Source organism: Vibrio sp. 9-16B-A1, from assembly GCF_056726165.1.
On sequence record NZ_JBSDZD010000006.1, the window covers coordinates 173015 to 230685 of the forward strand.

Here is a 57671-nt window from a genome sequence, read left to right on the forward strand (position 1 = left end):
TTTGCTCTTCTCCTTCCCCGACGACCAGGGAATCCAGAAAAGTGCGGATCTCGTTACACATGCCATACGTACTCACCAGAGTATTGGATATCGACCTGTTGCTGGAGCCGTAATCCGCTCCATCAGAGAGCACTATCATCAGACGCCTTGGATTACTGCCCATATTCAGCATCTGAGCACCGCGCATAATGCCCTGGAAGGAAGCCGTCCAGCCCCCGGGCTCAAACCTTGAAACCGTCCGGTTAAACTTACGAAAATCCGTAGTTGGGGTAATATCATTAAAATCTGAGCTACCGGCACGACTGTTATAATCACAGCCGGTTTTCACCACGAAAATATTCGATATCGTCCTTGAGTAGTTCACATTTGAACCACTCCAGTAGAGCTGATCCACATAACAGGTTCCGGTACCACCGTCACCGCCAACCTGGTTCACCATATTATTGAAACCAATAAACGAAACCGTATTATCCGGAACGTTTTCAAGGTTATTGAACTTTTGCAGTTCAACCGTTACAAGGTCAATCACGTCAATCAGATCCGCATACTTAGCTTTACTGCCACCGCTCCAGCCGTTATCCATTGAGCCGGAAAAGTCAGACACAAAGGCGACATCCACAGCGTGATTCTGGAACTTACGTGATACCCCAGTTGCCGCCACATCGAATGTTTTATCCGCAACCGCCAGATCCCCCTGGAACCAGGTGCTGTGGTTGGTTGACGCCGTTACTTCAAACTGGAAAAAACGAACATCGCCAGACGCCAGTCCTTCGGCACAGTCAGGGATTTGCTCACAGTTCAGTTTGGTTATCTGAATGTCATAGATAGAGTTGGCGTCACCGAGATAAGCATCGACCCAGGATCGGACAATGGCCTGATTTACTGCGCTGCCTGCACCAGTACCATCGTCTTCGTTATCGTCATTGTGCGCCGCAACGGCCAGGCTTGCTGCCTCCAGGCTGTCTTCCATCCTGGCTTTGGACTGCAGCATTCTTGCGCCATCGGTTGCGATACTGAACAGACCGAACAGTACCGGTACGATCATGGCAAACAGTATGGCCGCGTGGCCACGCTGTCGGTTAATTTGTCTGTGGTGGCTCATAACTACCTCCCCAACAGTACGGAGCTTGAGGTTACTGTGGTGTAATCCAGCCCCAGCAGTCCCCCAATCATGTTATCGGTTTCGTAACACAGGGTTACCCGGTAGAGGCTGGTCATCCGGCCCCATGTTGTCACCACTGCAAGATCCGATCTCAGATCAGCCAGCGTCTGCTCCATCGCACAGGTCTGCGCACCGCGCTGATAGGTCACCAATGGTCTGGCTGAGCGGTTATCATTGTATGTCTGTTCCTCAATAATGATGCCCAGGCGACTGGCCTCAAACGAGTTCATCGTCCGGTTAAGCGATGCGGTAACGATAGTGGCAATAGCATCGGCTTCAGAACCCAGCATGACAAACTCACCACCGTATAGCTGGGTACGTTCTTTAAGCATACTGGCAGCAGAAAATGACAGGCGGTCAAGCTTACCCTGAGTAGAAAGCTTGATGATCAGGTCGCCACTGAACACCATCAGCAGGCTCATCATCAGGCCCACGACGGCAAATTCGATCATGAACAGCCCGCGCTGTTTACATCTGGAACTGATCTCTTTCATATTCCTGCACCACTATCACTTCCCGTGAAAAGACCGACTCATCAAGAAAGAAGGTAAATACCGTCTCAAAGTCATAGGTTATGGAGTAAATCGCAATGGCACTCCCCTGCTCCACACCACAGCTGGCCGTTTGGGCACCGCTGTCAGGTACACAGGTATCCGTCACGTTCATCAGCTCATTCATTGAACCAACAAACTGCACCGTGGCGGTGAAATTGTTCTTATCCACTACATTTTTCCAGATACTGTCGCTGTCGTTCAGCACCTGATAAAACGCAGTGAGATAGGTCTGAGTCTCTTTTTTAGCGGCCCGGGACGCCTCTGAAATCGCCAGGTCACTGATGGCAGAGATATAGGACATGATGCTTATCTCTACCCAGGCGACGATCAACAGCCAGAACAACATAAACCCAAGGGCGAACTCTACTGTAGCGACACCACGGTTTCGCCTGCATCCAAATCGTTGTCCGCCAGTCCAATATCTGTTCATGGCATCACCTCACCCTGCCCGCCTGGTGCCTCCGGTCGTTTACCGGCTGTCACCGGAGGAGTAACGACCAGGGGTTCTTCCAGCTCATACTGCTGCGCTACCGGAGAATGCACAGTCCGCAAACCGTGATAAATCAACTCCAGCTGCTCTTCGGTATATTGCTTCCCAAGCAACTCTTTGACCTCATCAAACTGACCAAGATTGGCGTGCGCCATCGCCAGGTTCACTGTCACCTGCTGATCGGCCTGACCACTCAGATGCAACGGTGTCAGCTTGTCTACCACCGACTGGTAGTCGCCGAGGATCAGGTCGATAACGGCCAGATTGTTCTTAATAATCACATCGTCATGAAAATAACGCCGCGCCTGATAAAAGTGGTAACGGGCATTGTGAAAATCCATCTGCTGGGCGCAAATCAGCCCCATCAGGTTGTGTGAGTCTGAACTCTCCGGCTCCAGCGACAATGCCAGCTCTGCTGCCGCGTGTGCCTGCTCATACTGCTGCTGGGCATAGTGAACCCTGGCACTCAGATAGCGCCCGTGTGCCGTAGCAACAAACTCTTTACCCAGGGTGCCCAGCTGAAACTCAGCAGATTCATAGTCTTTGGCCAGGATGTACTGCTCAATTAACCGGGCTCTGAGCTCGTTGCTGTCATTTTTGCTCAGCTCCTGCTTATACAGCCGTATAAGCTCGGTATGATTTCCGGTCTGGAGCAACAGGTGCTCTTTTGATTCAAACGTAGCCTGCAACACCTGGTCTTCCGCCGCAGAATCAATACCGGCGGCGCAGCCTGCAAGTAACCATCCCATCAGGGAAACTAAGATAAATTTACGCACTGCCCAACATCCTCATAATTCCGGGTGCCGTAATCAAAATCACAATCGGCAACATAATGAACAGGATCAGCGGTATGGACATTTTCGCCGCCAACTTACCAATTTTCTCTTCCAGGCCCAGCATCTGCACTTCACGAATGTCCACAGCCAGGGTGGTAAGAACGTGATAAATCGATGAACCGTATTGCAGACTCTGGTTCAGGGTCATCACAAAACTACGCACCTCAGTCGTCGGAACGCGGTCATACAACTCCTGCAGGGCTACATCCAGCCCCACCAGCCTCGCCCGGTCATTGGTTCGTTTGAGCAGGAAAGCCAGGTCTTTATCAAAGTTCTCCATCTCATTAGCCAGATACCCCATAGCGGACTCGATGGTCATACCGGTCTGAACACACACACCCATCAAATCGAGCAGGTAAGGGAGACGGTTGGAAATTTTTTGCTGCAGGTTTTTGGTCCGCATCGAGAGATAAAAGTCCGGCAGCAGAACCGCCACGATCATCCAGATCGCGATATAGGTGATGAAGTCCATCATCTCCCACTCAAAGCGGTAGCCGTAGTAACCAATACCGGCAGCTCCAAGAAAGGCCAGAATATATTTGATCGGCTGCAGCCAGGATGCGAACTGGGTGTTATACACACCGGCTGCAAGGAACTTATCTGCGGCGCTGGTGCTTGAGCCACTGAACACTTTATTGATGAGCTCAGTAACCAGCTCAACATAGTTAATTTTCGGCTTATATTCCTTAGTGCTCAGGCCGAACTTGCGCAGATAATTCTTACGCCGGTAGTAGTCGATAAGGTAGTAAACAGCGGTTGCCACCAGCACAACAAATATCCACAGCAACAGCAGAAACTGCACTGCCGGGCGAGCCAGAAATTCAAGCACGGTATTGAGCATATCCATCAGCGAACCCCCCTCATCAGACCCCAGACGATGGAGATACCGATGAACTCACTGGTCAGCATATAATACAGAATCGGCCGGCCGGCTTCATTGAACATCACGTATTCGTAGTTATCCGGACTGATGTACTGCAGGATAAACAGGAAAATAAACGGGATGGATGCAACGATTTTGGCCGAGGCCCGGGCCTCTGACGTCAGGGCCAGTTTTTTCTTCTCAATTGCCCTGGCGTCAAACATCAGCCGGTTGAGCCGGGTCATGACATCTTTCAGCTGGCCCCCCCGGTGCAGGTTTGCCCTCAGGGTAATGATGAAAAACTGAAACGACGGGTATGGGAAACGCTGGCATGACTTGCGGAACACATCTTCCGGCGATTCACCCATCTGCAGACGGTCACCCATGTTTTTAAACTCTACGCCCACATCGCCGTCAAGGGATTTACCCACATAAGAGATAGCATGCATGATACTTTCACCAGCTGAGACCGCACTGGCCAGCATGTTCAGCGCATCCGGGAAACTCTCTTCAAACTGCTTCTGCGCCCGTGCCTGAATCCAGTTGTAACCCCAGAACAGACCAATCGCTTCGACCAGGCCGGAGACGAAAATCTGATTACCACGAATAAAGCGGTCATTGATTTCGATACCAATAATGTAGAGCAGGATGCAGTAACCAATGATTTTCAGCAGAGAGAAGCTGCCCAGATGTTTATTTACGTTGATCCAGTTCTCCCGGATTTTCTGAGCAAGCGTCTTGTCAGACAGGGATTCATAGTTCACCGCCTGGTCACTGGCCAGCGAGTCTACCCGGATGGTCTTATTAAATTCCTGCATATAAGTATGCTTTGGCTTGCGCGTCATCAACGCCACCAATAAGAGCCCGATTCCGCCACCAGCCAGTACCAGATAAATCATCATCGTTGTGCTGCTCCCAATCCAACCTGGAACGCCGCTTCCAGCTGCTGTTCCAGACCAAAGAACCTTGCTTTCTCAACCAGGATCGAGCGTTTCATCAGGCCAGCAGTCACAAAGTTCCCTTCTACTTTGCTCGCATTGGCACTGGTATACGAAGGCTTGAACCGGTAAAGCTCTTCCATTACTACATTTGAACCCTCAAGGCCGACCACTTCGGTAATACTCATCACCTTACGGCTACCATCGTGCAAACGACTGATCTGAATAATGATATCTACCGCACTCACAATCGTCCGGCGAATCGCTTCCAGTGGCAGGTTGTTGGTGGCCATCATAACCATGGCTTCCACACGCGCCATAGCATCCCGGGGGGAGTTGGCGTGCAGGGTAGACATGGAGCCATCGTGACCGGTATTCATCGCCTGCAGCATCTCAAACGCTTCCCCGCCACGACACTCACCCACGATGATACGGTCGGGACGCATACGCAGGGCGTTGATCACCAGATCCCGCTGATGCACAGCACCGGTGTTCTCAATACCCGCAGTCCGGGTTTCAAGGCGCACCACGTGCGGCTGCTGCAAACGCAGTTCCGCCGCATCCTCAATGGTCACTATCCGTTCTTTGTTGGAGATAAACTGGGACAGGGCATTGAGCATGGTGGTTTTACCGGAACCGGTACCCCCGGAAATCAGGATGTTCAGCCGGCAACGGGAGGCGATTTTCAGAAGCTCCGCCATCTCGTAGCTCATGGCACCAAAGTCCACCAGCTTTTCGAAGTTAATTGCGTGTTTTTTGAATTTACGGATGGAGACCGAGGTGCCGTCAATTGCAATAGGAGGAATGACGATATTAACCCGGCTGCCGTCCGCCAGACGGGCGTCACACATTGGCTGGGATTCATCCACCCGGCGACCGATGCGGGATGCGATACGTTTGGCAATTTCCATCAGCTGACTTTCATCAATAAAATTGACGTCCGCCTGTTCTACCAGACCGTTGCGCTCGATGTAGACCTGCTCATGGCCGTTGATCATGATATCCGTGATGGTCTCGTCATCCATCAGGCTCTGCAGGGGCCCCAGACCGTGCAGCTCATCAATCAGGTTTTTGACGAAGTCATTACGCAGTACCGCCGGTACCGGCAGCCCCTCGCGCTCAACCAGCATGTCGATCGCTTTACCCAACTGCGCCCCGAGCTGGTCATCGGTCAGCTTGTCGATTGCATCCGGATCCAGTGCATCAAATATCTGCCGGCGCAATCCTTTGTAAATTTCCTTCGCCCCATTCATAGGTCACTACCTTTTGCCAAATGGAAGATGAAAGCCCTGTCTGAGATTTTCCTCTTCACCGAGGATCATTGAGGCCAGCTTGTGCATCATGCTTTTTGGTTTACCGCGCATCAGGTGCAGGCGTTTGTTTTCCAGTAACAGCGCATCAAGCTTCTTGATATACGGAATCACGATATCTATCGGTTTGTTCAGATAACGCTCGGCTTCCGCCTGGTCAATGGTGGCCACGCCTTCAGGCTGAACATGGTTCATCGCAAGGATCAGCTTCAGCGCCTCCTTATGCGGACACTCTTCTATCTGCTTTTTCATCCTCGCCGCTTCGCGCAGTGACGCGACCGAAGGGCTGAACACCAGCACTATAATGTCTGAAATCTCCGATATTTCGGGCAGACCATGTAACAGGCAGGCGTTCGAGGAGAAGTCCTCTACCATAAAGTTGGCGTCTTCAGACAGCTGCTCCATTACCGACTTGCTGAACTCTTTGATATCCATAGTAGACAGCTCATGGGAAGTCAGAGAGAGCACCGACAGCATACTGTTGCGCTTTTTCAGCAGGCTCTGGGCAGAGGTGTTATCCAGATTGGTCGCCAGTGAACCGGGGCGGATCTCACTCTTCTCAAACTTCTGCATACCCATCATTATGTCGAGGTTACCGCCGTGATAGGCGTTATCCACCACAATGCAGGAGGCATGTTTTTCCGAGGAAAGCAGCACACCAACTTCAGCCGCCAGCAGGGTGGTACCCACACCGCCTTTACTGCCGACAAAACTGATCTGCTTGGCTTTACGCCGTTTACCTATCCCGGCTTCCCGTTTGCGGTTCTCGTGTACCCCTTTCACAAAGTCGATCATCTCTTCTTTGTTCACCGGCCAGAACAGGTAATAAAAGCCGAGCCGTTTAAGGTTACGAATGGTGGAGATAGCGTCTTCACTGCCGACGATCACCACAGAGGCATCATTCGGCAACAGGTGACTTATCCGCTCGGCATCGTGGGTCACGTTCTCGCTCTGATTGAGTTCGATAATAATGATTTCAACGTTACCGCCGCGGACGTGCTCAGAGATCAGTTCATCGGTGTTCTGGCTTATCACCGGAGGCATCAGGCCTTCGAAGTTATACGCCTCTTTAACCATGGAGCGACACTGTTCGGTCTGATAAAAGAGAACCGAAGTAATATCCGCTTTGTCGGTCGAACCCGTTTTTTCTGTTTTCTTCAGGACATCAACAAGATCAAACATTTCACTCTCCCTGTATCAGTCTTTGCCGGACAATGCTTTGTGTGGATTAGACATAGACAACCAGCGTGCAGATTCAGCAAAACAGCCATCCGTGCCCCTGCCCCAGGTACCCAGCCGGTAGTAGCCACACAGTGGCATAACAGCATGGTGTCTGGAGGTGCGCAGTTGCAGATCAAATGCCTTATCGGCATCCGGCTCAGTAACCGGTGCTATCAGCAGGTTTGACTGAGCCACACCCAGTGCCACCAGTTGTTTTTTATAGCTCTCGGCCATTTTCTTACCGGCTTTGGTCGTCCAGTTAAGTTCTACCGGCTGACTGGCAATCAGGTTCCAGTGCTGCTCAACAAACTTATCCAGATACGGACGGGCCCCTTTTTCACCCAGTTTTTTCAGTTTCACTTCCACTGAGTAGTACACAGGCACGACATCAATTTCGACCGGTTGGCGCTCTGCGATGGTTTCAGCACAGCCGCCCAAAAACGCGGCCATAATCAGTAAACAGGTCACTCTCATTGCTTGAACCCTCCTGTAGCCAGTACCTGCTGCAACCACTGCTCAGCAGCTTTTGGATAACTGGCATCGATAGCAAACCAACGGCCAAGGGTCGAAGTGCGTTCCATGGTCGGCAGCTGGATCTGGGATGGATGAACCGGCTCAATCAGATTCACCGTGGCAACGATGATCAATTCAGTTTTTGAACGCACTGTACTGGTATGCCGGAAAAGGGCACCCAATACCGGCACATCACCAATAAACGGGATACGGCGCAGCGCTTCCCGGTCTTCCGTATTCAGCAGGCCGCCCAGAACAAAGCTCTGGCCATCACCGAGTTCGATGGTGGTACGTGCACGGCGGGTTTTAAGTGACGGCAGGTTATAGGTGTCATTGGCGTACTGGTTATCCAGCGAGCTGACTTCCGGCATCAGAGACAGTTTGATCTTGTCATCACGCAGCACTTTGGCCATCAGTTCGAGACGAATACCAAACTCGCGGTAGAAAACGTTGGTACCACCATCGACGATGGTCACTACCGGAATTTCACCACCCACCAGGAAGCTGGCGGTTTCACCGGAAATCACGGACAGGTTTGGCTCAGACAACACCTGACCCACATTGTCATCACCTATTGCGGTGATAATTGAAATGATGTCATCCGGACTGATGTTGGTTAACTGGTCGACAAATATACCCGCGCCATAGCCGTTTGTTCCGATTTGGATCCCAAAGTCTTCCATAAAGGTGTGGGACACTTCAGCGATGGTGATTTTGACATTCACCTGCTTGGTGGCGACCACTTCGATATTGTTTACGATGCCCTGGTAGCGATAACGGCGCATGAAATCCATGTTGTAAGTTTCGGTACCCAACTTCCAGTAGATATCATGGATCTCGGCTTCCTTACCCAGCAGTTCACCCACCAGGTTGTAGATGCCTTCCCGCTCTTCAACCGTAGAGACGGTACCACTGAGCACGGCTTGCTCTGCCAGGTTGAAGATGGTCACATCGGACTGAGGGTAGCGCAGCTGGATCTGTTGCTGAATGTGCACCAGGCTCTTGTTCACCACCAGTTTGCGGGAAATAAGCGTCTTGCCTTCTTCATCGAAGACCAGAAATGCCGCGTTACCGACCTCTTTACCGTAAACCACGACTTTGTTCTTATCGATAACCTGGTAGTCCGCAATGACCGGATTGGAGATAAACACCGAACCAATGGACTCTTTAACCACAAAAGTCGCTGCATCGCCTTCTGCCAGATTGGTGATCCTGGCAGCCAGTGCGACTGAACTCATCAGCGCCACAGATAAAGCCAGTACCAGTTTTATTAAGTTATTCATAGGTACTCCTTTACTTGATCGTCATCTCAGCCGCGCGATATTCCTTGATGGCGCGATAAGTAGGAAGAACATCCCCGGAGTTCGCATTCAGCTGCCCGGCTTCCTGCTGGCCAACTGATTTATGCACTTCTATCTGCGCAATGTTTCTGGCGATGGAGAGTGTGGCGACCTGCTTGCGGGTGAGCTCAAGGATCAGGCTGGTTTCTGTTACTTCAGCACGGTTCTTGGTAGCAGCAAGGGTTTGCTTGTCCACTTTAAGCACACGAACGCCCATCAAAACCGGTGAAATAGAGACGCTTTGGAAACTGCCAACCCGTGATTCATTAGCGAGGTTCTGTTCGATAGAAGAAAGGGCAATAATATCGACCCGGGTACCGTGAGTGATCAGGCCACCAATCAGCGACTGCGCTTCCACTTTAAGCGGATACGGAACCATATCCTGCTCAATAACGGTTTCCAGATAATCGATATCTTCCGGGGCAACGAAGATGTGATTTGACGCCATCTGCCCCTTGGTCAGGTCCTTTCTGGCCGCCATACCCACTTCATAACTGAAAAAGGCTTTTTCCGGATCTGCGGTATAGCCCTGGGCCCTGGCTTCGGACTCTTTAAGCTGTGCAGGTACAAGATCGTCTTCGGTGAGCAGATCTCCGGCAGCAATATCCCGGCCAAGCAACTGAACAGCCACCAGGCTTTCGGTTACTTCCTCCGGCTGTGCTTCAGGCTGTTGCTGAGACTGGGTCTCACCAAGATAGCGCCCGGACAAACCGTACAGACCAGCACCCACTGCGATCAATGCTACAGGGATTAGTATTCTCAGACTCATGTTCCCCCCAAAAGGCTGGCAGGATTACAGGGACGCAAGAATGCCTATGTAGCCACTGATACAGATAGGGACCCCATAAGGTAAGCCTCGCTCCCTTATATGATGACGCGTTGAGAAAATCAGATAGAGCACCGCCAGCACTCCGCCAAGAAAGAGGGTAAGCCAGAAAAAGACCGCCCAAAAGCCAGGCAGGATAAGTGAAGCCAGCACAGCCAAAAGCTTTATGTCACCAGGTGCTAAAAACGGGCGCAATATAACCGCCCCGCCGACCAGGAAAGCACACGCGAATAACAGTGACATATAATTGCCGCTGTAAACACTGCGAGCCACAGAGAAAAAAATGAGTAACAACAAAACTTTATTCTCTATTCGTCTGTACCGAAAATCGGTATAACAGATATAGGCCAGCAGTATTAACAGTACAGCCGCGATCAAAGCATTCAGGTAATCCAATTGCTCAACATAGATCATGCTTCACTGGTGTTTAGTTAGCAGCATTAATATTGCCACTAATTGCAGTCATTGCGTTTGTCAACGCTGCTTTAACACCACCAGCATCACTGAATACCGCCAACACGATAGCTGAGATAGCTACAGCGATAATGGCATATTCAATGGCGGTCACGCCGCGTTCGTCTTTAATAAAGCGGGTGCAAAGTGCACGAATGTATTGGAAGGTATAAGTGTTCATAACAAACTCCATTTATCAGCCCGTGTTGAACAATACGCATGTCAACACCTAATTTAAAGCTAGTTGGCAATATGACGGAGTTCAAACTTTTTTTCGTTTTTTTAGCCTGAAAATGACCAGAAAATGGCAGACTCACTCCCCACTCAAAACAAAACCCAAAGTTAATTAATTACCTTTAATAACAATTATATCTATAAGCCGGTTTTGTAAAAATAGCGAGCCAATTGATAAACGCATCACTTACTGAAACCAGATTATTTTCCATATTTACCTCATAGCAATGATTTATCTGGCAATTTTCAAGTCGGTCTTTTTTTTATTTAATTATTTAAACAGAACCCTGCCCGGCAAAGATGAGTGGTAACAGAGAAAAACCCGTGACCGCGAAAGCAAAACTGAGCGGGCTGGGCTAAGTTTGTATTGACGACAATCTTGCGGATCACGTAAATTTAACATTGTGATAACAAAGAAAATAACGATACGGAGTCACGCGATGAACCAGCCTCAACCAATGGCAACCCAAAAATGCTCTCTGCCTCCCCCTAATGAGATGATCCTGCGCTGGGCTGAACAGCGGCCTGATGATGTATGGTTGCGCCAGATCATCAACCGTCAGTTTGTTGAGTTCACCTACGCTGACGTTGCAGACAAGGCGCTGCGACTTGTCACGGCACTGCGCAACCTCGGCCTTAAGCCGGGCGATCGTATAGCGCTTATCTCCAAAAACTGCGCCGAATGGTTTATTACCGATCTGGCGCTGATGCTTGGTGACTATGTCAGCGTGCCTGTTTTCCCGACCGCCGGTGCCGAAACCATCGAATACTGTCTGACCCACAGTGAAAGTAAGGTACTGATCGCCGGCAAACTGGATGATGCCAGCGCGACCAGGCAGGTAATGGCTGATCTGCCGGATTTAATCACTATCTCACTGCCCTACGACAGCGCACCGGAATGTCAGTACCGTTTTACTTCCCTGACAGAGAGTTCAGAGCCCAGCACAGAACGCCCTCAGCACCACGATGATAAGCTGATGTCGCTGGTGTACACTTCCGGCACCTCTGGTGTACCCAAAGGCGCCATGCTGACCTACGGAGCGTTCAGCTGGTCTGTACAGCGTCTGATTGAACATATCGGCATTGAGAAAAACGACCGCCTGTTCTCTTACCTGCCGCTGGCCCATATTACTGAGCGTGTCTACATCTTTGGCTCCTCAGTTCAGGGTGGGGTTCAAACCGCTTTCCCGGAGTCACTCGACACCTTTATTGAAGATGTAAAAATGCACCGCCCAACGCTGTTTATATCGGTGCCGCGTCTGTGGACCCTGTTCCAGCAACGTATTCTGGATAAGCTGCCACAGAAAAAACTCAACATCCTGCTTAAGATCCCCTTCGTAAACAGTCTGATTAAGAGAAAACTCGCCGATGGCCTTGGCCTCGATCAGGCGCGGGTACTGGGGTGTGGTAGTGCACCTGTCTCCCCTTCCCTGCTGGAGTGGTACCACTCTGTTGGGCTGAACATTACCGAAGCCTGGGGGATGACCGAATCCTTCGCTTACAGCACCCTTAATCACCCGTTCCGCGCGGATAAAATCGGTACTGTGGGTAACGCAGGACCAGGCATTGAACTGAAGATCGCCGATGACTGCGAAATCCTGGTACGCGGAGGCGGGCTGTTTGCCGGCTACTATAAGAACGATGAAGCGACCAAAGAGAGCTTTACCGAAGACGGCTGGCTGCACACCGGTGACATTGGCTCACTCGACTCAGAAGGTTACCTGACCATTGAAGGGCGCAAAAAAGACACCTTCAAGACCGCCAAAGGTAAGTTTGTCTCCCCGGTTCCGATTGAGAAAAAAATCTTTGAGTACAGCCGGGTAGAAATGATGTGCCTGATCGGCTCCGGTCTTCCGGGCCCAATCCTGCTGGTAGTGCCGCATGATTTCCCGAACTTCGACCCGGCCCGCTATGAACGCACCACGGTGAAAGTCATCAACCGGATCAACAATGAGCTGGAGTCTCACGAGAAGATCAAAGGGGTACTGATGATCAAAGACCCATGGACGATAGACAATGGCATCCTGACACCGACACTGAAAATTAAACGTCATGTGCTGGAGAAAAAATATCACGATGTGGGCGCAAACTGGCCAGCTGGCAAGCTGGTAGTATGGGAAGAATAGACACTTAAAACAGAAAGAAAGCCACCGGTGTCTGTCGGTGGCTTTTTTTTATTTTATGAACGATTGGCGGTAATCGTCCCGGACCTGATCCTTTTCCACTCCGATATCCCTCAACTGATGCTCAGACAACGCTGACAAATCACGACGGGTACGGCTGTTCTGGTTCCACTGCTGAAGCAAAGCATAGAAATTCTTAATCCAGTCCAATGCCCCACGGCGCAGATGCCGCCGGCGTTTGATTATGATCTCATTCATACATCCCCCTTGATTATTAACCTCTTCACGGCTCATAATCCATCAGGGCAACAAATGTCACAAACGATACCTATTAACACTTAGTTAAGGAAAACTTAAGTGAGAGAAAAACTCCCACCACTTCAGGCGTTATACTATTTCTGCACCGCCGCCCAGACCGGCAGCTTCAAACGTGCGGCAGAAGAGCTTTTCGTTTCTCCGGCAGCAATCAGCCAGCAGATCCGGCAACTTGAAGAGTGGCTTAGCTGTGACCTTTTTTTACGCCAGCATCGCAGGGTCACCCTGACCAAAGAGGGTCAGATCCTCTTTCAGGCGGCACAAAAAGGATTTACTGAACTGCAAAACGGCATACGCATGCTGAATAAGGACCCCGAACCAAACCGGCTTGCTATATCGACCCTGCCTTCTTTCGCTCAGCACTGGCTGGTTCCCCGCATTCAGGGTTTTCGCGACCTTCACCCGGAAATGTCACTGCTCATCGAGCCCACAAACACCCTGGTCGACTTTCAGGGGGATGCGGTTGATATCTGTGTCCGTTACGGCCCCGGGGATTACCATGGAATAGAGAGCATCCTGCTGATGGAAGAGATGCTCTATCCGGCCTGTCACCCGCTTTACCTGAAGCAGCACAACATCCGCGGCGTTCATGACCTGTATATGGCTGACCTTATCGAAGATTTCTGGCCGGATATGGACTGGAGCCGCTGGCTGGAGTCCATCGGCGCCAGACCGGGTAAACCCGCCCTGAAGTACAATGGGGCACATTTTGTTTTGGAAGGAGCGCTGGCCGTACAGGGGATTGCACTGGTCCGTCACAGCCTGGCTTACCGTTATATTCAGGAAGGCAAACTGGTCCGGATTGGAAATCTGGCGTGTAAATCGCACTACAGTTACTACCTGTGCGCGCCGGAAGGTTATTTAAAACGGGAAAAAATCCAGCAGTTTGCCAGCTGGCTGCAGCAGGAGATACAGCTGTTTCAGGCTCACATGCCCGGAGATCTGGAACTGATTGAAGTGTAAAAGCTCATGGCTCTGGGCGGCACTATCCCGCTTCCCGCCTCTTAACATCTCGTTTCTGACGCATAAAAAAACCGCCGGAAAGACCGGCGGTTTTTTATCAACTTAAAGAAATGTAATTATTTCTTCTCGTTGCGAGCTTTTTGCTCTGCGATTACTTCTTCAGCAACGTTTGCTGGACATGCAGCGTAGTGATCGAACTCCATAGAGAACTGACCACGGCCAGAAGTAATAGTACGCAGGTGACCGATGTAGCCAAACATCTCAGACAGAGGTACGTTTGCCTTGATACGAACACCAGTAGCACCAGCTTGCTGATCTTTGATCATACCGCGACGACGGTTCAGGTCACCAATAACGTCACCAACGTGATCGTCTGGAGTGAACACGTCTACGTGCATGATTGGCTCAAGAAGCTGAGGGCCAGCTTTTGGCATAGACTGACGGAATGCGCCTTTCGCTGCGATTTCAAATGCGATTGCAGATGAGTCAACTGCGTGGAAGCCACCGTCGAACAGTTCTACTTCAACGTCCAGAGTTGGGAAGCCAGCAAGAACACCGTTCTCCATCATGCCCGCGAAGCCTTTCTCGATTGCAGGCCAGAATTCCTTAGGAACGTTACCGCCAACAACAGTTGAAGAGAAAGTGAAGCCAGAGTTTGGCTCGCCTGGCTTGATGCGGTAGTCGATCTTACCGAACTGACCAGAACCACCAGACTGCTTCTTGTGGGTGTAGCTGTCTTCAACAGCCTGAGTGATGGTTTCACGGTAAGCTACCTGTGGAGCACCAACTTCCAGCTCAACGCCGTAAGTACGCTTCAGGATGTCTACCTTGATGTCCAGGTGAAGTTCACCCATACCTTTCAGGATGGTTTCGCCTGAATCTTCGTCAGTCTCAACCTGGAATGATGGATCTTCTGCAACCATCTTACCGATAGCGATACCCATCTTCTCAGTAGAACCTTTATCTTTAGGCGCTACAGCGATAGAGATTACTGGTTCTGGGAAGATCATTGGTTCCAGAGTACATTCGTGCTTAGGATCACACAGAGTGTGACCAGTCTGAACGTTCTTCATACCAACAACAGCGATGATGTCACCCGCTTGTGCAGTAGTCAGTTCGTTACGCTCGTCCGCCTGCATCTCAACCATACGGCCGATACGCTCAGTTTTACCAGTTGCAGCGTTCAGGATGGTGTCACCCTTGCTCATTACACCTGAGTAGATACGGATGAAGGTCAGGGCGCCGAAACGGTCGTCCATAATCTTAAATGCAAGCGCACGCAGTGGCTCGTCTGCAGATACAGTTGCAACTTCGCCAGTTGGCTCACCAGTTTCTTTGTCAGTCAGTGGCTGAGGATCAACTTCAGTTGGAGAAGGCAGGTAGTCTACTACTGCGTCCAGGATCAGCTGCATACCTTTGTTTTTGAATGCAGAACCACAGAAAGTAGGGAAGAACGCCAGGTCACGGGTACCTTTACGGATACAAGCTTTCAACTGCTCAACAGTCGGCTCTTCGCCTTCCATGTAAGCCATCATCAGCTCTTCGTCCTGCTCTACAGCAGACTCAACCAGCTCTTCACGGTACTGTTCCATGTCGTCAACCATGTCCGCAGGAACTTCTTTAATTTCGTAGTTTTCTGGCAGACCAGTGTCGTCCCAAACGTACGCCTGACGGTTCAGTACGTCTACAACACCAACGAAGTCGTCTTCACGACCGATTGGCAGGGTCATTACCAGTGGGTTAGCGCCAAGAACGTTCTTCACCTGATCAACAACGTTGAAGAAGTCTGCGCCCATACGGTCCAGCTTGTTTACGAAGATCAGACGTGCAACTTCTGATTCGTTCGCGTAACGCCAGTTTGTTTCTGACTGAGGCTCAACACCACCAGAACCACAGAATACACCGATACCACCATCTAGTACTTTCAGAGAACGGTAAACTTCTACGGTGAAGTCAACGTGTCCAGGAGTATCGATAACGTTCAGACGGTGATCGTTCCAGAAACAACTTACAGCAGCTGACTGAATTGTAATACCACGCTCAGCTTCCTGCTCCATGAAGTCAGTAGTAGATTCACCATCGTGAACCTCACCAGTTTTGTGGATCTGACCCGTTAGCTTAAGGATACGCTCAGTGGTAGTGGTTTTACCCGCATCAACGTGCGCGAAAATACCAATGTTTCTGTATTTCGATAAATCTGCCATTGTCTTACTCTGTTAATAAGGTATAAATTGCGCGCAGAGTATACCACAATCTGTCAAGACTGATACCCTTGCGTGCGATTGAGAACAAAAAACTTTTCCCCCTCATTTCTGAGGGTGAAAAGCCGTGTATAAAATCTAGTTCAGGACTGAAAATTATCCAGTAAATTGCAGCGATCGCTGCTGATAATGAACGTTATAGCTCATCAAACGCAGAGATGGCTTCAGACAGTTTCTTCACACCATGGATCTGCATTCCTTCAATACCCCCTTTGGGCATATTGGCTGCCGGTACAATAGCCTTTTTAAAGCCATGTTTAAAGGCTTCATTTAATCGCTCCTGCCCGCTTGGCACCGGACGGATCTCACCGGCAAGGCCAACCTCACCAAACACCACCACATCTTTTGGCAGCGGCCGGTCACGGAAACTCGACAGCAACGCCATGATCAATGCAAGGTCCGCACTGGTCTCGGTGACCTTAACGCCGCCCACGACGTTAACAAACACGTCCTGGTCTGCCATCTGCAGTCCACCGTGTTTATGCAGTACAGCCAGTAATAAAGAGAGACGATTCTGCTCAAGGCCAACCGCAACCCGGCGCGGGTTAGCCAGCTGGGAGTAATCCACCAGCGCCTGGATTTCGACCAGCAGCGGCCGGGTACCTTCCCACACCACCATCACTGAGCTGCCGGAGGTTTCCTCCTCCCCCCGCGACAGGAAAATCGCCGACGGGTTACTCACTTCACGCAGCCCCTGCCCGGTCATGGCAAACACGCCCAGCTCATTGACCGCTCCAAAACGGTTTTTGTGGCTGCGCAGGGTCCGGAAGCGGCTGTCGCTGCCACCATCGAGCAATACCGAACAGTCAATAATGTGCTCCAGCACTTTAGGCCCGGCCAGGGTACCGTCTTTTGTTACATGTCCGACGATAAAAATCGAGACGTTATTTTGCTTGGCATAACGGGTCAGCGCCGTCGCTGCCTCACGCACCTGGGCCACACTGCCCGGGGAGGACTGCACATCCGAAACGTGCATCACCTGAATCGAGTCAATGACCATGATGCGCGGCTGCTCTTTCTCCGCCACCTGACAAATCTTATCGACGTTGGTTTCCGAGAGCATTTTCAGGTGCTCTTTGGGCAGGCCAAGACGGGAGGCGCGCATTGCCACCTGCTGAAGCGACTCCTCGCCGGTCACATACAGGGTTTTCATCTGTGAAGAGAGCCAGCACATGGTCTGAAGCAGCAGGGTCGATTTACCTGCGCCCGGGCTGCCGCCTATAAGAATGGCCGCCCCCGGTACAACACCACCTCCAAGTACCCGGTCGAGCTCTTTAAAGCCACTGGTAAAGCGCGGCACTTCCTGAAGGTCGATTTCTGCCAGGGTCTGAACCTGAGACTCACCCGCGCCACCAGCATAACCGCTCAGGCGCTCATTTCTGGCGACCGTCGGGGAAGCCGCCAGACGCACTTCAGAAATGGTGTTCCATGCGCCACAGGCATTACACTGACCCTGCCAGCGGGGAAAATCCGCGCCACAATCATTACAAACATAGGCTCGTTTCGCTTTGGCCATGACAGGTCTTTGCTCCAATATTTGAACTTTAATCAACAGCCGGGATACTCAATCCCGGCTGAATCCGTATAATCGATTACTCGAACCGCTAAAGCCAGGCGCATTGCGGCCGATATTTATTTAAGGACAAATACTCTAACAGAAATAATGGAACAGGCAGAAATTCTCTCGCTGGTCGAACGATTGCTCCCGGTCTACCACTCTGAAGACTTCGAGCTGGTACTGAACCAGATGACCGAAGGTGAGCACCCTTCCGCCCGTCTTCTCGTGAAGATGGAGCTTAAGCGCGTCATGGCACCATGTCAGAAATCCATCGACCTGCGCGGCCGGGTACAGGGAGAATGCCGCGAATACCACCTTAATGGCATCCGTCACTGGCTCGATGATGTGGCGATCAACGCCTATCACAAAAAGGTCAAACGCTACGGCGCCTATACCGAAGGCGTCTGGGAAGCGCTGGTTAATACCCGCCACAAATACCGGACCGTTAATCCGGTGCGCCCGAACATGCCTTATGCAATAACCGACCCCGACAGCCCGTTTGAAGCCGATATCGTCAGGCTCGGGTACGACCTGCGCCGGCAAGAAAACCGTCTGCGCATGGCGAGTCAAGTCGATATCGAGCGTGAGTCCGGCCAGATTGTTCACGGAGTCAGCGTCGATTTATCCTGCTCTGGTGCCAAGTTCAAGGTACCGAGTGCATTTGACTATCGCCTTGGTGAAGTGCTGAACGTCTCCTTTACCCAGATAGCCAACGAGCTGAAAGACCCGGAAATGGCTGAGCGGATAGAGTACCGCATCCTCGGAGTCGATGACTGTTATGAAAACAGTGCTGTTCGCTGGCTTCGCCTCAAGCGCCTGACCGAGACCGACCTGGTTGCCCGGGCGATAGACCAGTTCCTGCAGGGTGACTCCAAACGGGCCAAGCGCGCCAAGCATGATAACCAGGACCATATTATCCGCGCCCGCGCCCGTGGTTATGAACACTGTTACCTGCGTCATACCTGTCACCTGCCACTGTTTTTCAGCGGCACTGAGCTTCGCTATGCCCTGCTGACCGATGCCAACCAGTCCCTGTGGCAGTACTGGCACGATGAGCGCAACCAGCAGACCTTCGGCACCCTGTTTACCCGTGACCGAATGTCACCACTTATCCAGCCTGGCATGCGCGAAAGCAACAATTTTATTTACGCTTTTACCCACACCCATCAAAACAAAAAACTGTTCTACAGCATGATGCTGCCCGAAGCCAACCGGGCGCAGCGCCAGCTGTTCTGGCATATCGGTGCCCGCCGCCCGAGCTGGCGGGTCTACCGGCTGCACATGTTTGAGCTGAGCCAGGAAGAGATCCAGGAGTTTCACCACGCTGCACCGGAGCTGAAAGAAACCCTGAACTCCCTGACCCATATAGGCCTGCTGCAGGAGATCAGTAACCAGGAACAGAGCCTGGATTATCTGCTGACGGAAAAACCCACCCTGCCAAGTGCAGAGCTTAACCCTTTCCGCCATTCGCGCCAGATACTCGGCCATCCGCAGGGGATCTATTTCGACGCCAGTACCCGCCGAAGCGAACCTCGCTTTGAATTTGAGTCACCCATTGAAATACTGGTCGGCCCGGGTGCGAAAGTAAAAGGTACCACAAAGAACTTTTCCAGCCGGGGATTGCAAATCGCGGTGCCTGCCCCGCTGCCGCTTAAAGCCGGGGACAAACTGCCGGTCAGCTTCCTTGAGCTTCAGCGTTACGATGAAAAAGTCCCGCTGACCGAAGTGCCCTACACCGTAGTGCGGATCAGCCCCGATGGCTTCAGTATTCAACTGAAAATCGAGGACACTCATAACTCCAGCCGGGCGATTAACTTCCTGAAGAGGCTGATCAACCACAACCAGGAACGTCTGTCCAAAGAGGCGGAACTGCTGCCATCCCATGAGCTGCTTAACACCATGCACCATCAGCTGCTGGGGCGCATGGTCAGCCTCCCGTTCTATGTGGAAAAGAAAGACCGTATGCTTCAGCCAAGAACCGTGGGTGTCAATACACCGCTTAATGCGCTGGCCCGGCTGTTCCAGTCACTGGGCCACAATGGCAGAATGTCTCTGGAGCCACTGTTTAAGGGCCGGACCAATACCCTGCTCGCCACCCCGATGCGCCCGGTCGAAGGGGCAAGACCAGTGTTCCACGATATGTATGTATCGGTGATTCAAAATGGCAAACAGATTGAGAAAATTGAAACCCGGTTATTGAGTGATTTTGACTCCATCGAGCAGCGGATAAGTTTTGTCAAAATTGCCAAAACTCAGGGGCAGTTTTTTGCGCTGCGCATCTCCGGGATCCCGGTAACCGAGCCCACAACCCAGATGCTGAAAGAGGAGCTCGGCAGCCTGGCCAAAGCCACACTGCATCACGCGAGGAACATTGAGAAAGAGTTCTCCAGCCTGGTGGGCTATGGGGAGATCATCGATATTACTGACGAAGTGATGATCCGGCTGGAAGTCACCTGAACCACCTATTTCAGAAAATAACAAAGGGGCCAGCAGGCCCCTTTGCTTTTAATACCGGCGATATTATTACCATCTGATCTTTCGCTGTTTGGCCAGCTGACCACTTAAAATACACAATACACCGAGCAGGTCTGCGTGCCTCACCGCCACCTGAGCCTGAGCGGTGACTTTAGGCTTAGCATGATAAGCAACGCCCAGTCCGGCCGCTTCCATCATCACAAGATCATTAGCACCGTCGCCCACCGCTATGGTCTGCATCCCTTCGATACCATAACGTTCTGCAAGCTGACCAAGAATATCGGCTTTGGCCTGCGCGCCGACCACATCTCCCAGCACTTCACCGGTCAGTTTCCCGTTTTCAATCGCCAGCTGGTTGGAGCGGGTATAATCGAGCTCAAGTAACTCACCCAGGTGATCAGAGAAATAAGTGAAGCCACCAGAAGCCACCGCCGTTTTCCAGCCAAAGCTTTTCAGTGTCGCCACCAGCTCACGGACACCCGGCATCAGTGGCAGGTGCTCCCGCACTTTACCCAAAATAGCCTCATCGGCATCTTTGAGCGCAGCAACCCGCTGGCGCAGGCTTTGCTCAAAATCGAGCTCGCCCTGCATGGCGCGTTCTGTCACTTCCGCTACCATCTCTCCCACCTCAGGCCCGGCCAGTTTGGCGATTTCATCAATACACTCAATCTGAATGGCGGTGGAGTCCATATCCATCAAAAGCAGGCCAGGACGACTTAAATCAGGCACATCATTAAGCGGGGCGTAATCCAGCGCCAGCTCATCCAGAATAGTCTGGTGTTCCGTGGTCAGCTCGCCAGCCATCAGCGCCACTTCATAAGGGCCTACCTGCCAGGCATCGACCACAGCATTATATTGTCCGGTAAAGAAATCAAGGTCTTCGAGATGACGCAAGGAGAGGCTCGGACCATAAATGATCCAACTAGCTTTTTGCCGGTCACGAAAGTGTGCCGACTGAATTTCGGGTAAACGGGTGCGCAATCCGATGCGCTTTTTCATCTTTGATACTGTCATAACTTCCCTGGTACTGGTATCCGTTCTAATTCCCCAAACGTTAACCTATTGCAAAAGCAAAAGGCAAGCTACAATAGAGACCAAACCGCGCATCATCGCGCCAGGTTCAGATGAGTTGATAACGGATGAGTAGTTCAATTTTTTCTTTTCGCTCTTTTTTACGCGTGGTCACCATGCTGATCGTCGCCACTCTGTTTGCGGTCACGATCCAAAACAGTGTCATCATCAGTAAAGGTAACGAGCGTATTCAGGCCCGTCAGCTGGAAACCCTGACCAACGTACTGGTCACCCAGGCCGCTCTCTCGGCCAGCAGCATGCTGGTCAATGATGAGCAGGAGCGTCTGCTGGCCCTGACTAACCAGCTGGCTCAGGACCGGCTGGTATTTGATGCCACCATCTACGACTCTGAAGGGGCCAAACTGGCCGCCAGCGAAAACGCCAAACCGGTACGCGAAACCTTAGGGCTGGATACCCCGCTGGCCACCGCCAGTATCGGCCGCCAGCAACTGGTGGAACCCATCTACCACCAGGAGAGCCTGATCGGCTTTGTGCGGATCACGTTTGAGAAAGGCATGGTGACCGCCATTTCAGACCACCACTACCGCAACAGTGACCGCATGATGTACCTGATGCTGATAATGAGCTTCGTCAGCGGACTGCTGATCAGCTTCCTGCTGCGCCGTCATGTGAAAAAACGCAGGGATAGTGGGGAGAATTTGCTGCTGAAACAGGTTTAGGGCGGTACGCGGTTCTCGGTACGCGGGTTCAGCCTATAGAACTGAACTAATCCCGTGGACCAAGAACCAAAGACTACAAATCCCAAAACAAACAGATTTGAGGCGCTTCCCGGTAAGCGGTGCGGGGCCAACAGTTCAGCCCGGAAAACAGAACCATTCCCGCGGACCGATAACCGAGGACCGCGAACCCCAATTACAAAAAACGCGCCGATCTCCCGGCGCGTTTTTCATTTCAATTTAAGCACAAACCAGCGCCTAGTCACCCAACAATACTGAATCCAGTGCAATTTCCATCATCTCGTTGAACGTGGTGGCACGCTCTTCTGAAGTGGTCTGCTCGCCGGTTTTGATGTGGTCTGATACGGTACAGATCGCCAGTGCTTTCGCGCCGTATTCTGCTGCTACGCCGTAGATGCCTGCCGCTTCCATCTCAACGCCAACGATGCCGTACTTGTCCATTACATCGAACATTTCCGGATCCGGCGTGTAGAACAGCTCAGCAGAGAACAGGTTGCCGACTTTAACTTCGATGCCGCGTGCTTTTGCCGCTTCTTCCGCGTTTTTCACCATCTGGTAATCAGCGATTGCAGCGAAGTCATGGCCTTTGAAACGGATACGGTTCACTTTTGAATCGGTACATGCACCCATGCCGATCACCACATCACGTACTTTGATGTCTTCGTTTACCGCACCACAGCTGCCCACACGGATGATCTTCTTCACGCCGAAGTCTTTAATCAGCTCTGTCACGTAAATTGAGCACGATGGGATACCCATACCGTGGCCCATTACTGAGATCTTACGGCCCTTGTAAGTACCGGTGTAACCGTACATATTACGCACGTCACAAACCTGTACCACGTCATCCAGGAAGGTCTCGGCAATGTACTTGGCGCGCAGCGGATCGCCCGGCATCAGTACTACGTCTGCAAAAGCACCCATTTCCGCATTAATGTGTGGAGTAGCCATTTGAATTTCCTTGTCAATTGTTACAACAGCCTGATTATCAGGCGAAAAAAACACAAAAAAAAGCTCCGGACGAATCACGCCCGGAGCTGATATTTATTACAGGAAGCTTCTGCCGAAGTCCATATCTGAGATACCGAAGTAGCTTGCCAGAGTCTGACCAATGTCAGCAAAGGTCTCACGGCGGCCCAGAGAACCAGCCGGTACTTTCGGACCGTATACCAGCACAGGGATGTGCTCACGGGTGTGGTCAGTACCAGGCCAGGTTGGGTCACAACCGTGGTCAGCAGTGATGATCAGTACATCGTCTTCTTTCAGCATACCCAGGATTTCTGGCAGACGGCCGTCGAAGTATTCCAGCGCAGCTGCGTAGCCCGCTACGTCACGACGGTGACCGTAAGCTGAGTCGAAGTCTACGAAGTTGGTGAATACGATAGTGTTATCACCCGCTTTTTCAATCTGCTCTTTGGTCGCTTCAAACAGCGCCGGGATACCGGTCGCTTTTACTTTCTGAGTGATACCACAACCAGCGTAAATGTCAGAGATCTTACCGATAGACACCACGTCACCGCCTTTCTCGTCAACCAGCTTCTGCAGAACGGTTGCTGATGGTGGCTCTACAGACAGGTCACGGCGGTTACCGGTACGTGCAAACTCACCGGCTTTAGGGCCGATAAACGGACGGGCGATAACACGGCCGATGTTGTAGTCTTCCAGCTCTTCACGGGCGATCTGACACAGCTCCAGCAGGTTATCCAGGCCGTAAGTTTCTTCATGACAGGCGATCTGGAATACAGAGTCAGCCGAGGTGTAGAAGATTGGCTTACCGGTTGCCATGTGCTCTTCGCCCAGGTCATCAAGAACCTGAGTACCAGACGCGTGGCAGTTACCCAGGTAACCAGGCAGGTTCGCGCGTTCTACGATGCGGTCCAGCAGTTCCTGCGGGAAGCTGTTGGTCTTGTCAGTGAAGTAGCCCCAGTCAAACAGGACAGGTACACCGGCAATTTCCCAGTGACCAGACGGAGTATCTTTACCTGAAGACAGCTCAGCCGCGTGGCCGTAAGCGCCGATCACTTCAACGCTGTCATCCATACCTGCTGCCAGGTTACCGGTAGACTCTTTACCCGCCATCGCCAGACCCAGTTTGGTCAGGTTTGGCAGTTTCAGCGCGCCGCTGCGCTCAGCGTTGTCTGCTTTGCCCTCTGCACATTGCTGTGCGATGTGGCCAAAAGTGTCTGAGCCTTTATCGCCAAACTTGTCAGCATCAGCGGTCGCGCCGATGCCAAAAGAATCCAGTACTAAAATAATTGAACGTTTCATAATGCCTCTCCACCGGGATTATACGTCTTCCGCCCGGATCTGGCGGTAAACTTCAGGTGTTGGATTGTAAGCGGTGTTACCCACTTTAATTGCTGCTTGTAATGCTGCTGCTGCTTCGTTCCACTGCTCTTCTGAACGGGCGTGGATAACGGCCAGCGGCGTATCCTGGTCAGCGGTCTGACCAAGACGAATAAAGTTGTCGAAGCCTACGGCGTAATCGATGCTGTCCGTTGCCACGCGGCGGCCACCGCCCATGCCAACGACTGCCATACCAATCGCACGGGTATCCATCGCAGATACGATACCAGCTTCGCTTGCAAATACCGGCTTAACGATGTCAGCGCGGGCCAGGTACTTGTCATAGTTTTCCATAAAGTCCAGAGGACCACCCAGACCAGCAACCATGCGGCCAAAGCACTCTGCAGCTTTACCGTTGTCCAGTACCGCCATCAGTTTAGCGCGGGCTTCCGCAGTGTCTTTCGCCAGGTTACCCAGAACCAGCATTTCTGCACACGACGCCATAGTCACTTCAAGCAGGCGAGGGTTACGGTATTCACCGGTCAGGAAGCGAACCGCTTCACGTACTTCAGTAGCGTTACCTGCAGATGACGCCAGAACCTGGTTCATATCAGTCAGGATTGCTGTGGTTTTGGTGCCAGCACCGTTGGCTACTGCAACGATAGATTTCGCCAGCTCTTCAGATGCTTCGTAAGTTGGCATAAATGCGCCAGATCCTACTTTCACATCCATCACCAGAGAGTCCAGACCTGCCGCCAGTTTCTTCGACAGGATAGACGCAGTGATAAGAGAGATGTTATCTACGGTCGCGGTGATATCGCGGGTCGCGTAAACGCGCTTATCTGCCGGAGCAAGATCACCGGTCTGACCGATGATGGCAACACCAGCGTCTTTGGTCACCTGACCAAATACTTCGTTAGTCGGAGTAATGTTGTAGCCCGGGATAGCTTCCAGCTTATCCAGGGTACCGCCGGTGTGGCCCAGGCCACGACCTGAGATCATTGGTACGTAACCGCCACACGCTGCCACCATAGGGCCAAGCATCAGTGAAGTTACGTCACCCACACCACCGGTAGAGTGTTTGTCGACGATTGGGCCATCAAAGTTCATGTGGCTCCAGTCGATAACCATGCCAGAATCGCGCATGGCACAGGTCAGAGCAATACGCTCTGGCATGGTCATCTCATTAAAGAAGATGGCCATCGCAAAGGCTGCAATCTGTCCTTCTGAAACAGTATTTTTTGCAACACCTTGAATGAAAAAGTTAATTTCGTCAGCGGTCAGTACTTCGCCGTCACGTTTTCTGCGAATGATTTCCTGTGGCAGATACATTAGTTCCTCCTCAGCATTTGCCGAGCTATTAATTAGTGTAGGGTATAGGAGATAAAGTGGGGCGAATTTGCCCCACTCTGTTCTGGCAGCTTAGTAAGCTGTCGGATCAGCGACTTCGTTGGTCACTTCTAATGTATTCAGCAGATTAGTCAGCAGGCTTGATGCACCAAAGCGGTAGTGCATGTTGTCTGCCCAGTCTGCGCCCAGGAGCTCATCCGCCATTGCAAGGTATGCTGCTGCGTCTTCTGCAGTACGAACGCCGCCAGCTGGCTTAAAGCCAACTTTTTCAGCAACACCCATATCACGGATAACTTCCAGCATCATACGCGCGTACTCTGGCGTCGCGTTTACCGGCACTTTACCGGTAGAAGTTTTGATGAAGTCAGCACCTGCTTCAATACAGATTTGAGATGCTTTCTTGATCAGCGCTTCTTCTTTCAGTTCACCGGTTTCGATAATTACTTTCAGAAGAATGTCGCCACACGCTTCTTTACACTGTTTAACCAGCTCGAAGCCCACTTTCTCATCACCAGCCATCAGAGCGCGGTATGGGAATACCACGTCTACTTCGTCAGCGCCGTAAGCAACTGCTGCTTTGGTTTCCGCTACCGCGATTTCGATATCATCGTTGCCGTGAGGGAAGTTAGTTACAGTTGCGATACGCACTTCTGGCGTGCCCTGCTCGCGCAGTGTTTTCTTCGCAATAGGAATAAAGCGAGGGTAAATACAGATTGCCGCTGTATTGCCTACCGGCGTTTTCGCATCATGACAAAGAGAAATAACCTTCGCGTCAGTATCATCTTCGTTCAGCGTGGTCAGATCCATTAGTTTCAGCGCGCGCAATGCTGCTGCTTTTAAATCGCTCATTTCTATCTCCGATCAGTATATTCATTCAGTAATGAACTCCCATGTTGGGAGTCCTGTACAACATGAACGGACTTGGTTCCCTGAAGACTTGAACCAGCGCCTGCTGGTTTCAATCGCTATCCCTGTCGCCGCACAGTACCAGTTTGGCCTATGGCACAGTACATCTCTTGCTGTGTCTAACGTACAAAAAAAGGCTGAGCCCCGGTCGCTTAACTACCGGCGCTTGTGCTTACTTCCTGTAAGTTTCAGCCGAAAAACTTCTCAATTATCCATTGATAAGCTATACCACCTAAATACACACCGACTATGCCCATCACCCCGGAAAGGACCGGTGGTGCCGGGATCGGCAGTTTGATGGCTGAAAACAGGACTCCAACGACGAATCCGGCAAGCATTGCCAGGATAACTTCATTCATGGGATTACCCCTGTATTCCACAGATATATACATTATAGATATTCAGCCAGAATCTGTAGTGTGATATAGAGCGCAAACGGTTTGTATCTCAAAAAAACAGAATTATGGTTCTAAGGTTTAGTTGCAAAAGTCCGGTTCCAGGCGCTGGGCGGCAGAATCCAGTATCCCGGTTGCAATGACAACTCTTTCCTTCAACCAACTTCAGTTTTTCTGAATTTCATTAACGGGTGCTCCATTTGCCTAGCGCCCAGAGCCAAGTGCCCAGGGCCTTAATAAACACACCCACCTATAAACAAAAACACCCCGCAGCAATCACTTGCTACGGGGTGAGATTATAACGGCGTCTATAAAATATCAGCCTTTAATTACATTGCAGCCAGGCTCAGGCAGAAGCCTGCAATGGTAGCTGCCATCAGGTTAGATAGCGTACCAGCGATAACTGCTTTAATACCCATACGCGCGATGTCCGGACGGCGTTTTGGCGCCAGGCTACCCAGACCACCCAGCAGGATCGCGATAGAAGAAAGGTTCGCGAAGCCACAAAGAGCGAATGAGATGATTGCTTTAGTCTTCTCAGACAGTACTACCGGAGCAGTTTCACCCAGGTAAGGGGCAAACTGAGAGTAAGCAACGAATTCGTTAGCGATAGTCTTCATACCGATGAACTCACCAGCAACAGTCGCTTCAGCCCATGGAACACCGATCAGGAATGCCAGAGGTGCGAACACGTAACCCAGGATCATTTCCAGGCTCAGTTCAGGCATACCAACCCAGCCACCGATGCCACCCAGCATACCGTTAACCAGAGCGATCAGACCGATGAATGCAATCAGCATTGCACCAACGTTCAGTGCCAGCTGAAGACCAGCAGATGCACCGCCCGCAGCCGCGTCGATTACGTTAGCAGGTTTGTCGTCGCCTTCAGCGCCGATGTCCTGCATCTGCTCGATTGGCTCGTCAGTTTCAGGTTTGATGATTTTAGCAAACAGAAGACCACCAGGTGCTGCCATGAAAGATGCTGCAACCAGGTACTCAATTGGCACGCCCATAGAAGCGTAACCCGCCAATACACCACCAGCGATAGATGCCAGACCACCACACATTACCGCAAACAGCTCAGACTGAGTCATTTTTGGAACGAATGGACGTACAACCAGAGGTGCTTCAGTCTGACCAACGAAGATGTTCGCTGCTGCAGACATAGATTCCGCACGGGATGTACCCAGAGCTTTCTGCAGACCGCCACCAAGAATCTTGATAACCCACTGCATAACACCCAAGTAGTACAACACTGAAATTAGAGCTGAGAAGAAAATTAGTGTTGGTAGTACACGGAATGCGAATACGAAACCGCCACCGCCGAATACTTCAAACATTTTGCCAGATACCAGGCCACCGAACAGAAACGAAGTACCATCGTTACCGTAGTTGATGACGCTTGATACTGCATCAGAGAATCCGCGCAGGAGTTCCTGGCCCCATGGTACATACAGGATGAACGCACCCAGGGTAAATTGGATAGCAAAAGCACCACCCACAGTACGAACGTTAATTGCTTTACGGTTGTCAGATAGCAGAACTGCGATTGCAATCAGCACTACCATACCAACCAGGCTCATAAACAGGCTCATAGTTTATGACTTCCTTATTAGTTATTTATTGGCGTGTTACAAATTGGCGTTATTAAAACGAGGGCAATTATAAGCGCCATTCGCGGGATAAAGTAATGGCGCAGTCACATTTCGTGACACCGTATTGCGGGGATTTGGACGTAAATGTGAGTATTATCACAATAAGCAAACGTGTAAATGCAAAGATTACACTCGTTAACCGGCTACGATTCACGTTTTAAAAATAGTTGATTGCTTTTTTGCCAGATCTGCGCTGCAATCGTTTGCTTTGACTCTGATCGCAAGTTGCAAAGTTCTTTTAACACATGGCATACCCTTTGCGGCAGATTCACCTCCCCCTGAAATCCATTTAATGGCATATCCGGCGCGTCCGTCTCCAGCACCAGACTATCCAGCGGTAACCGCCTCACCGTCTGACGGGTTTTGTTAGCCCGCGGATAGGTAATGGTTCCTCCCACACCAATCGCAAACCCCAAACCCAGCCAGTCATGCGCCTGTTGCAGGCTGCCACTGAATCCGTGGATAACCCCGCCCTGATCAAATCCGCTGCTGCGCAAAAGCTTCACCATCTCCTGGTGTGATTTTCTCTGATGCAATACCAGCGGCAGACCAAACTGTTTCGCCAGCTGCACCTGAGCATCAAACAGCGCCAGTTGCATGGCTCTGTCTGGCCCTTGAATGGCAAAATCGAGACCACATTCCCCCAACGCGACACAGAATCTGCCCGCAGAAGCCAGTTGCCGCTCGAGCTGGCTGAGATGCTCAGACTGGTGCTCAGCAGAAAAATAAGGGTGCAACCCCAGCGCAAAGTACACACCGTCAAACCGCTCAGCCAGTGCGCTGACCTTATCCCAGTTACGCGCGCCGACCGCCGGCACCAGGAAGCGCTCCACCCCAGCCTTATTCGCATCAGCGATCACCTGAGCGACATCACCGATGCGTTCAAAATCGAGATGGCAGTGAGTATCAAACAGCCGGAATTTATCGCTGCTCATCCTGCTTATCCTGTTTTTTCTCTGGCTGAGGGTCCTGGCGATAAGGCACACAGGAACGCTTCTGATCAGGCGTCAGCCCCATCTGGCGGCACCAGTTGTCGTAACGTTTTAATAGTTTTTTAAGCCAGCTTATCATTCTCTGCTCCCTGAAATGGTCCTGTGGTCCTTTGGTTCTGTGGGGTATTTTGCTGTTCATTATACATCCACCACAGCACCATTAAAAAAAACGCCCGTTGATACATCAACAGGCGTTTCTCATTAACTCAGCAAATCACCAATTAGTGCTCACGGGTCGCACGGAACTGAATGTCCGGGAAACGCTCCTGAGCCAGGTTCAGGTTCACCATAGTTGGGGCGATGTATGACAGGTTGTCACCACCGTCCAGTGCCAGGTTAGTCTGGTTCTTACGCTGGAACTCGTCGAGTTTCTTCTCGTCGTCACACTCTACCCAACGGGCAGTGGCTACGTTCACGCTCTCGTAAATCGCTTCTACGTTGTATTCCGCTTTCAGACGGGCAACCACCACGTCAAACTGAAGCACACCAACCGCACCCACGATCAGGTCGTTGTTTTGCAGCGGACGGAACACCTGTACAGCACCTTCTTCAGAAAGCTGTACCAGACCTTTCAGCAGCTGCTTCTGCTTGAGAGGATCTCTCAGGCGGATACGGCGGAACAGTTCCGGGGCAAAGTTTGGAATACCGGCAAACTTCAGGCTTTCACCCTGGGTGAAGGTATCACCAATCTGGATGGTACCGTGGTTGTGCAGACCAATGATGTCACCTGCATAAGCATTTTCGGCGCGCGAACGGTCACCGGCCATAAAGGTTACCGCATCGGAAATATTGATTTGCTTGCCAAGACGAACGTGGTTCATCTTCATGCCCTGCTTGTAGGTGCCCGATACGATACGCATGAACGCGATGCGGTCACGGTGTTTCGGGTCCATGTTGGCCTGGATTTTAAATACGAAGCCAGAGAACTTCTCTTCAGAGGCTTCTACTTCACGCTCGTTTGCCTGACGTGGCATCGGAGACGGAGCCCAGTCAGTCAGACCGTCCAACATATGGTCAACACCAAAGTTACCCAGTGCAGTACCAAAGAATACCGGCGTCAGTTCACCTTTGATGAACAACTCACGGTCAAATTCGTGTGACGCGCCAAGAACCAGCTCAAGCTCTTCACGCAGCTGCTCAGCCAGCTCTTCACCCACGGCTTCATCCAGCTCAGGATTATCCAGGCCTTTTACAATGCGCTGCTCCTGGATGGTATGACCCTGACCGGTCGAGTACAGAATGGTCTCGTCACGGTGAATATGGTAAACACCCTTGAACTCTTTACCACAGCCAATCGGCCATGAAACCGGTGCACAGGCGATGTTCAGCTCGCTTTCAACTTCGTCCAGCAGTTCCATCGGATCACGGATGTCACGGTCAAGTTTGTTCATGAAGGTTACGATCGGCGTATCACGCAGACGGGTAACTTCCATCAGCTTACGGGTACGGTCCTCGACACCTTTGGCCGCATCGATCACCATCAGACACGAGTCCACAGCAGTCAGAGTACGGTAGGTATCTTCCGAGAAGTCTTCGTGTCCCGGAGTATCAAGCAGGTTAACCAGACATTCGTTGTACGGGAACTGCATGACCGAGGTGGTTACCGAAATACCACGCTCTTTTTCCATCTCCATCCAGTCTGACTTGGCGTGCTGCGCTGAGCCACGGCCTTTTACGGTACCTGCGGTCTGGATCGCGCGTCCGAACAGCAGCACTTTTTCAGTGATGGTGGTTTTACCCGCATCCGGGTGAGAAATAATTGCGAAAGTCCGGCGCTTGGAGACTTCCTGCATAAAAGGGGAATTCGACATCGATTTTATCTTCTTTCTTAAATACCCGCCCGGCACAAAAGGCCTCACGGGAAAGGATTCTGCAGAATCACACCAGCGGTGTGCATGTAGGATTGATTCGGCGGTCAGTATTACATTGGCAGAGCCTGAGCTGAGTGATTCACAAGTGAGCGCAATTGTATGAGATCCACCACCGGCTTTCCAGTATTGGTTAAAATCTGTGCCTGCCTCTGCATATTGAAGCAGATCACAATCACCTGAAAACCTTTTGCCCGGAAGAAAACCTGGTGCTCAATACTGCAATTTGTGTCGCAATACTGCTGATAAATATGATACAAAACATTCACATACACAGATAATTATCTACAATCCTGTCATTACAGGACGTTATTCGGGAGTTGGCAATGAAAAGGATTCGCCTCTGGCTGCTGTCGGGTCTGAGTCTGTTTGCGACGGGAACCGCCCCGCTGATGGCAGCCCCGCAGAAGGCAGCCCCGCTGAGTTTTGCTGCGACCCACTATCCACCGTTTACTGTTGTTTCTGAAATTGGCCCGGTTCAGGGACTCAGCACCGAGATCGTCACAGCCGCCTTTGCCCGGCAAGGGATCAAAATCGACGTTTCCACACCACCCTGGGCCCGGGCGCTGAAAAGCGTACAGTTCGGCAAAATGGCCGGCCTTGTCAGCTGCACCCGTAACGGGGAGCGGGATGCCTACCTTCTCTACTCTATGCCTATCAATGAGGTTCATATCGGGCTGACCGCCAAAAAGGGAACCCCGCTTCCGGCTACCAGCAGCGCGCAGGATCTCGCCAAACTGAAATTAATCGCCATCCGCAAATGGAGCAGCCAGAGCGAACTGGAAAGCCGCAACATTCCCCACACCACGGTGGAAACCATTCCCCAGGCACTGGACATGCTGATCATGCGTGATTTTGACGCCATTTACAGCGGCACTGAAAGCGTCAGTTACTACGCTCAAAAAGCCGATATCGCCCCTCAGCTCAAGCACGTCCCTCTGCCGGACCGCCCGGCCCAGACCCTGCACATGTGTCTGAGCAAAAATATTCCCGGGGCCGGAATTACGATGCAGCGCTTCAATCAGGGGCTGGCAGACATTATCGCCAGCGGCGAGTACGCTGGTATTATGCGTAAATACTTAGGGGAGCCATCGGAATGATGCCGCTACGCAGCAGGCGCCGCTCACTGGCCACCAACCAGACCATAAGCGTATTTCTGTTCGCATTGATGCTGGGGCTGATCTTCAGCTTCTACCAGATCCTGCTCGATCTGCACCAGGAACGAAAGCGCCAGCTTGAACACTACAACTTCCGGCTGGAACAAAACTATACCACCGCTACCCGGGCTGCATATCACCTCAATCCCCTGCTGGCCAAACAGGTCGCCATGAGCCTGATGTCTGACCCGGCCATCAGTCTGGTCACAATAGAGGATGACTTTGGTGACCTGCTCGCTTCGGAAACCCGCCGCGTCGATCAGGGAGACAAGCTGAGCCGCTGGCTGGCACTGCACCTGTTCAGCAAAAATAAGATCTACAGTTCCGTGTTGCATCAAAACGACTCCCGCACCCAGGTGGGCAAACTGTCGTTTACCGTTGACGGGGCTGCCGCCGCTCAGACATTTATCACCCGTGCCCGCTCGCTGCTGATGTTTGACCTGGCGCGCAATACGCTGCTGGCCGCCATACTGCTGTTTTTCTTCTATCAGACCATTTCCAGGCCCGTGATGGAGCTGACCGGCTGGGTGCGCTCGCTGCAAAGCCGTAACGGTTCACATGCGCTGCCAGGGCATATCCGTGATGATGAGTTCGGACAGCTTGCCCTTGCATTCCAGGCTCTGTGGCAAGAACGCGAGCAAACCACCAGTGAACTGAACCGCAATATCGAAGCACTGGCGAAAAGCGAACACTTCACCAGCACTATCATGGATAACGCCCACGATGCCCTGTTGCTGATCAACCGGCTCGGGATCATCGCTCACGCCAACCGGCAGGCAAGCCGCGCGCTGGGGTACAACAAGTATCAGCTGCTGGGACGAAAAGCCGTAGAAGTGAGTGTCAGTTACTCGGTGGATTACCTTCAGTTCAAACTTCAGCAGCAAAAAGGCGGGTTTGTGCTGTTCGAGGCCAGCCACCGTAACTCTGACGGGAAAAGCTACCCCGTTGAGGTCTCGGCCAGTGAGCTGGAAGTTGATGGCGAAGAGATGATTCTGCTGCAGGCGCGGGATATATCCGGCCGTAAACAGGCAGAGAGACAAATTCATGACCTCGCCTACTACGACAGCCTGACCGGACTGCCAAACCGCAAACAACTGCTTGATGCCCTGAACGAAAGCCTGCAAAAAGCCCGCCGTACCAGCGAAAGCGGCGCACTGCTCTATCTCGATCTGGACCGGTTCAAAACCATCAACGACTCTCTTGGTCATGAGATCGGCGACAAACTGCTGGTCAGTGTTGCCAGAAGGCTGCAGAAACACCTCGACCCGATCCACTTCTGCGCCCGGGTCGGCGGGGATGAATTTGTGCTGCTGCTGCCCAATACCGATTACGGCCAGATCCCGGATTTTTGTCAGCGCCTGCTCGATATGGCCGGTGCACCTTACTGCATAGAATCACACCATCTGTACTGCACCATGACCATTGGTATCGCGCTCTATCCCAACGCCAATGATCAGCCACTGGACATCCTCCGCCAGGCCGACACCGCCCTTTATCGCGCTAAGGCGCAGGGCAGTAACCGTTTTCTGTTCTATGAGTCTGAAATGCAAAACCAGGTGGACTCGTACCTGACCATAGAAAAAGGCCTGCATGAAGCCCTGCAGCAGAATCAGTTTGAGCTGCATTTTCAGCCTCAGTTTGACGGGGAAAACCTGATGACAGGGGCTGAGGCCCTTATCCGCTGGCGCCACCCGGAGCAGGGGCTGATCCCGCCCGGGCTGTTTATGCCGATCGCCGAAGAGACCGGCCAGATCATTCCGATTGGTAACTGGATCATCGAACAGGCCTGCCTTCAGCTGGCCTACTGGCAGAGCCAGAAACTGTTACCTGGCAGCTTCCGCCGCCTTGCAATAAACATCAGTCCAATGCAGTTTGCCCAGCCACAGTTTGTCAGCCAGCTGGTAGCCAGCCTCGAAGCGCATGGCCTGGAAGCCGAAATGATAGAGCTGGAGCTGACGGAAAACATGCTGCTGGAAAACATTGATGACTGCGCGCGTAAAATGGCTGAACTGAAACGGCACGGCTTTGCCATCGCCATTGATGATTTCGGTACCGGCTACTCATCTCTGAAGTATCTCAAACGCCTCGCGCTGGACGTACTGAAAATCGACCGCTCCTTTGTCCAGAACCTGCATCTGGAAAAAAATGATGAAGCGATCGTTGATACCGTGATCCTGATGGCGGAGAGACTGAAACTGAAAGTGATAGCGGAAGGAGTCGAGCAAAAACCAGAACTTGATGTTCTCAGGCAGCTCGGCTGTGAACATTTCCAGGGATATTACTTTTCACGGCCGCTGAGTGCCGCCGACATGACCTCTCTGCTCGAAAGGCCACTGGTGCACCTGGAGGAGTAGCCTAAAGAAACAGGCAGCTCATTACCACCGCGTCTTCACGGCCACTTGGTGCAGGATAATAGCCGCGGCGTCGATCCACTTCGTTAAAACCTGTGCTGTGATAGAGCCCCAGTGCTGCCGCGTTCCCGGCCCGCACTTCCAGCCAGGCACTTTCTGCCCCAATACTCTGGCAGTGCTCCATAAATCCTTCCAGCAGACGGCGGCCAAAGCCTTTGCCCTGCAGTGCCGGGTCAACAGCGATATTAAGCAGGGTGACTTCTCCGACGATGTTCTGGGCGTAGAAATAACCGGCCACCTGACCGTCACACAGCAATACATGATGACAGGCGCCGCGTGAAGAAAGATCGCGAATCATCGATTCTGACCATGGATGACTGTGCGCCTGGCGCTCTATCTGCCAGACCTCATCAAGATACTCCCCGGAAAGAGGAAACAGTTTAATGTCCATAAGCTTTGATCTGCTGCCACAGGGCACGTTTGTTCTCAATATTGCCGTCAACGTCAGCAAGGCCCGGAGAATACAGCGACTGCTCAGCATCACAGGCCTGCTGCTCACAACCGGCAAACCAGACCCATTTCAGGCCACGGCTGTCAAACCCATTCAGCTGATGCGGCGCCAGATAAAAACAGTGACTCAGTTCAACGCCCAGCGTTGGGGCGACCTTGCTTAAAAACAGGCTCTCACGTTCACTCGGCGCAACCGGGGAAACCAGCACAAGCCGGCACTCTTCAGGCAGGGAACAAAGCTCTGTTTCCTGAGTCAGCCCCAGACGCTCAGGACGGGCCAGTGACCACTGGTCAATGCCCATTTCAGCCAGGTATTGTTGCTGCGCCTGTCTTTGTTGCGACGGCCTTTGCTGAGATGATGACATGCTTGAAATCAGATGATAAATAGTGTGGCGGGATAATAACAAAGGCCGGGGGGATACTCCACCGGCCCGAAAGAGGATTGCAGCTGAAGTTACACTGCGGCGAACTCTTCGCTGTACTGAACCTGGCCAGACACGCCATCGAGGTGCTCCGGCTCAAAACCGGTCACCAGAAAGGCATCCTGCGGTACATCCCACTGACAGCTCAGCTGATGCTGATGAGCGGGCACAAAACCAAAGCGCTGATAGTAAGCCGGATTGCCCAGCACCACACACACCGGGTAACCCAGTTCAGCCAGTGACGCCAGCCCTTCTTTTACCAGCAGTTCACCAATGCCCTGGTTGCGGTATTCCTCTTTAACAGCCAGTGGTGCCAGCCCCTGCCAGTTGCGGTCTTCACCCCTGAGCAGAACCGGGGAAAACAGCACGTAGCCGATCACTTCGCCTTCATCGCTGCAGGCTACCAGCGACAGGCTGCGCTTGCCATTTTCACGCAAAGACATCACCAGCGATGCTTCAGCGGGGGTATCAAAGGCGCCTTTCAACAGCTGGTCGACAGGCAGAATATCTGCCGGTGCTTCAGTTCGTATAAGCATTCATCGCTCCCTGCTGCGCCGGCTGAGACTGCAGCCCTTTCTGTACAAAATCCGCCAGGTGCTCAAGTCCGCTGCGCATCGGCGCAGGCAGTGCGTCCAGGTCTACGCTGTCCATCAGATTTTTCACTTCCAGACCCAGCTCTGTATCGCCCTCGATACTCAGGCGACGCTGGAAAAACAACGTGTCAGGGTCTTCTTTACGACCGGCGATCAGCACCAGGTCATTGAGCTCTCCACTGAAGCTGACATCCTGCTGCTGCGGACCATCCGCCACCACCAGTTTGTCATCCTGATAACTGATAAACCAGGCCAGCCCCAGGTCACGTACTTCCACCTTCAGCCATTTGTCTTCAAGAAACTCAAAGTCACCGTCTTCCAGTGCTTCGTGGAAAACATGCTTCAGGCCTTCAAGCAGGATCCGTTTCTGAACGGCATGGGGAAGAAACTGGGCTGGAGGTCTCAAAACAGAAGCCGCGTTTTGTACCAGTTGAGCTCTAATCTTATTAAACACGCTAATATCTCTTGTATCTGTAGCCCGTGGCACGCAGCCCTGTAGAAAAGGATACAACGGCACTGAGCGGGGGCAGGTATAAAAACTCATACTAGTGGATTCTACACCCCAAATTCATGTTATGCGTCAAAAAAATTCGACCTGACATCCACTGAGCTTTTACATCTGTGTTTTCAGGGTTATAGTTAGTAAACCTGTTTTCTCAGGCGTCAGCCACGGCTGGTATGCCCTCCGGCATGTATGGATTGCAAGACTTCGGAACAAATTGATGCCAACAGAACAATTACAACACTGGTTTTCAACACTTACTGACAACAGCCCTTTCTTTTTTGCGATCCTTGACCACCAGCACAACTACCGTATGGTCAACGAGCGTTACTGCGAGATTTCCGGCCTGGACAAAAGTGACATGATCGGCATGTGCGACAGGCAGGTGCTCGGTGATGCCTTTTACAAGAGCCTGCGCCCGTATTATCAGCGCGCGTTTGACGGCGAAACCATCGAAGCGGAAATCACCCTTAACGACCATAATCTTGAAACCAGCCTGCACTTCAGCCTGGCACCGGTGACCGGTAACGGGCAGATTGAGTACATCACGTTTCACGCAATCGACACCTCCGAAAAACAGATTCTGGTCCGTTCACTGGAAGAATCAGAAAACAAATTCAACCGTTTAACGGAACTGCTGCCAAGTGGCCTGCTGCTGATTGAAGATGGCTGCATTATTTCAGCCAACCCGGCGGCGGCGCGTATGCTCGGTTTTAATTCTCATCAGGAGTTGCTGGGTGAAGAACTCAGCCGGCTGTTTATTGATGAAAAAACAAAACGCACTTTTGGCAGCCAACTGCTGCACCTGCTGTCTGAAACCAGCCTGACCTGCCTGACAGGCGCCCGCTGCGGTATCGAGCGTCAGGTTCGCCTTCAGGCCGAAACCACCACCATTTTAGGTAACCAGTCCCACATCGTTCTGGTGGAGGATGCCGGAAAGGAGCCGTCATCCGGCGCAGCGCCGGTCAATGAAAGCTCGCATATCGATTCGCTGACCAAACTGTACAACCGCTTTGGCTTTACCCGCCGTCTTGAGCAGTTTATTCAGAATGAAACGCCGCTGGTGATGCTCTACCTCGACATTGATAACTTCAAAAACATCAATGACTCACTGGGCCACCACATCGGTGACAAAGTGATCAAAGAAGTCTCCTCACGCCTGCAGCGACTGCTGCCGTCTCAGGCGGTACTTGGCCATCTGGGCGGGGACGAATTTGGCATTATCCTGCCCGAGCCGGACCATAACCGCACCGCCGACCTGCTGGCAGAGCGTATCATCTCACTTATCAACCAGCCGTTTGATCTGCACCATTTCAGTAAACGTCTGGCCTGCTCTATCGGCAGCGTTAATTACCCGGGAGACGGACACGACGCCCGTATCCTGTTGCAAAATGCCGATACGGCAATGTATGAAGCGAAAGACCGTGGCCGTAACCGGCTGATCAAATTTAACGACCAGATGAACAAAGAAGCCCGGATGCGTCTGTGGCTGGAGATCGAACTGCAAAAAGCGCTGCAGCAAAACGGCCTGGAAGTCTGGTACCAGCCAAAAGTGAACGCCAAGGATTTCAGCATCAACGGCGCTGAAGCCCTGGTGCGCTGGAAGCACCCGGTAGAAGGCTATATCAGCCCGGGCGCCTTTATCCCGGTCGCCGAACGCGCCGGCCTTATCGAGCAACTTGGCCGGGTGGTGATGCGCGAAGTGTTCTCTACCGTGAAACGCTGGAAAGTTCAGGGGATTCTGCCGGGGCGCGTGGCGATTAACCTCTCCCCGGAGCAGTTCGGTAACCCCAAACTTATCGACTATATGGAAAAGCTGCTGCACACCACCGAGCTTGACCCGGGCTGCATCACTTTTGAGCTGACCGAAAGCGCGGTGATGAGCGACAGCGAGCACACAGTTCAGATGCTCAACGCAATCAAAAACCTCGGCTTTGCCCTGTCAATCGATGACTTCGGTACCGGCTACTCTTCGCTTTCTTACCTGGCGCGCTTCCCGCTGGATGAGCTCAAGATTGACCGCGCCTTTATTACCGATGTGGATACCCTGCCAAAACAGGTGACGGTTATCGAAAACATCATCAACCTTGGTAAATCCCTCAACCTGTCTGTAGTTGCAGAAGGGGTTGAAACCCGTCAGCAGGCTACCCTGCTCTCCAATCTGGATTGTCACTCAATCCAGGGCTTCCACTTCTACCGCCCGCAACCGAAAAGCGAGGTGGAGGAACTGCTGGTGCAAAACAGAAGGCATAAAAACTAGTTTTTGGGTTCTCGGTTCTCGGTTCTCGGTTCTCGGTTCTCGGTTCTCGGTTCTCGGAGATTATTGTCTCAGGCGCTTTATTCAAAACACAACAACTGACTTCCCCGCTCCCAAAAGCGCAGCGCCCGCGTACCACGAACCGCGTACCGCTAACCAATTAAAGAAAACCTGCCTCACATCAATTTCGCCGTTCATATTTCTTCATAAAATACCTGTTTACAAATGATAATAAACAGGTAACAAGTACATGGAACTTCTGTGTCCCGCAGGGAACCTGCCTGCACTCAAAACCGCCATAGATTGCGGGGCTGACGCGGTGTACATCGGATTTAAAGATGACACCAACGCCCGCCACTTTGCTGGTTTGAATTTTGCCGGGAAGAAATTAGACAAAGCCGTTCAATATGTTCACGACCACAACAAGAAGATCCACGTGGCCCTGAATACGTTTGCTCACCCGTCCGGATTTGAACGCTGGACCCAGGCGGTAGACCGCGCAGCCGAAATGGGGGTGGATGCGCTGATCGTCGCTGATATTGCGATCCTCGATTATGCCGCAAATCGTTACCCTGAAATGGAACTGCACCTCTCTGTGCAGGCTTCGGCCACCAACGTCGCTGCAATTAAGTTCTATCAGGACAACTTCAACGTAAAGCGCGTGGTGCTGCCACGGGTACTCTCTATTCACCAGGTCAAACAGCTGTCACGTAACATTCCACAGGGTGTGGAGCTGGAAGTGTTCGCGTTTGGCAGCCTGTGCATCATGTCCGAAGGCCGCTGTTACCTGTCGTCTTATATGACAGGGGAATCTCCGAACACGGTTGGTGCCTGCTCACCAGCAAAGTATGTACGCTGGCAGGAAACAGACAAAGGGCTGGAATCCCGCCTGAACGATATTCTGATTGACCGCTACAGCCACGGTGAAAACGCTGGTTACCCAACCCTGTGCAAAGGCCGCTTCGACGTAGAGCTTGATGGCGAAAACAAACGCTACCACGCCCTGGAAGAGCCAACCAGCCTCAACACCCTTTCCCTGCTGCCGGAACTGTTCGCCGCTAACGTAGCTTCAGTGAAAATCGAAGGCCGTCAGCGCAGCCCGGCCTATGTCGAACAGGTCACCCGCACCTGGCGTGCGGCGATTGACCGCTATCAGGCCAATCCGGAAGCGTACCGGGTAGAACCTCAGTGGGACGCCGCGCTGGCGAATGTCTCTGAAGGCACCCAGACCACCCTTGGCGCGTACCACAAGAAATGGCAGTAAACAGAGGAAGGACATCATGAAATACGCACTTGGCCCACTGCTTTACTTTTGGCCAAAGCAGGATATTCAGGCCTTCTATGACAAGGCCGCCGGCAGCAGCGCAGATATTATTTACCTTGGTGAAAGCGTCTGCTCCAAGCGCCGCCTGATGAAACAGGGCGACTGGCTTGAAATCGCCCAGGCTCTCGCCGCCCAGGGCAAGCAGGTCGTACTCTCCACTATGGCTCTGCTCGAAGCGCCGAGCGAAGTAAACGTGATGAAGCGTTATATTGACAACGGCGAGTTCAGCATCGAAGCCAACGATGTCTCTGCAGTCCAGCTCGCCAGTGAGAAGAAAGTACCGTTTGTGGTTGGCCCGGCGGTTAATGCCTATAACGCTCACACCCTGAAACTGTTTCTGAAACAGGGCATGATCCGCTGGTGTATGCCGGTGGAACTGTCACGCGACTGGCTGAGCACTACCCTGGCACAGTGTGAAGAGCTGGGTATCCGCGACCAGTTTGAAACGGAAGTCTTCAGCCACGGCTATCTTCCGCTGGCTTACTCAGCGCGCTGCTTTACCGCCCGGGCAGAAAACCGTCCAAAGGATGAGTGTGAAACCTGCTGTATCAACTATCCGAATGGCCTGAAAGTGGCCAGCCAGGAAGGTCAGGAAGTGTTTACCCTCAACGGTATTCAGACCCAGTCCGGTTACTGCTATAACCTGGTTAACGACCTGAACTCAATGAAAGGTCTGGTGGATGTGGTTCGCCTGAGTCCGCTGGGGCTGGAGACATTCAGCCACCTGACTCAGTTTAAGGCCAATGAACAGGGGCAGCAGCCGGTTAAGCTCGACAGCCACCACTGTAACGGCTACTGGCACAAACTTGCAGGGCTGGAAACCACCACCCGCTGATACGAAAAAGGCTCACTGATACGTGAGCCTTTTCTTTGCTGCTGCGGGCTGCCCTATAAGGCTTCAGCCGGTTTCATCACCGCCTCTCCGCGTAACGCTTTCAGGTCTTTTCGCATAATAACCACTGCCAGCAGGGTCATCGCGATATTGGATGCAGGATATGCCAGCCATACCCCCTCCGTACCCCAGAGCTTAGGAAACAGCAGCAAAAATGGCACCTGAAACAAGATGTTTGCAACCGACACCAGTGCCGCCTTGCGTCCAAGCCCCACCCCCTGATAAAAAGCCGCGACCACGACCAGAAAGCCATCAAGGAAAACCACAAACAAATGCAGACGAATGCCCAGTACCGTATGTAATTTCAGCTCAGGATCAGTGTTATTGAACACCGCCACGATCTGTTCAGGAAAGATGTTCAGCCCGACAACAAACAAAATGCCACCCACCAGCGTCGTGACCAGGGCTACCTGCAATAGCTTAAACACATTATCCAGACGTCTGGAGCCATAGTTATAACTCACCAGTGGCTGCATACCGTTGGCAAAGCCCTCGGCCACCAGGTAATAAACGGTCACAACATAACTGATAATGGCGTACGCACCAACAACAACCGAACCGCCATACAAACTGAACATCCAGTTGTGCATGGCAACCATGACTGCACCATACGCATACATAAAGAGGCTTGAGCTGCCGATACTCAGAATCGTTGGCACGGACGTCCACTGAATACGAAAACAGTGGATATCCAGCCGAAGCGTTGCCCTGGCACTGAAAAAATAACCAACCCCGGCCAGACTGATGCACAATTGTGCCAAAGCCGTCGCCAGGGCTGCCCCCTGAAGCTCCCAGTCCAGAAGAACGATGAAAACATAGTCCAAAACGATATTTAGCAGAGCCCCAAGCACCATCAGCATAGTGGCAAGGTTAGGACTGTTGTCGTTCCGGACCAGAAACGGGATCGCCATCGATCCCAGCGTAACCGGCAGAGTCAGGGCCAGAATGTCCAGATACTGCATGGCCAGCTCACATTCATTGCCATCCGCCCCCTGCCAGGCAACCAGGGTCGGAGAAAACAAATACAGCAATAAAGACAGGCAGGGTGAAAACAGCAGGATCAGTACAAGGCCCGTAGCCATGGTTTCCCGGGCAAGATTCAGATGACCTTCGCCCTGACGGATCGACGCTAGGGCTCCGGTCCCGACACCGAGCATCAGTCCGATACCAACCATGACACTGATGATTGGCCAGGCAATGTTGATCCCCGCCAGGCCATCGGCACCAATATAGTGACCAATAAAGATACCATCTACCACCTGGTAGAGGCCATTGACCAGCATAGCAGCCACAGTCGGCAGCGCGTAACGCCAAAACTGGCGGACAATAGATTCTCTTGTGCTCATAATAATTGTTCAATTATTTATTTTAATTATAATTTCAACATCGAACTATATCAAAGTTTGAGCCAGGGGGAAGCATCTTTTTTGATAAGGAAGGAATAAAATGCGGGGCAGCACGAAGTGAAAGCCTGCCCGCGCTGAACTGCACAGGCAAGCCTTTGTTTTATTGAGAGGTATTTTCCTGCTGCTGAGCAAGCTCTTTTTCTTCTCTCAGCTGCGAATAAATATTTCCGAGTTCCAGCAGCGCGTAGCGGTGCTCGACATACTCATAGACATTAAACGATACTGCCAGCTTGTAGAGTGAAATGGCATTGGCATAATCACCCGCGATCTGATAGCGCTTACCCAGGTAAAAATAGGCTTCGGTAAGGCGCTGTGACAACAGCTCGTTGTTACGGGTGGCATCGACGATGGCACGAAACGCGGTTTCCTCTGAGATCTCATTGAGCATCAAAGCTGCCATGATCCAGCCCCAGCGGTCAGTACGGGCATCATAGTGCTGTTTGAGATCTGCCAGTGCCCCCTGAGGGTCACTTTCACGCTGGATAAGATACAGCCACATAGCACGGAACGGGTCTTCCGGCTCATCCTGGTAGTGTTTTTCCATCGCTTCCAGCGCCAGCTCATAGCGGCCACCGTAGTAAAGGGCGATGGCACGGTTGCGTTCGGCGTATTCGTTGGACGGGTCCAGCTCAAGGGCAGAGTCAAAAGAATCAAAGGCCACATCAAACTCACGCTTCTCGGTGAAATAGACACCAAGCAGATTAAACACATCCGGCTGGCGCGGATTCAGGTTAATCGAGCGTTCAAAGTCCAGCCTGGCCAGGTCACGCAGACCCACACTGTCATAATAGTTGCCGCGCTCATAATACATCTTGGCCCGGACATCATCACCGAGATCTTCCCGCTTCAGAAGCTGGGTAAGACGGGCGATCTGAACTTCCTGCTGCAGGCTGGGCTGCAATGGCACTGCCATCGGAGGGTAGAGCCACTGACTGTTGTTTGTTGTTGCACAACCGGATAAAAGCAGCATCCCGCTGACGGCCGCACATTTAAACCATTTGACCAAACTGAATCTCCTTGCTGCCCTTAGATAATAAAAAGAGGGGCTTATAGCCCCCCTTTATATCATGCTTTCACGCGTTTGCGTATGCCCGGCGGATTATTCCTGGCCTGACTGCGCATTGTCTGCTGCATCTTCAGCTGGTTTCTCAACCGCTTCTTTCATGCTCAGACGAACACGACCCTGACGGTCGATTTCCAGTACTTTAACCTGTACTTCCTGGCCTTCAGTCAGGTAGTCAGATACTTTCTCTACACGCTTGTCAGCGATCTGAGAGATGTGTACCAGACCATCTTTACCAGGCAGTACGGTTACGAACGCACCGAAGTCTGCCAGACGTGCCACTTTACCAGTGTAGATGCGGCCAACTTCAACTTCAGCAGTGATCGCTTCGATACGTGCGATAGCGTCTTTCGCCTGGTCGCCGTCGGTTGCTGCGATCTTGATAGTACCGTCGTCTTCGATTTCGATGGTAGTACCGGTCTCTTCAGTCAGCTGACGGATAACCGCACCACCTTTACCGATAACGTCTTTGATCTTCTCAGCGCTGATCTTCATGGTGTGGATACGTGGAGCGAACTCAGAGATCTCTTCACGTGCACCAGAGATTGCCTCATCCATTACAGACAGGATGTGCTTACGCGCGCCCTGAGCCTGGTTAAGAGCGATCTGCATGATCTCTTTGGTGATACCTTCGATCTTGATGTCCATCTGCAGAGCAGTAACACCGTTAGAAGTACCCGCCACTTTAAAGTCCATGTCACCAAGGTGGTCTTCGTCACCCAGGATGTCAGAAAGAACAACAAAGTTGTCGCCTTCTTTAACCAGACCCATCGCGATACCTGCAACAGATGACTTGATTGGCACACCAGCGTCCATCAGAGCCAGAGAAGTACCACATACAGAAGCCATAGAAGAAGAACCGTTAGATTCAGTGATTTCAGAAACCACACGAACCGTGTACGGGAACTCGTCTACAGAAGGCATTACCGCAGCGATACCACGCTTAGCCAGTTTACCGTGGCCGATTTCACGACGCTTAGGAGAACCAACAAAGCCAGTCTCACCTACACAGTATGGAGGGAAGTTGTAGTGCAGCAGGAAGTGATCTTTACGCTCACCAGTCAGCTCATCAATGATCTGAGCGTCACGCTGGGTACCCAGAGTCGCAGTTACGATAGCCTGAGTTTCACCACGGGTGAACAGAGCAGAGCCGTGAGTACGTGGCAGTACGCCGGTACGAACGTCAAGAGCACGAACCATGTCTTTCTCACGGCCGTCGATACGTGGTTCACCAGCGATGATGCGGCCACGAACTACGTTCTTCTCCAGAGAGCTCAGCATGTTGCGGACTTCCATTTCGTCCTGCTCTTCGTCTTCAGCCAGAATCGCTTCAATCACGTCGTTCTTGATAGCGCCAACCTGGTCGTAACGCGCCATTTTCTCAGTGATCTGGTACGCTTCAGACAGACGCGCTTCAGCAAGAGCTGCAACTTTTGCTTTCAGTTCAGTGTTTACTTCTGGTGCAGTCCATTCCCATGCCGGGGTCGCTACTTCTGCTGCAAACTCGTTGATCGCCTTGATCACTGTCTGCTGCTGGTCGTGACCGTAAACAACGGCAGACAGCATCTCTTCTTCAGTCAGGTTGTCTGCTTCAGACTCAACCATCAGCACTGCAGATTCAGTACCTGCAACAACCAGATCCAGGCGAGAGCCTTCCAGTTCTGTTGCGCTTGGGTTCAGTACCAGCTGGCCGTCAATGTGACCAACACGCGCTGCACCGATAGGACCGTTGAACGGGATACCAGAGATAGCAAGAGCTGCAGAAGTACCGATCATAGTCGGGATGTCTGGCTGTACGTTCGGGTTAACAGACATTACAGTCGCGATAACCTGAACTTCGTTTTTGAAACCGTCAGGGAACAGAGGACGGATTGGACGGTCGATAAGACGTGCAGTCAGGGTTTCGCCTTCAGAAGGACGGCCTTCACGCTTGAAGAAACCACCTGGGATTTTACCTGCAGCGTAAGTACGCTCCTGGTAGTTTACTGTCAGTGGGAAGAAGTCCTGACCTGGCATTGCTTCTTTCTTACCAACAACAGAAACGAATACAGAAGTATCGTCCATGTTTACCATTACGGCTGCGGTCGCCTGACGTGCAATTACGCCCGTTTCAATCGTTACGGTATGGTTACCGTACTGAAACGTCTTAACAACTGGTTTTTCGAACATTGTTATTCCTTGTTCCGGGTGAAAGCCCGGAGTGTTTTTTTATGTCGTTCAAAGCGCACTAATCGCGACTAGTAAAAAGGGGCTCTGGGCTCTGGGCTCTGGGCTCTGGGCTCTGGGCTCTGGGCTCTGGGCTCTGGGCTCTGGGCTAAAAGACTACGACGCCCAGGGCCTAGTACCTAGTGCCCAGCGCCATTTGCTTCAGCAAACCGCTTTTTAATAGCCGCGACCTTTTGGTCGACTTGGTTGACTGTTACGCTTTGAGATTGAATGGCATTATCCGGAGCGGATTTTTACCGTGGGGTAGTATAACGGCTAATGCCGTCTTTGGCTAAATTTAGCCAACAAAAAAGGGGCTTAAAGCCCCTTTTTCGAACAAACTGTTCTTAGCGACGCAGGCCAAGACGTTTGATTAGGTCGTGGTAACGATCCAGATCTTTACCTTTCAGGTAGTCCAGAAGCTTACGACGACGAGAAACCATGCGTAGCAGACCGCGACGGCTGTGGTGGTCTTGCTTGTGTGCTTTGAAGTGACCCTGCAGGTGGTTGATAGAAGCAGTCAGCAGAGCTACCTGTACTTCTGGTGAACCTGTGTCGCCTTCGCCGCGAGCGTAATCAGCAACGATTGCTGCTTTAGTTTCTGCATTCAGAGACATAATTCTCTCCTAATAAGAGTTAAGTTTAACACTGTGCCAGCCAATCTCTGATTCAGCCGACACGAGGAGCGGGGATTATATGAGGGTTGCGAAGGAAAGGCAAGGGTTATGGCGGTTCTATGGTTCTATGGTTCTATGGTTCTATGGTTCTATGGTTCTATGGTTCTATGGAAGTTTAACTACAGGACCACAGGACCACAGGACCACAGGACCATTATCTCTCCCGCGGACCACGAACCCCGTACCGCGAAACCAAAAAAAGCCCCGAAGGGCTTTTTTATTCTTCATCCCGAAAAACGACAAGTCGCTTCGGAGCAATCTTTCCATCGTCGTCGATTTCACCAACGCCGATGAAAGTGCCTTCGCAGGTCATACGAACCTGGCCTTCCTGCGGGCCGCCGAAGACCTGGACTGGCTGGCCGTGCTGGGCCATGTCTGCCAGTTCCGGGATCAGAGCCACTTCAGGCAGGTCCTGAACTGCGGTGTCCATTGGCATCAGCAGCGGGTCCAGCAGTTCGCGTGGAGCAATATCTTCCTCGCGGGCTTTTTCCAGCAGGGCTTCCAGTTGCTCCAGGGTCACCATACGCTCATACGGGTAGTTGGAAACACCGGTACGGCGCAGGTAAGTTACGTGCGCGCCACAGCCCAGCATCTCACCCAGATCGTCAACGATAGTACGGATGTAAGTGCCTTTTGAACAGTGTACTTCCATCTCGATTTCGTCGCCGTCAAAGCGAAGCAGTTCGATAGAGTAAACCGTAATAGGACGGGACTCACGTGGCACTTCGATACCTTCACGGGCGTACTCGTACAGGGGCTTACCCTGGTACTTCAGTGCCGAGAACATGGATGGGATCTGCTCGGTTTCACCACGGAACTTAGCGATGCAGCGCTCAAGCAGACCACGGTCTACTTTCACCGGGCGGGTTTCGACCACTTCACCGTCTGAGTCAGAGGTGTTGGTGCGCTCGCCCAGTTTCGCTTTCACCACGTAGCGCTTGTCCGAGTCCAGCAGGAACTGGGAAAACTTGGTGGCTTCACCAAAACAGATCGGCAGCATGCCGGTTGCCAGCGGATCCAGCGCGCCGGTGTGGCCCGCTTTCTCTGCAAAGTAGATGCGCTTCACTTTCTGCAGCGCATCATTGGAAGTAATACCGGTTGGTTTATCCAGCAGGATCACCCCATCAACAGGGCGTCCGCGACGACGTCCGCGACGACCCATTACTCTTCATCCTCACGGCCGGCATCTGCTTTCTTCGCATTGTCCTTGCTGACAACTTCAGTCACCAGGTTAGACATACGCATACCTTCAACCAGAGTGTTGTCGTAGGTAAAGCGAACTTCCGGTGTCAGACGCAGACGAATGCGCTTACCCAGCATCATGCGGATATGCGGTTCGTGCTCTTTCAGTGCCGCCAGACAAGACTCAGGAGTCTGCTCACCAACACACAGGAAAGTCACGAAGACTTTCGCGTAAGCCAGGTCGCGGGATACTTCCACGTCTGAAATGGTCACCATGCCCAGGCGCGAGTCACGGACTTCGCGTTGCAGGATCATGGCCAGCTCTTTTTGCAGCTGCTGAGATACACGCTGCGTGCGGCTAAATTCTTTTGACATATCTTTTCTCTTAAATAGCAAGAATGGGGGGATGGATTTACCCAGCCCCCCATGGTGTATTTAACAACCATTACCTGTCGGTAATTTTAGTCAATTAGTCCAGTGTACGTTTGATTTCCACGATTTCGAACACTTCGATCTGGTCACCAACGCGAACATCATTGTAGTTCTTAACGCCGATACCACACTCGTAGCCGTTCTTAACTTCCTGAACGTCATCTTTAAAGCGACGCAGAGACTCAAGCTCACCTTCGTAGATAACAACGTTATCACGCAGTACGCGGATTGGGTTGTTACGCTTGATCAGGCCTTCAGTAACCATACAGCCTGCAATCGCACCCAGTTTCGGCGACTTAAATACGTCACGAACCTGTGCCAGACCGATGATTTCCTGCTTGAACTCAGGAGCCAGCATACCGCCCATCGCCTGCTTCACTTCGTCGATCAGCTGGTAGATGATTGAGTAGTAACGCAGATCCAGGTTCTCAGCTTCAACAGTACGACGAGCAGATGCATCAGCACGTACGTTAAAGCCCAGTACGATAGCGTTAGACGCTGCAGCCAGAACCGCATCGGTCTCGGTGATACCACCAACACCAGAACCTACGATGTTTACTTTCACTTCGTCGGTAGACAGTTTCAGCAGTGAGTCTGCGATTGCTTCCACAGAACCCTGTACGTCCGCTTTCAGTACTACGTTCAGTTCAGCAACTTCACCAGCAGCCATGTTAGAGAACATGTTCTCCAGCTTCGCTTTCTGCTGACGGGCCAGCTTAACTTCACGGAATTTACCCTGACGGTAGTTAGCAACTTCACGCGCTTTACGCTCATCACGTACTACGGTCGCTTCGTCACCAGAAGTAGGTACGCCAGACAGACCCAGGATTTCTACCGGGATAGACGGACCCGCTTCGGTTACTTCGTTACCAATTTCGTCGCGCATTGCACGAACACGGCCATATTCCTGACCACACAGAACGATGTCACCCTTGTGAAGGGTACCAGACTGAACCAGTACAGTAGCAACAGGACCGCGGCCCTTGTCCAGACGTGATTCAACAACCACACCTGATGCCATGCCATCTGCAACTGCAGTCAGCTCAAGAACTTCAGCCTGAAGCAGGATAGCTTCCAGCAGACCGTCGATGTTGGTGCCCTGTTTCGCAGAGATGTGAACAAACATGTTCTCACCGCCCCACTCTTCAGGGATTACATCGTACTGAGCCAGTTCGTTCTTAACGTTATCCGGGTTCGCTTCTTCTTTATCGATCTTGTTCACAGCAACGATCAGCGGTACACCCGCTGCTTTCGCGTGCTGGATAGCTTCGATAGTCTGTGGCATTACGCCATCATCTGCCGCTACAACCAGAACAACGATATCGGTCGCCTGAGCACCACGGGCACGCATTGCGGTAAACGCGGCGTGTCCAGGAGTATCCAGGAAGGTGATCATACCGTTGTCAGTTTCAACGTGGTACGCACCGATGTGCTGGGTAATACCACCCGCTTCACCAGATGCAACGTGAGTACGGCGAATGTAGTCCAGCGTAGAGGTTTTACCGTGGTCAACGTGACCCATGATGGTAACAACCGGAGCACGTGGCACTGCTTCTGCATCGTTGTCACGATCAGACAGTACTGCTTCTTCCAGTTCGTTCTCTTTACGCAGGATAACTTTGTGACCCATCTCTTCAGCTACCAGCTGAGCCGTTTCCTGGTCGATAACCTGGTTGATGGTCGCCATTGCGCCCATCTTCATCATCACTTTGATGACTTCAACGCCTTTCACTGACATCTTGTTTGCCAGCTCAGAAACAGCGATAGTTTCGCCGATCACAACGTCCTGCTTAGCGACGGTTGCCGTTTTATCGAAGCCATGTTGCATCGAGGTAGGTTTCGCCAGCTTGCCTTTGTTGCGGCCACCACGGCCACGCTGATTTCGACCGCCGCGGTCATCGTTGCCAGAAGCTTTTTTCTTCTTCTTACGACGAGCACCTTCTACACGACGGTCTGCTTCATCTTCGGCTTCACGTGCATGTTGTGAAGTCGTTACATGGTAATCTGTATTTTCCATATCACCCTTTTTCTTTTCTGCAGCAGACCAACGCTCTTCGTTCTTTTCAGCCAATTCGCGAGCTTCTTCAAGCTTGCGCTGACTTTCCTCTTCAGCTTTACGTTTAGCTTCTTCTTCCTGACGACGCTTAAGCTCATCGGCCTCTTTTTGCGCTGCTTCTTGCTTCGCTACTTCTTCAGCACTACGTTCAGCTGGTTTTGCTGCCTTAGCAGCCTGCTCAGCTTCACGTTTTGCTTTCTCTTGAGCTTCACGTTTGGCTTTTTCTTCTGCCTCACGTTTCGCTTTCTCTTCCGCTTCACGCTTGGCAGCTGCTTCAGCTTCAAGACGTGCTGCCTCTTCGGCTTCACGTTGTGCTGCTTCTTCTGCTTCGCGCTTCGCTTGTTCATCTACGGCACTGCGCTTAACGTAGGTACGTTTCTTGCGCACTTCCACCTGAACATTCTTACTTTTGCCGCCACCTGCAGCCACGCTCAGCGTGCTGCGGGTTTTTCGCTGCAAAGTCAAACGGGTAGGACCTGACTCGCCGGAAGTATCTCCGTGCTCTTTTTTCAGGTGAGTAAGAAGCTCCTGCTTCTCTTCGTCACTCACCAAGTCACTGCCCGCTTTTTTCATGCCTGCATCAGCAAGTTGCTCAATCAAGCGGTCTACCGGAGTGCCAATTTCCTCACTCAGTGCTTGTACTGTAAGTTTTGTCATCCGCATTCCTCCTTGCTGAAATCAATTATTCTTCTTCGCCGAACCAGCAGATGTTACGGGCTGCCATGATCAGCTCGCCTGCACGCTCTTCGGTCAAACCTTCAATACCTTCCAGGTCATCAATACCCTGGTCAGCCAGATCTTCCAGACTTGCAACGCCTTTCGCTGCCAGTTTGAACGCCATTTCGCGCTCAAGACCTTCCAGACCCAGCAGGTCTTCAGCCGGCTCAAGACCATCAAACGACTCTTCCTGTGCCAGAGCCAGGGTAGTCAGGGCGTCTTTCGCACGCTGACGCAGCTCTTCGATGATCTCTTCGTTCAGACCGTCAACTTCAAGCAGCTCTGCAACCGGTACGTAAGCCACTTCTTCCAGAGTAGAGAAGCCTTCTTCAACCAGCAGCTCTGCAAAGTCCTGCTCGATGTCCAGGTGCTTGATAAAGGTTTCGATAGCAGCGCCTGCTTCTTCCTGGTGCTTCTTCTCCAGGTCCGCCACTGTCATTACGTTCAGTTCCCAGCCAGTCAGCTGAGATGCCAGACGTACGTTCTGACCGTTACGGCCGATAGCCTGAGCCAGATTATCTGCCTCTACAGCGATATCCATTGAGTTGGCATCTTCATCAACGATGATAGAAGCAACATCAGCAGGTGCCATCGCGTTGATCACGAACTGAGCCGGGTTGTCGTCCCACAGTACGATATCAATACGCTCGCCACCCAGCTCGCCAGATACAGCCTGTACACGAGCACCACGCATACCAACACACGCACCCACAGGGTCAATACGCTTGTCGTTGGTTTTCACTGCGATTTTCGCACGTGAACCCGGATCGCGTGCTGCGCCTTTCAGCTCGATGATCTCTTCAGCGATCTCAGGCACTTCCACACGGAACAGCTCAGCCAGCATTTCCGGCTTAGAACGGGTAATGAACAGCTGGAAACCACGCGCTTCTGGCGCTACGCGGTAAAGAAGACCACGTACACGGTCGCCCGGACGGAAGTTTTCACGCGGCAGCTGATCATCACGCAGGATAACCGCTTCAGCGTTGTTACCCAGGTCCAGGATGATGGTGTCACGGTTTACTTTCTTCACTACGCCGGTAACCAGGTCGCCTTCGTTGTCAATGAACTGCTCAACGATCTGCGCACGCTCAGCTTCACGTACTTTCTGTACGATAACCTGCTTGGCAGTCTGGGTAGTGATACGGTCGAAAGTTACTGATTCGATTTCGTCTTCGATGAAACCGCCCACTTCGATGGTTTCGTCTTCGTACTGTGCCGCTTCCAGAGAGATCTCTTTAGTCGGAGTTTCTACTTCTTCAACTGCCATCCAGCGACGGAAAGTTTCGAACTCACCGGTTTTACGGTCGATAGCAACACGCACGTCGATTTCGATCTCATGCTTCTTTTTAGTCGCTGTCGCCAGTGCGATTTCCAGTGCTTCAAAGATACGCTCACGAGGAACTGCTTTTTCGTTTGAAACAGCTTCAACAACCGCCAAAATTTCTTTGTTCATCTAATTAGCCTCTTCCAGACTTAAAATTTAGGGATCAGGTTCGCTTTTGAAATGTTGCTAAGTGCAAATTCTTCTTGTTGGCCGTCAACGGTCAGAGTTACAGTTTCGCCTTCGACGCCCTCGATAACCCCTTTCCACTTACGACGGTTGCCCATAGCCATTTTCAATACCAGGCTCACCTCGTGACCAATAAACTGCTGATAATGATCTGCTTTAAACAGTGGTCGCTCCAAACCCGGCGATGACACTTCCAGGTTATACGCCACAGAAATTGGATCTTCTACGTCCATTACCGCGCTTACCTGATGGCTTACTTCAGCGCAATCGTCCACATTGATACCATTTTCGTGGTCAATGTAGATACGCAGTGTTGAATGCTCACCTGCACGGATAAATTCCAGGCCAACCAACTCATAACCAGATGCCTCTACCGGCGCTTCCAGCATTTCTGTTAATTGTCTTTCTAAACCAGTCATGTTCTCACCTTTTGGATACACACAGTGCTGTGCGGTAACCACTCCAGAAACAAAAAAAGGGCCTATAGCCCAATCATTAAATCCAGCATCATCTGAAAAATGCTCAATTACAAAATTCAGATAACAAAAAACCCCGATTTAGTCGGGGTTTTTGATGCTTGACCCTGATGATGCTGATGTCGCCATCAGCCCGTAACTGCCTGCTTATTAAAGCATAGCTGCTACGCAAACTTGCTGGCCAAAAACTTTCAAGAATCAGTTGAAAGTATTGGTTGCGGGGGCCGGATTTGAACCGACGACCTTCGGGTTATGAGCCCGACGAGCTACCAAGCTGCTCCACCCCGCGTCCGACTGCTGAGCATTATACGCTCAACCTGACAAGTTTGTAAATCATGGTGCCGAGAGAGGGACTCGAACCCTCACACCAAAGGCACTAGCACCTCATGCTAGCGTGTCTACCAATTTCACCATCTCGGCTAAATTTTTTACTGAGGAATTTCGTCAGCGGCTGATGTTTCCGCCGGAACTTCACTCACTTTTTCGACAGTTTGTTCTGCTGCCTGACCCAGTGCTGCTTCGTCAAACTGAGAAACCTCAGCGTGACTTGACATGCGGCCAAGTGCCAAACTAACGATAAAAAATACGGTTGCAAGGATTGCTGTAGTTCGTGTCAGGAAGTTACCTGAACCGCCGGCACCAAATACTGTGTTTGATGCGCCCGCTCCGAACGAAGCACCCATGTCTGCGCCTTTACCTTGTTGAATCAACACCAGGCCAATAATACCAATCGCTGCCAACAGGTAAATCACAAGCAGAATCGTATGCATATTTCCACCTATGTTCCAAATTGTTGAGCCAGCGAAGTCTTCATCCGAGGACAAGGCTAGCGCGCTTTCCATCCGAAAGCGGAAAGCATACTAACCAAACCCAACTAAGCTGACAAGCAAAAATTCACGAAAATGTAAGAGTTAAGGTTTGTTTGATTAAAAATCTATCGATTTTAGGCGCTGGGCTCTGGGCTCGCGGCTCTGGGCGTTTCACAAGCCCACAAACTGGCTCATTTACCTGAGTTACAGCAGGAGAAGACAGGACGTTTGCAACGAAACGCCCCACCGGCTCCCCCAGTGCCCAGTGCCAAGCGCCCAGAGCCTTCGATTAACAGCTTTCTTTTACAGCTGCCGCAATATCCAGCGCTGATTTCTGTACCAGCTCTGCATCTTCGCCTTCTACCATAACCCGGATCAGTGGCTCGGTGCCGGATTTACGCAGTAAAACGCGGCCCTTGTCACCCAGTTCGGCTTCTGCTTTTGCTGTTGCGGCTTTCACTGCACCGGCTTCAAGTGGGTTGTTCTCACCGGCAAAGCGTACGTTTTCCAGTACCTGCGGGTAGAGGGTCATACCGCTGGCCAGTTCGTTCAGGCTCATGCCGCTGCCAATCACTGATGCCAGCACCTGAAGCGCGGCTACGATAGCGTCACCTGTGGTGACTTTATCAAGCAGGATCACGTGGCCTGAGTTTTCAGCACCAATCTTCCAGCCTTTCGCCAGCAGCTGCTCCATTACATAGCGGTCACCGACGGCTGCACGAACAAACGGGATACCAAGCTGCTTGAGGCCGTTTTCCATGCCCAGGTTGGTCATAAGGGTACCGACAACGCCACCCTTCAGCTCACCACGGCGCAGGGCGTCACGGGCGATGATGTAAGCGATCTGGTCACCGTCTACCTTGTTACCCAGATGGTCAACCATGATGATGCGGTCACCGTCACCGTCAAATGCAAGACCAAGGTGAGCCTGCTCTTCAACCACACGCTTTTGCAGCGCGCGAACATCCGTTGCACCCACTTCGTGGTTAATGTTGATACCGTTTGGCTCGCAGCCCATAGCGATCACTTCTGCGCCCAGCTCGCTGAACACGTTTGGTGCGATGTGGTAAGTCGCACCGTGAGCACAGTCGACCACGATCTTCAGCTCAGCCAGGCTCAGCTCTGACGGGAAAGTGCCTTTACAGAACTCGATGTAACGGCCGGCAGCATCATCAAGACGGGTGGCTTTACCCAGCAGGGCTGACTCCACACACTCGATCTCTTTATCCAGCTCAGCTTCGATTGCCAGTTCGATATCATCCGGCAGTTTGGTGCCCTCTGATGAGAAGAACTTGATACCGTTATCGTAATAAGGGTTATGTGACGCAGAGATCACAATGCCCGCTTCAGCGCGGAAGGTCTGAGTCAGGTACGCAACAGCCGGAGTCGGCATTGGGCCGGTAAAGGTCGCTTTCAGGCCGGCAGCCGCCAGACCCGCTTCCAGCGCAGATTCCAGCATGTAACCTGAGATGCGGGTATCCTTACCAATGATGACTTTCTTTGTGCCCTGTTTTGCCAGTACGCGACCTGCAGCCCAGCCAAGCTTAAGTACAAAATCCGGTGTGATTGGGTACTGGCCAACCTTGCCACGTACACCATCGGTACCAAAATAGCGTCGTTCAGACATAGTATTTCCTTAATTTATTATTGATTTGTCCGGGTCATGGTAACAATGCGCATCGCGTCGGCGGTTTGCTCTGCATCATGTACCCGTATAATTTGCGCACCTTTCATGGCGGCGATGGTCGCGCAGGCGACACTGCCTGCCATACAATCCGCTGGTGCTTTATCAAGCAGCTTAAAAATCATTGATTTGCGCGACATTCCCGCCAGCAGCGGCAGTCCAAAACGGTGGAACTGTTCCAAGTTTGCCAGCAGGGTGTAGTTATGCTCCAGGGTTTTACCAAAACCAAAACCCGGGTCAAGGATCAGCTGAGATTTATCAATCCCGGCCGCCTCGCACGCTGCAACGCGCTCCTGCAGAAACTCGCCCACATCGGCCAGCAGGTCCTGGTATTCCGGACTGGCCTGCATGGTACGCGGCTGACCCTGCATGTGCATCAGACACACCGGCACACCGGCTTTCGCGGCCACTTCCAGAGCGCCCGGTTCCTGCAGTGCGCGAACATCATTAATAATGTCCGCACCGGCTTCCACCGCCTGACGCATCACTTCTGCTTTGCTGGTATCGACTGAAATCCAGACGTCACTGAATGTACGCAGAGCTTTAATTGCAGGAATAACCCGCTCCAGTTCCTCTTCCAGCGACACATCCGGTGCCCCCGGACGGGTGGATTCACCACCGATATCGATAATGGTGGCACCGGCGGCAATCATCGCCCTGGCGTGCTCCATAGCGTTTTCGAGGTGATTAAAACGTCCGCCATCGGAAAATGAGTCCGGAGTGACGTTGAGGATCCCCATTACCTGAGGAACAGAGAGGTCGAGAACTTTAGAGTTTGCTTTTAAAATCATATCGTCCACAAACACAAAAACCCCGGGCATACCCGGGGTTCAATTTAACAAATCAGCGATTAAGCGTCTTTATCTGTGCCATCTTCGTTTTGAGATGGTTGCTCTTCAGGCGCATTTTCCGGCTTGGCTTCAGCCTCAGGCTCAGCTTTTGCCTGATTCGATGCTTCCTGAGCGGCAGTCTGCTCACCCCAGCCCGCAGGCTCACGGATTTCAGCCTTACGCTCCATCAGATCATCAATCTGACCCGCGTCGATGGTTTCGTACTTCATCAGAGCATCTTTCATCGCGTGCATGATATCCATGTTCTCTTCAAGGATCTTCTTCGCACGGGCATAGTTAGTGTCGATCAGATGGCGAACTTCGTCATCGATAAGCTTGGCAGTATCATCAGACATATGCTTGGTCTGAGTTACGCTGCGGCCCAGGAACACTTCGCCTTCGTCTTCTGCGTACAGCAAAGGACCGAGTTTTTCAGAGAAGCCCCACTGCGTCACCATCTTACGCGCGATATCAGTAGCACGCTCGATATCGTTCGATGCACCGGTAGAGACTTTATCTGCACCGTAGATGATCTCTTCCGCCAGACGACCGCCGTACAGGCTTGAGATCATAGACTCAAGGTGCTGACGGGACATGCTCACGCGATCCTGCTCAGGCAGATACATAGTCACACCAAGGGCACGGCCACGCGGAATGATAGATACTTTGTAAACCGGATCGTGCTCAGGCACCAGACGACCAACGATAGCGTGACCCGCTTCGTGGTAGGCTGTCGACTCTTTGGTCTCCTCAGACATCACCATAGAGCGGCGCTCTGCACCCATCATGATTTTGTCTTTCGCCAGTTCGAACTCCACCATGGAAACGTTGCGCTTGTTACCGCGCGCAGCAAACAGGGCTGCTTCGTTCACCAGGTTAGCCAGGTCTGCACCAGAGAAGCCTGGAGTACCACGTGCAATCAGGGATGGTTCAACATCACCGGCCAGCGGCACTTTACGCA

Annotated in this window: 52 protein-coding genes and 2 tRNA genes (2 of these 54 running past the window's edge); 9 read left to right on the forward strand and 45 right to left on the reverse strand. The window is 51.9% G+C overall.

Going from position 1 to position 57671, the window contains the following annotated elements:
• The 13 genes in view from ACVB80_RS11995 to ACVB80_RS12055 are tightly spaced (at most 24 nt apart) and all read right to left on the reverse strand, a layout consistent with a single transcriptional unit that may run on beyond the window.
• On the reverse strand, positions 1–1102 hold the 5' portion of the coding sequence (locus tag ACVB80_RS11995) for a TadE/TadG family type IV pilus assembly protein (RefSeq protein ID WP_481081518.1). 170 nt of this gene lie to the left of the window's left edge; only the first 1102 of its 1272 coding nucleotides appear in the window; its start codon is at positions 1100–1102; the stop codon falls past the left edge of the window.
• A gap of 2 nt (positions 1103–1104) precedes the next feature.
• The gene (gene tadF / locus ACVB80_RS12000) at positions 1105–1656 is read right to left on the reverse strand and encodes a tight adherence pilus pseudopilin TadF (protein ID WP_481081519.1); all 552 of its coding nucleotides are present in this window, start codon (positions 1654–1656) and stop codon (positions 1105–1107) included.
• The gene (locus ACVB80_RS12005) at positions 1631–2146 is read right to left on the reverse strand and encodes a TadE/TadG family type IV pilus assembly protein (protein ID WP_481081520.1); all 516 of its coding nucleotides are present in this window, start codon (positions 2144–2146) and stop codon (positions 1631–1633) included. Before ACVB80_RS12005 ends, tadF begins: the two co-directional genes overlap by 26 nt.
• A complete protein-coding gene (locus tag ACVB80_RS12010) occupies positions 2143–2982 on the reverse strand; it encodes a hypothetical protein (RefSeq protein ID WP_481081521.1) in 840 nt (279 codons plus the stop codon). Before ACVB80_RS12010 ends, ACVB80_RS12005 begins: the two co-directional genes overlap by 4 nt.
• Positions 2975–3889 (reverse strand): type II secretion system F family protein, encoded by a 915-nt coding sequence (locus ACVB80_RS12015; RefSeq protein ID WP_481081522.1) that lies wholly within the window; start codon positions 3887–3889, stop codon positions 2975–2977. Before ACVB80_RS12015 ends, ACVB80_RS12010 begins: the two co-directional genes overlap by 8 nt.
• Positions 3889–4803 (reverse strand): type II secretion system F family protein, encoded by a 915-nt coding sequence (locus ACVB80_RS12020; protein WP_481081623.1) that lies wholly within the window; start codon positions 4801–4803, stop codon positions 3889–3891. The genes ACVB80_RS12015 and ACVB80_RS12020 overlap by 1 nt, the downstream gene beginning before the upstream one ends.
• On the reverse strand, positions 4803–6095 hold the full coding sequence (locus tag ACVB80_RS12025; protein ID WP_481081523.1) for a TadA family conjugal transfer-associated ATPase: 1293 nt from the start codon (positions 6093–6095) through the stop codon (positions 4803–4805). The genes ACVB80_RS12020 and ACVB80_RS12025 overlap by 1 nt, the downstream gene beginning before the upstream one ends.
• Positions 6096–6101: 6 nt before the next feature.
• A complete protein-coding gene (locus ACVB80_RS12030) occupies positions 6102–7334 on the reverse strand; it encodes a CpaE/TadZ family protein (RefSeq protein WP_481081524.1) in 1233 nt (410 codons plus the stop codon).
• A 15-nt stretch (positions 7335–7349) separates the two neighbouring features.
• The gene (locus ACVB80_RS12035; RefSeq protein ID WP_481081525.1) at positions 7350–7841 is read right to left on the reverse strand and encodes a hypothetical protein; all 492 of its coding nucleotides are present in this window, start codon (positions 7839–7841) and stop codon (positions 7350–7352) included.
• 2 nt (positions 7842–7843) lie between these two features.
• Positions 7844–9169 (reverse strand): type II and III secretion system protein family protein, encoded by a 1326-nt coding sequence (locus tag ACVB80_RS12040; RefSeq protein WP_481081526.1) that lies wholly within the window; start codon positions 9167–9169, stop codon positions 7844–7846.
• 10 nt (positions 9170–9179) lie between these two features.
• On the reverse strand, positions 9180–9995 hold the full coding sequence (cpaB, locus tag ACVB80_RS12045) for a Flp pilus assembly protein CpaB (RefSeq protein WP_481081527.1): 816 nt from the start codon (positions 9993–9995) through the stop codon (positions 9180–9182).
• A 24-nt stretch (positions 9996–10019) separates the two neighbouring features.
• The gene (locus tag ACVB80_RS12050) at positions 10020–10466 is read right to left on the reverse strand and encodes an A24 family peptidase (protein WP_481081528.1); all 447 of its coding nucleotides are present in this window, start codon (positions 10464–10466) and stop codon (positions 10020–10022) included.
• A gap of 13 nt (positions 10467–10479) precedes the next feature.
• Complete coding sequence (locus tag ACVB80_RS12055; RefSeq protein ID WP_481081529.1) at positions 10480–10686, reverse strand: Flp family type IVb pilin; 207 nt, start codon at positions 10684–10686, stop codon at positions 10480–10482.
• Positions 10687–11179: 493 nt separating this feature from the next.
• On the opposite strand from ACVB80_RS12055, the gene ACVB80_RS12060 reads away from it, so the two are divergent.
• Positions 11180–12865 (forward strand): AMP-binding protein, encoded by a 1686-nt coding sequence (locus ACVB80_RS12060; RefSeq protein ID WP_481081530.1) that lies wholly within the window; start codon positions 11180–11182, stop codon positions 12863–12865.
• Positions 12866–12913: 48 nt separating this feature from the next.
• Here ACVB80_RS12060 and ACVB80_RS12065 read toward each other — a convergent pair whose 3' ends face one another.
• Positions 12914–13120, reverse strand: coding sequence for a DUF1127 domain-containing protein (locus ACVB80_RS12065; RefSeq protein ID WP_481081531.1), 207 nt, complete (start codon positions 13118–13120; stop codon positions 12914–12916).
• Positions 13121–13219: 99 nt separating this feature from the next.
• Here ACVB80_RS12065 and ACVB80_RS12070 point away from each other — a divergent pair, with 99 nt between their 5' ends.
• Positions 13220–14140 (forward strand): LysR substrate-binding domain-containing protein, encoded by a 921-nt coding sequence (locus ACVB80_RS12070; RefSeq protein WP_481081532.1) that lies wholly within the window; start codon positions 13220–13222, stop codon positions 14138–14140.
• 116 nt (positions 14141–14256) lie between these two features.
• Here ACVB80_RS12070 and fusA read toward each other — a convergent pair whose 3' ends face one another.
• On the reverse strand, positions 14257–16344 hold the full coding sequence (gene fusA / locus ACVB80_RS12075) for an elongation factor G (RefSeq protein ID WP_481081533.1): 2088 nt from the start codon (positions 16342–16344) through the stop codon (positions 14257–14259).
• 193 nt (positions 16345–16537) lie between these two features.
• The gene (gene radA / locus ACVB80_RS12080) at positions 16538–17917 is read right to left on the reverse strand and encodes a DNA repair protein RadA (protein ID WP_481081534.1); all 1380 of its coding nucleotides are present in this window, start codon (positions 17915–17917) and stop codon (positions 16538–16540) included.
• 147 nt (positions 17918–18064) lie between these two features.
• On the opposite strand from radA, the gene ACVB80_RS12085 reads away from it, so the two are divergent.
• A complete protein-coding gene (locus tag ACVB80_RS12085) occupies positions 18065–20416 on the forward strand; it encodes a PilZ domain-containing protein (protein ID WP_481081535.1) in 2352 nt (783 codons plus the stop codon).
• Positions 20417–20482: 66 nt separating this feature from the next.
• On the opposite strand, the gene serB is transcribed toward ACVB80_RS12085, so the two are convergent.
• Positions 20483–21448, reverse strand: a complete 966-nt coding sequence (gene serB / locus ACVB80_RS12090) for a phosphoserine phosphatase (RefSeq protein WP_481081536.1) — start codon at positions 21446–21448, stop codon at positions 20483–20485.
• 125 nt (positions 21449–21573) lie between these two features.
• Between serB and ACVB80_RS12095 the strand changes: the two genes are divergently transcribed.
• Positions 21574–22185, forward strand: coding sequence for a YtjB family periplasmic protein (locus ACVB80_RS12095; RefSeq protein ID WP_481081537.1), 612 nt, complete (start codon positions 21574–21576; stop codon positions 22183–22185).
• Between the two features lie 255 nt (positions 22186–22440).
• Here the strand turns inward: ACVB80_RS12095 and deoD are convergent, their stop codons facing one another.
• The 9 genes from deoD to prfC all read right to left on the reverse strand — a co-directional run bounded on the left by deoD (position 22441) and on the right by prfC (position 31598).
• Positions 22441–23154, reverse strand: a complete 714-nt coding sequence (gene deoD / locus ACVB80_RS12100) for a purine-nucleoside phosphorylase (RefSeq protein WP_481081538.1) — start codon at positions 23152–23154, stop codon at positions 22441–22443.
• A 96-nt stretch (positions 23155–23250) separates the two neighbouring features.
• Positions 23251–24471, reverse strand: a complete 1221-nt coding sequence (locus tag ACVB80_RS12105; protein WP_481081539.1) for a phosphopentomutase — start codon at positions 24469–24471, stop codon at positions 23251–23253.
• Positions 24472–24489: 18 nt separating this feature from the next.
• A complete protein-coding gene (gene deoA / locus ACVB80_RS12110; protein WP_481081540.1) occupies positions 24490–25821 on the reverse strand; it encodes a thymidine phosphorylase in 1332 nt (443 codons plus the stop codon).
• 90 nt (positions 25822–25911) lie between these two features.
• Positions 25912–26688 (reverse strand): deoxyribose-phosphate aldolase, encoded by a 777-nt coding sequence (gene deoC, locus ACVB80_RS12115; RefSeq protein ID WP_481081541.1) that lies wholly within the window; start codon positions 26686–26688, stop codon positions 25912–25914.
• A 245-nt stretch (positions 26689–26933) separates the two neighbouring features.
• The gene (locus ACVB80_RS12120; protein ID WP_481081542.1) at positions 26934–27104 is read right to left on the reverse strand and encodes a XapX domain-containing protein; all 171 of its coding nucleotides are present in this window, start codon (positions 27102–27104) and stop codon (positions 26934–26936) included.
• Positions 27105–27469: 365 nt separating this feature from the next.
• Positions 27470–28735 carry a NupC/NupG family nucleoside CNT transporter gene (locus tag ACVB80_RS12125; protein WP_481081543.1) on the reverse strand — a complete coding sequence of 422 codons (1266 nt, stop codon included), beginning with the start codon at positions 28733–28735 and terminating at the stop codon, positions 27470–27472.
• Between the two features lie 203 nt (positions 28736–28938).
• A complete protein-coding gene (locus tag ACVB80_RS12130; RefSeq protein WP_481081544.1) occupies positions 28939–29730 on the reverse strand; it encodes a TatD family hydrolase in 792 nt (263 codons plus the stop codon).
• On the reverse strand, positions 29717–29863 hold the full coding sequence (locus tag ACVB80_RS12135; RefSeq protein WP_481081624.1) for a DUF5363 family protein: 147 nt from the start codon (positions 29861–29863) through the stop codon (positions 29717–29719). Before ACVB80_RS12135 ends, ACVB80_RS12130 begins: the two co-directional genes overlap by 14 nt.
• Positions 29864–30008: 145 nt before the next feature.
• Positions 30009–31598 (reverse strand): peptide chain release factor 3, encoded by a 1590-nt coding sequence (gene prfC / locus ACVB80_RS12140; protein ID WP_481081545.1) that lies wholly within the window; start codon positions 31596–31598, stop codon positions 30009–30011.
• Between the two features lie 383 nt (positions 31599–31981).
• Here prfC and ACVB80_RS12145 point away from each other — a divergent pair, with 383 nt between their 5' ends.
• Positions 31982–32755: a substrate-binding periplasmic protein gene (locus ACVB80_RS12145; RefSeq protein WP_481081546.1), complete on the forward strand. Its 774-nt coding sequence runs from the start codon at positions 31982–31984 to the stop codon at positions 32753–32755.
• On the forward strand, positions 32752–35166 hold the full coding sequence (locus ACVB80_RS12150) for an EAL domain-containing protein (RefSeq protein ID WP_481081547.1): 2415 nt from the start codon (positions 32752–32754) through the stop codon (positions 35164–35166). Before ACVB80_RS12145 ends, ACVB80_RS12150 begins: the two co-directional genes overlap by 4 nt.
• A 1-nt stretch (position 35167) precedes the next feature.
• On the opposite strand, the gene rimI is transcribed toward ACVB80_RS12150, so the two are convergent.
• The 4 genes from rimI to ubiT all read right to left on the reverse strand — a co-directional run bounded on the left by rimI (position 35168) and on the right by ubiT (position 37142).
• Entirely contained in the window at positions 35168–35614 is a 447-nt protein-coding gene (rimI, locus tag ACVB80_RS12155) for a ribosomal protein S18-alanine N-acetyltransferase (RefSeq protein WP_481081548.1), read from the reverse strand.
• Positions 35604–36038, reverse strand: a complete 435-nt coding sequence (locus tag ACVB80_RS12160; RefSeq protein ID WP_481081549.1) for a DNA polymerase III subunit psi — start codon at positions 36036–36038, stop codon at positions 35604–35606. The genes rimI and ACVB80_RS12160 overlap by 11 nt, the downstream gene beginning before the upstream one ends.
• An 89-nt stretch (positions 36039–36127) precedes the next feature.
• On the reverse strand, positions 36128–36631 hold the full coding sequence (locus ACVB80_RS12165) for a GNAT family N-acetyltransferase (RefSeq protein ID WP_481081550.1): 504 nt from the start codon (positions 36629–36631) through the stop codon (positions 36128–36130).
• Positions 36615–37142 carry a ubiquinone anaerobic biosynthesis accessory factor UbiT gene (gene ubiT / locus ACVB80_RS12170; RefSeq protein WP_481081551.1) on the reverse strand — a complete coding sequence of 176 codons (528 nt, stop codon included), beginning with the start codon at positions 37140–37142 and terminating at the stop codon, positions 36615–36617. Before ubiT ends, ACVB80_RS12165 begins: the two co-directional genes overlap by 17 nt.
• 268 nt (positions 37143–37410) lie before the next feature.
• Here ubiT and ACVB80_RS12175 point away from each other — a divergent pair, with 268 nt between their 5' ends.
• The 3 genes from ACVB80_RS12175 (at position 37411) to ACVB80_RS12185 (ending at position 41606) form a co-directional block, all read left to right on the forward strand.
• A complete protein-coding gene (locus ACVB80_RS12175; RefSeq protein ID WP_481081552.1) occupies positions 37411–39450 on the forward strand; it encodes a sensor domain-containing protein in 2040 nt (679 codons plus the stop codon).
• A gap of 247 nt (positions 39451–39697) precedes the next feature.
• Entirely contained in the window at positions 39698–40711 is a 1014-nt protein-coding gene (gene ubiU / locus ACVB80_RS12180) for a ubiquinone anaerobic biosynthesis protein UbiU (RefSeq protein WP_481081553.1), read from the forward strand.
• Between the two features lie 16 nt (positions 40712–40727).
• Positions 40728–41606: a U32 family peptidase gene (locus ACVB80_RS12185; RefSeq protein ID WP_481081554.1), complete on the forward strand. Its 879-nt coding sequence runs from the start codon at positions 40728–40730 to the stop codon at positions 41604–41606.
• 53 nt (positions 41607–41659) lie between these two features.
• Here ACVB80_RS12185 and ACVB80_RS12190 read toward each other — a convergent pair whose 3' ends face one another.
• From ACVB80_RS12190 to ftsH, 15 genes are all read right to left on the reverse strand, one after another.
• Positions 41660–43009 (reverse strand): MATE family efflux transporter, encoded by a 1350-nt coding sequence (locus ACVB80_RS12190; RefSeq protein WP_481081555.1) that lies wholly within the window; start codon positions 43007–43009, stop codon positions 41660–41662.
• 160 nt (positions 43010–43169) lie between these two features.
• Positions 43170–44075, reverse strand: a complete 906-nt coding sequence (gene nlpI, locus ACVB80_RS12195; protein WP_481081556.1) for a lipoprotein NlpI — start codon at positions 44073–44075, stop codon at positions 43170–43172.
• A gap of 93 nt (positions 44076–44168) precedes the next feature.
• Entirely contained in the window at positions 44169–46301 is a 2133-nt protein-coding gene (pnp, locus tag ACVB80_RS12200) for a polyribonucleotide nucleotidyltransferase (RefSeq protein WP_481081557.1), read from the reverse strand.
• A gap of 383 nt (positions 46302–46684) precedes the next feature.
• A complete protein-coding gene (rpsO, locus tag ACVB80_RS12205) occupies positions 46685–46954 on the reverse strand; it encodes a 30S ribosomal protein S15 (protein WP_481081558.1) in 270 nt (89 codons plus the stop codon).
• Between the two features lie 277 nt (positions 46955–47231).
• The gene (truB, locus tag ACVB80_RS12210; RefSeq protein WP_481081559.1) at positions 47232–48176 is read right to left on the reverse strand and encodes a tRNA pseudouridine(55) synthase TruB; all 945 of its coding nucleotides are present in this window, start codon (positions 48174–48176) and stop codon (positions 47232–47234) included.
• A complete protein-coding gene (rbfA, locus tag ACVB80_RS12215; protein ID WP_481081560.1) occupies positions 48176–48571 on the reverse strand; it encodes a 30S ribosome-binding factor RbfA in 396 nt (131 codons plus the stop codon). Before rbfA ends, truB begins: the two co-directional genes overlap by 1 nt.
• Positions 48572–48665: 94 nt before the next feature.
• Positions 48666–51341, reverse strand: a complete 2676-nt coding sequence (infB, locus tag ACVB80_RS12220; protein ID WP_481081561.1) for a translation initiation factor IF-2 — start codon at positions 51339–51341, stop codon at positions 48666–48668.
• A 25-nt stretch (positions 51342–51366) separates the two neighbouring features.
• On the reverse strand, positions 51367–52854 hold the full coding sequence (gene nusA, locus ACVB80_RS12225) for a transcription termination factor NusA (RefSeq protein ID WP_481081562.1): 1488 nt from the start codon (positions 52852–52854) through the stop codon (positions 51367–51369).
• A 20-nt stretch (positions 52855–52874) separates the two neighbouring features.
• Positions 52875–53330 (reverse strand): ribosome maturation factor RimP, encoded by a 456-nt coding sequence (gene rimP / locus ACVB80_RS12230; RefSeq protein ID WP_481081563.1) that lies wholly within the window; start codon positions 53328–53330, stop codon positions 52875–52877.
• Positions 53331–53599: 269 nt separating this feature from the next.
• Positions 53600–53676, reverse strand: a tRNA-Met gene (locus tag ACVB80_RS12235).
• Positions 53677–53723: 47 nt separating this feature from the next.
• Positions 53724–53807 (reverse strand) — tRNA-Leu (locus tag ACVB80_RS12240).
• Between the two features lie 8 nt (positions 53808–53815).
• Complete coding sequence (gene secG / locus ACVB80_RS12245) at positions 53816–54157, reverse strand: preprotein translocase subunit SecG (protein ID WP_481081625.1); 342 nt, start codon at positions 54155–54157, stop codon at positions 53816–53818.
• A gap of 328 nt (positions 54158–54485) precedes the next feature.
• The gene (gene glmM, locus ACVB80_RS12250; protein ID WP_481081564.1) at positions 54486–55823 is read right to left on the reverse strand and encodes a phosphoglucosamine mutase; all 1338 of its coding nucleotides are present in this window, start codon (positions 55821–55823) and stop codon (positions 54486–54488) included.
• 17 nt (positions 55824–55840) lie between these two features.
• Positions 55841–56671, reverse strand: a complete 831-nt coding sequence (gene folP, locus ACVB80_RS12255) for a dihydropteroate synthase (protein WP_481081565.1) — start codon at positions 56669–56671, stop codon at positions 55841–55843.
• A gap of 59 nt (positions 56672–56730) precedes the next feature.
• On the reverse strand, positions 56731–57671 hold the final stretch of the coding sequence (ftsH, locus tag ACVB80_RS12260; RefSeq protein ID WP_481081566.1) for an ATP-dependent zinc metalloprotease FtsH. The gene runs 1003 nt beyond the window's last position; only the last 941 of its 1944 coding nucleotides appear in the window; the start codon falls outside the window, past its right edge; it ends in the stop codon at positions 56731–56733.

Excerpts from the sequence above, each read along its gene's own strand:
- tadF (WP_481081519.1), bottom strand. The coding sequence starts at position 1,656 with ATGAAAGAGATCAGTTCCAGATGTAAACAGCGCGGGCTGTTCATGATC.
- ACVB80_RS12005 (WP_481081520.1), bottom strand. The coding sequence starts at position 2,146 with ATGAACAGATATTGGACTGGCGGACAACGATTTGGATGCAGGCGAAAC.
- ACVB80_RS12015 (WP_481081522.1), bottom strand. The coding sequence starts at position 3,889 with ATGGATATGCTCAATACCGTGCTTGAATTTCTGGCTCGCCCGGCAGTG.
- ACVB80_RS12020 (WP_481081623.1), bottom strand. The coding sequence starts at position 4,803 with ATGATTTATCTGGTACTGGCTGGTGGCGGAATCGGGCTCTTATTGGTG.
- ACVB80_RS12025 (WP_481081523.1), bottom strand. The coding sequence starts at position 6,095 with ATGAATGGGGCGAAGGAAATTTACAAAGGATTGCGCCGGCAGATATTT.
- ACVB80_RS12030 (WP_481081524.1), bottom strand. The coding sequence starts at position 7,334 with ATGTTTGATCTTGTTGATGTCCTGAAGAAAACAGAAAAAACGGGTTCG.
- ACVB80_RS12040 (WP_481081526.1), bottom strand. The coding sequence starts at position 9,169 with ATGAATAACTTAATAAAACTGGTACTGGCTTTATCTGTGGCGCTGATG.
- cpaB (WP_481081527.1), bottom strand. The coding sequence starts at position 9,995 with ATGAGTCTGAGAATACTAATCCCTGTAGCATTGATCGCAGTGGGTGCT.
- ACVB80_RS12050 (WP_481081528.1), bottom strand. The coding sequence starts at position 10,466 with ATGATCTATGTTGAGCAATTGGATTACCTGAATGCTTTGATCGCGGCT.
- ACVB80_RS12055 (WP_481081529.1), bottom strand. The coding sequence starts at position 10,686 with ATGAACACTTATACCTTCCAATACATTCGTGCACTTTGCACCCGCTTT.
- ACVB80_RS12060 (WP_481081530.1), top strand. The coding sequence starts at position 11,180 with ATGAACCAGCCTCAACCAATGGCAACCCAAAAATGCTCTCTGCCTCCC.
- ACVB80_RS12065 (WP_481081531.1), bottom strand. The coding sequence starts at position 13,120 with ATGAATGAGATCATAATCAAACGCCGGCGGCATCTGCGCCGTGGGGCA.
- fusA (WP_481081533.1), bottom strand. The coding sequence starts at position 16,344 with ATGGCAGATTTATCGAAATACAGAAACATTGGTATTTTCGCGCACGTT.
- radA (WP_481081534.1), bottom strand. The coding sequence starts at position 17,917 with ATGGCCAAAGCGAAACGAGCCTATGTTTGTAATGATTGTGGCGCGGAT.
- ACVB80_RS12085 (WP_481081535.1), top strand. The coding sequence starts at position 18,065 with ATGGAACAGGCAGAAATTCTCTCGCTGGTCGAACGATTGCTCCCGGTC.
- serB (WP_481081536.1), bottom strand. The coding sequence starts at position 21,448 with ATGACAGTATCAAAGATGAAAAAGCGCATCGGATTGCGCACCCGTTTA.
- ACVB80_RS12095 (WP_481081537.1), top strand. The coding sequence starts at position 21,574 with ATGAGTAGTTCAATTTTTTCTTTTCGCTCTTTTTTACGCGTGGTCACC.
- deoD (WP_481081538.1), bottom strand. The coding sequence starts at position 23,154 with ATGGCTACTCCACACATTAATGCGGAAATGGGTGCTTTTGCAGACGTA.
- ACVB80_RS12105 (WP_481081539.1), bottom strand. The coding sequence starts at position 24,471 with ATGAAACGTTCAATTATTTTAGTACTGGATTCTTTTGGCATCGGCGCG.
- deoA (WP_481081540.1), bottom strand. The coding sequence starts at position 25,821 with ATGTATCTGCCACAGGAAATCATTCGCAGAAAACGTGACGGCGAAGTA.
- deoC (WP_481081541.1), bottom strand. The coding sequence starts at position 26,688 with ATGAGCGATTTAAAAGCAGCAGCATTGCGCGCGCTGAAACTAATGGAT.
- ACVB80_RS12120 (WP_481081542.1), bottom strand. The coding sequence starts at position 27,104 with ATGAATGAAGTTATCCTGGCAATGCTTGCCGGATTCGTCGTTGGAGTC.
- ACVB80_RS12125 (WP_481081543.1), bottom strand. The coding sequence starts at position 28,735 with ATGAGCCTGTTTATGAGCCTGGTTGGTATGGTAGTGCTGATTGCAATC.
- ACVB80_RS12130 (WP_481081544.1), bottom strand. The coding sequence starts at position 29,730 with ATGAGCAGCGATAAATTCCGGCTGTTTGATACTCACTGCCATCTCGAT.
- prfC (WP_481081545.1), bottom strand. The coding sequence starts at position 31,598 with ATGTCGAATTCCCCTTTTATGCAGGAAGTCTCCAAGCGCCGGACTTTC.
- ACVB80_RS12145 (WP_481081546.1), top strand. The coding sequence starts at position 31,982 with ATGAAAAGGATTCGCCTCTGGCTGCTGTCGGGTCTGAGTCTGTTTGCG.
- ACVB80_RS12150 (WP_481081547.1), top strand. The coding sequence starts at position 32,752 with ATGATGCCGCTACGCAGCAGGCGCCGCTCACTGGCCACCAACCAGACC.
- rimI (WP_481081548.1), bottom strand. The coding sequence starts at position 35,614 with ATGGACATTAAACTGTTTCCTCTTTCCGGGGAGTATCTTGATGAGGTC.
- ACVB80_RS12160 (WP_481081549.1), bottom strand. The coding sequence starts at position 36,038 with ATGTCATCATCTCAGCAAAGGCCGTCGCAACAAAGACAGGCGCAGCAA.
- ACVB80_RS12165 (WP_481081550.1), bottom strand. The coding sequence starts at position 36,631 with ATGCTTATACGAACTGAAGCACCGGCAGATATTCTGCCTGTCGACCAG.
- ACVB80_RS12175 (WP_481081552.1), top strand. The coding sequence starts at position 37,411 with ATGCCAACAGAACAATTACAACACTGGTTTTCAACACTTACTGACAAC.
- ubiU (WP_481081553.1), top strand. The coding sequence starts at position 39,698 with ATGGAACTTCTGTGTCCCGCAGGGAACCTGCCTGCACTCAAAACCGCC.
- ACVB80_RS12185 (WP_481081554.1), top strand. The coding sequence starts at position 40,728 with ATGAAATACGCACTTGGCCCACTGCTTTACTTTTGGCCAAAGCAGGAT.
- ACVB80_RS12190 (WP_481081555.1), bottom strand. The coding sequence starts at position 43,009 with ATGAGCACAAGAGAATCTATTGTCCGCCAGTTTTGGCGTTACGCGCTG.
- pnp (WP_481081557.1), bottom strand. The coding sequence starts at position 46,301 with ATGTTCGAAAAACCAGTTGTTAAGACGTTTCAGTACGGTAACCATACC.
- rpsO (WP_481081558.1), bottom strand. The coding sequence starts at position 46,954 with ATGTCTCTGAATGCAGAAACTAAAGCAGCAATCGTTGCTGATTACGCT.
- truB (WP_481081559.1), bottom strand. The coding sequence starts at position 48,176 with ATGGGTCGTCGCGGACGTCGTCGCGGACGCCCTGTTGATGGGGTGATC.
- rbfA (WP_481081560.1), bottom strand. The coding sequence starts at position 48,571 with ATGTCAAAAGAATTTAGCCGCACGCAGCGTGTATCTCAGCAGCTGCAA.
- infB (WP_481081561.1), bottom strand. The coding sequence starts at position 51,341 with ATGACAAAACTTACAGTACAAGCACTGAGTGAGGAAATTGGCACTCCG.
- nusA (WP_481081562.1), bottom strand. The coding sequence starts at position 52,854 with ATGAACAAAGAAATTTTGGCGGTTGTTGAAGCTGTTTCAAACGAAAAA.
- rimP (WP_481081563.1), bottom strand. The coding sequence starts at position 53,330 with ATGACTGGTTTAGAAAGACAATTAACAGAAATGCTGGAAGCGCCGGTA.
- secG (WP_481081625.1), bottom strand. The coding sequence starts at position 54,157 with ATGCATACGATTCTGCTTGTGATTTACCTGTTGGCAGCGATTGGTATT.
- glmM (WP_481081564.1), bottom strand. The coding sequence starts at position 55,823 with ATGTCTGAACGACGCTATTTTGGTACCGATGGTGTACGTGGCAAGGTT.
- folP (WP_481081565.1), bottom strand. The coding sequence starts at position 56,671 with ATGATTTTAAAAGCAAACTCTAAAGTTCTCGACCTCTCTGTTCCTCAG.